This is a genomic window from Rothia sp. HMSC069C01 (assembly GCF_001814655.1).
Lineage (GTDB): Bacteria > Actinomycetota > Actinomycetes > Actinomycetales > Micrococcaceae > Rothia > Rothia dentocariosa.
This window is the reverse complement of record NZ_KV817391.1, coordinates 58,589-116,259: the sequence shown is the minus strand read 5'-3', so window position 1 is coordinate 116,259 and position 57,671 is coordinate 58,589. Positions and strand designations below refer to the sequence as shown.

39 protein-coding genes and 1 pseudogene (1 of these 40 cut by a window edge) are annotated in these 57,671 nt (G+C 55.0%); 18 read left to right on the top strand and 22 right to left on the bottom strand.

Translation table 11 applies throughout. From position 1 onward, the window contains the following. The 4 genes from HMPREF2981_RS05125 to HMPREF2981_RS05110 all read left to right on the top strand — a co-directional run. Positions 1 to 548, top strand: partial view of a DUF6531 domain-containing protein gene (locus tag HMPREF2981_RS05125; protein WP_070661340.1) — the final stretch only. It extends 1,501 nt beyond the left edge of the window; 548 of the gene's 2,049 nt are visible here — the last part of the coding sequence; its start codon lies beyond the left edge, outside the window; it ends in the stop codon at positions 546 to 548. Positions 549 to 646: 98 nt separating this feature from the next. Then, positions 647 to 1,345: a hypothetical protein gene (locus HMPREF2981_RS05120; RefSeq protein WP_070661337.1), complete on the top strand. Its 699-nt coding sequence runs from the start codon at positions 647 to 649 to the stop codon at positions 1,343 to 1,345. Between the two features lie 26 nt (positions 1,346 to 1,371). Continuing rightward, positions 1,372 to 2,046 carry a hypothetical protein gene (locus HMPREF2981_RS05115; protein WP_141756667.1) on the top strand — a complete coding sequence of 225 codons (675 nt, stop codon included), beginning with the start codon at positions 1,372 to 1,374 and terminating at the stop codon, positions 2,044 to 2,046. 72 nt (positions 2,047 to 2,118) lie between these two features. Further along, positions 2,119 to 2,763: a hypothetical protein gene (locus tag HMPREF2981_RS05110; RefSeq protein ID WP_070661332.1), complete on the top strand. Its 645-nt coding sequence runs from the start codon at positions 2,119 to 2,121 to the stop codon at positions 2,761 to 2,763. Positions 2,764 to 2,884: 121 nt separating this feature from the next. On the opposite strand, the gene HMPREF2981_RS05105 is transcribed toward HMPREF2981_RS05110, so the two are convergent. Continuing rightward, entirely contained in the window at positions 2,885 to 3,367 is a 483-nt protein-coding gene (locus tag HMPREF2981_RS05105; RefSeq protein WP_070661329.1) for a hypothetical protein, read from the bottom strand. A 150-nt stretch (positions 3,368 to 3,517) separates the two neighbouring features. After that, positions 3,518 to 5,380, bottom strand: coding sequence for an alpha,alpha-phosphotrehalase (locus tag HMPREF2981_RS05100; protein WP_070661326.1), 1,863 nt, complete (start codon positions 5,378 to 5,380; stop codon positions 3,518 to 3,520). Between the two features lie 378 nt (positions 5,381 to 5,758). Here HMPREF2981_RS05100 and ilvD point away from each other — a divergent pair, with 378 nt between their 5' ends. Then, positions 5,759 to 7,603, top strand: a complete 1,845-nt coding sequence (ilvD, locus tag HMPREF2981_RS05095; protein WP_070661323.1) for a dihydroxy-acid dehydratase — start codon at positions 5,759 to 5,761, stop codon at positions 7,601 to 7,603. Between the two features lie 113 nt (positions 7,604 to 7,716). Here ilvD and HMPREF2981_RS05090 read toward each other — a convergent pair whose 3' ends face one another. Then, positions 7,717 to 8,013: a putative quinol monooxygenase gene (locus tag HMPREF2981_RS05090; RefSeq protein WP_048780226.1), complete on the bottom strand. Its 297-nt coding sequence runs from the start codon at positions 8,011 to 8,013 to the stop codon at positions 7,717 to 7,719. A 268-nt stretch (positions 8,014 to 8,281) separates the two neighbouring features. Here HMPREF2981_RS05090 and HMPREF2981_RS05085 point away from each other — a divergent pair, with 268 nt between their 5' ends. Continuing rightward, entirely contained in the window at positions 8,282 to 9,478 is a 1,197-nt protein-coding gene (locus HMPREF2981_RS05085; protein WP_048780228.1) for an RNase H family protein, read from the top strand. A gap of 256 nt (positions 9,479 to 9,734) precedes the next feature. Here the strand turns inward: HMPREF2981_RS05085 and cls are convergent, their stop codons facing one another. Further along, on the bottom strand, positions 9,735 to 11,213 hold the full coding sequence (gene cls, locus HMPREF2981_RS05080; RefSeq protein WP_070661322.1) for a cardiolipin synthase: 1,479 nt from the start codon (positions 11,211 to 11,213) through the stop codon (positions 9,735 to 9,737). Between the two features lie 109 nt (positions 11,214 to 11,322). Between cls and HMPREF2981_RS05075 the strand changes: the two genes are divergently transcribed. From HMPREF2981_RS05075 to HMPREF2981_RS05020, 11 genes and pseudogenes are all read left to right on the top strand, one after another. Further along, positions 11,323 to 11,994 (top strand): TetR/AcrR family transcriptional regulator, encoded by a 672-nt coding sequence (locus HMPREF2981_RS05075; RefSeq protein ID WP_246825318.1) that lies wholly within the window; start codon positions 11,323 to 11,325, stop codon positions 11,992 to 11,994. Between the two features lie 2 nt (positions 11,995 to 11,996). Further along, positions 11,997 to 13,763, top strand: a complete 1,767-nt coding sequence (locus HMPREF2981_RS05070) for an MDR family MFS transporter (RefSeq protein WP_070661316.1) — start codon at positions 11,997 to 11,999, stop codon at positions 13,761 to 13,763. Between the two features lie 140 nt (positions 13,764 to 13,903). Then, positions 13,904 to 14,857 carry a phosphoglycerate dehydrogenase gene (locus HMPREF2981_RS05065; protein ID WP_070661313.1) on the top strand — a complete coding sequence of 318 codons (954 nt, stop codon included), beginning with the start codon at positions 13,904 to 13,906 and terminating at the stop codon, positions 14,855 to 14,857. A gap of 528 nt (positions 14,858 to 15,385) precedes the next feature. After that, positions 15,386 to 16,381 (top strand): ABC transporter permease, encoded by a 996-nt coding sequence (locus HMPREF2981_RS05060; protein ID WP_013398417.1) that lies wholly within the window; start codon positions 15,386 to 15,388, stop codon positions 16,379 to 16,381. After that, positions 16,378 to 17,451, top strand: coding sequence for an ABC transporter permease (locus HMPREF2981_RS05055; protein WP_070661310.1), 1,074 nt, complete (start codon positions 16,378 to 16,380; stop codon positions 17,449 to 17,451). The genes HMPREF2981_RS05060 and HMPREF2981_RS05055 overlap by 4 nt, the downstream gene beginning before the upstream one ends. Before the next feature lie 5 nt (positions 17,452 to 17,456). Beyond that, positions 17,457 to 19,571, top strand: a complete 2,115-nt coding sequence (locus HMPREF2981_RS05050) for an ABC transporter ATP-binding protein (protein ID WP_070661307.1) — start codon at positions 17,457 to 17,459, stop codon at positions 19,569 to 19,571. Between the two features lie 241 nt (positions 19,572 to 19,812). Continuing rightward, positions 19,813 to 21,528, top strand: coding sequence for an ABC transporter family substrate-binding protein (locus HMPREF2981_RS05045; RefSeq protein ID WP_070661304.1), 1,716 nt, complete (start codon positions 19,813 to 19,815; stop codon positions 21,526 to 21,528). Between the two features lie 383 nt (positions 21,529 to 21,911). Next, positions 21,912 to 23,630 carry an ABC transporter family substrate-binding protein gene (locus HMPREF2981_RS05040; RefSeq protein WP_070661301.1) on the top strand — a complete coding sequence of 573 codons (1,719 nt, stop codon included), beginning with the start codon at positions 21,912 to 21,914 and terminating at the stop codon, positions 23,628 to 23,630. Positions 23,631 to 23,992: 362 nt separating this feature from the next. Next, complete coding sequence (locus HMPREF2981_RS05035; RefSeq protein WP_070661298.1) at positions 23,993 to 25,711, top strand: ABC transporter family substrate-binding protein; 1,719 nt, start codon at positions 23,993 to 23,995, stop codon at positions 25,709 to 25,711. A 259-nt stretch (positions 25,712 to 25,970) separates the two neighbouring features. After that, entirely contained in the window at positions 25,971 to 27,686 is a 1,716-nt protein-coding gene (locus tag HMPREF2981_RS05030; RefSeq protein ID WP_070661295.1) for an ABC transporter family substrate-binding protein, read from the top strand. Between the two features lie 387 nt (positions 27,687 to 28,073). Beyond that, a pseudogene (locus HMPREF2981_RS05020) lies at positions 28,074 to 29,780 on the top strand (ABC transporter family substrate-binding protein). Between the two features lie 116 nt (positions 29,781 to 29,896). On the opposite strand, the gene HMPREF2981_RS05015 reads toward HMPREF2981_RS05020, so the two are convergent. The 6 genes from HMPREF2981_RS05015 to HMPREF2981_RS11210 form a co-directional block, all read right to left on the bottom strand. After that, positions 29,897 to 31,978 carry a glucose PTS transporter subunit IIA gene (locus tag HMPREF2981_RS05015; RefSeq protein WP_070661289.1) on the bottom strand — a complete coding sequence of 694 codons (2,082 nt, stop codon included), beginning with the start codon at positions 31,976 to 31,978 and terminating at the stop codon, positions 29,897 to 29,899. Positions 31,979 to 32,442: 464 nt separating this feature from the next. Further along, the gene (locus HMPREF2981_RS05010; protein ID WP_210398817.1) at positions 32,443 to 35,004 is read right to left on the bottom strand and encodes an HAD-IC family P-type ATPase; all 2,562 of its coding nucleotides are present in this window, start codon (positions 35,002 to 35,004) and stop codon (positions 32,443 to 32,445) included. A gap of 246 nt (positions 35,005 to 35,250) precedes the next feature. Next, positions 35,251 to 36,012: a heme ABC transporter ATP-binding protein gene (locus HMPREF2981_RS05005; RefSeq protein WP_070661286.1), complete on the bottom strand. Its 762-nt coding sequence runs from the start codon at positions 36,010 to 36,012 to the stop codon at positions 35,251 to 35,253. Continuing rightward, complete coding sequence (locus HMPREF2981_RS05000) at positions 36,012 to 37,097, bottom strand: FecCD family ABC transporter permease (protein WP_070661283.1); 1,086 nt, start codon at positions 37,095 to 37,097, stop codon at positions 36,012 to 36,014. Before HMPREF2981_RS05000 ends, HMPREF2981_RS05005 begins: the two co-directional genes overlap by 1 nt. A 12-nt stretch (positions 37,098 to 37,109) precedes the next feature. Continuing rightward, entirely contained in the window at positions 37,110 to 38,294 is a 1,185-nt protein-coding gene (locus HMPREF2981_RS04995) for a heme/hemin ABC transporter substrate-binding protein (protein ID WP_070661280.1), read from the bottom strand. 200 nt (positions 38,295 to 38,494) lie between these two features. After that, positions 38,495 to 41,107, bottom strand: a complete 2,613-nt coding sequence (locus tag HMPREF2981_RS11210; protein ID WP_070661277.1) for an HtaA domain-containing protein — start codon at positions 41,105 to 41,107, stop codon at positions 38,495 to 38,497. Positions 41,108 to 41,310: 203 nt separating this feature from the next. Between HMPREF2981_RS11210 and HMPREF2981_RS04985 the strand changes: the two genes are divergently transcribed. Beyond that, positions 41,311 to 42,009, top strand: a complete 699-nt coding sequence (locus HMPREF2981_RS04985) for a biliverdin-producing heme oxygenase (RefSeq protein ID WP_070661274.1) — start codon at positions 41,311 to 41,313, stop codon at positions 42,007 to 42,009. 271 nt (positions 42,010 to 42,280) lie between these two features. On the opposite strand, the gene HMPREF2981_RS04980 is transcribed toward HMPREF2981_RS04985, so the two are convergent. The 12 genes from HMPREF2981_RS04980 to HMPREF2981_RS04925 form a co-directional block, all read right to left on the bottom strand. Further along, positions 42,281 to 42,592 (bottom strand): hypothetical protein, encoded by a 312-nt coding sequence (locus HMPREF2981_RS04980; RefSeq protein ID WP_070661272.1) that lies wholly within the window; start codon positions 42,590 to 42,592, stop codon positions 42,281 to 42,283. Continuing rightward, positions 42,592 to 42,801, bottom strand: coding sequence for a helix-turn-helix domain-containing protein (locus HMPREF2981_RS04975; protein ID WP_037232106.1), 210 nt, complete (start codon positions 42,799 to 42,801; stop codon positions 42,592 to 42,594). Before HMPREF2981_RS04975 ends, HMPREF2981_RS04980 begins: the two co-directional genes overlap by 1 nt. 297 nt (positions 42,802 to 43,098) lie before the next feature. Further along, on the bottom strand, positions 43,099 to 44,424 hold the full coding sequence (locus HMPREF2981_RS04970) for a glycosyltransferase 87 family protein (protein ID WP_246825316.1): 1,326 nt from the start codon (positions 44,422 to 44,424) through the stop codon (positions 43,099 to 43,101). A 217-nt stretch (positions 44,425 to 44,641) separates the two neighbouring features. Further along, on the bottom strand, positions 44,642 to 46,960 hold the full coding sequence (gene purL, locus HMPREF2981_RS04965; RefSeq protein ID WP_070661266.1) for a phosphoribosylformylglycinamidine synthase subunit PurL: 2,319 nt from the start codon (positions 46,958 to 46,960) through the stop codon (positions 44,642 to 44,644). Positions 46,961 to 46,989: 29 nt separating this feature from the next. Further along, positions 46,990 to 47,802: a phosphoribosylformylglycinamidine synthase subunit PurQ gene (purQ, locus tag HMPREF2981_RS04960; protein WP_004006542.1), complete on the bottom strand. Its 813-nt coding sequence runs from the start codon at positions 47,800 to 47,802 to the stop codon at positions 46,990 to 46,992. Between the two features lie 4 nt (positions 47,803 to 47,806). After that, the gene (gene purS / locus HMPREF2981_RS04955; RefSeq protein WP_004006543.1) at positions 47,807 to 48,058 is read right to left on the bottom strand and encodes a phosphoribosylformylglycinamidine synthase subunit PurS; all 252 of its coding nucleotides are present in this window, start codon (positions 48,056 to 48,058) and stop codon (positions 47,807 to 47,809) included. 1,013 nt (positions 48,059 to 49,071) lie between these two features. Beyond that, positions 49,072 to 50,022: a 3-methyladenine DNA glycosylase gene (locus HMPREF2981_RS04950; RefSeq protein ID WP_070661263.1), complete on the bottom strand. Its 951-nt coding sequence runs from the start codon at positions 50,020 to 50,022 to the stop codon at positions 49,072 to 49,074. A gap of 48 nt (positions 50,023 to 50,070) precedes the next feature. Beyond that, positions 50,071 to 50,763 carry a PIN domain-containing protein gene (locus HMPREF2981_RS04945; protein ID WP_238382406.1) on the bottom strand — a complete coding sequence of 231 codons (693 nt, stop codon included), beginning with the start codon at positions 50,761 to 50,763 and terminating at the stop codon, positions 50,071 to 50,073. Next, positions 50,757 to 51,224 carry a helix-turn-helix domain-containing protein gene (locus HMPREF2981_RS04940; RefSeq protein WP_037232110.1) on the bottom strand — a complete coding sequence of 156 codons (468 nt, stop codon included), beginning with the start codon at positions 51,222 to 51,224 and terminating at the stop codon, positions 50,757 to 50,759. Before HMPREF2981_RS04940 ends, HMPREF2981_RS04945 begins: the two co-directional genes overlap by 7 nt. Positions 51,225 to 51,459: 235 nt before the next feature. Next, positions 51,460 to 52,755 carry an aspartate kinase gene (locus HMPREF2981_RS04935; protein WP_070450847.1) on the bottom strand — a complete coding sequence of 432 codons (1,296 nt, stop codon included), beginning with the start codon at positions 52,753 to 52,755 and terminating at the stop codon, positions 51,460 to 51,462. A gap of 189 nt (positions 52,756 to 52,944) precedes the next feature. Next, positions 52,945 to 54,081 carry a recombination mediator RecR gene (recR, locus tag HMPREF2981_RS04930; protein ID WP_070661260.1) on the bottom strand — a complete coding sequence of 379 codons (1,137 nt, stop codon included), beginning with the start codon at positions 54,079 to 54,081 and terminating at the stop codon, positions 52,945 to 52,947. Positions 54,082 to 54,123: 42 nt separating this feature from the next. After that, positions 54,124 to 56,997 carry a DNA polymerase III subunit gamma and tau gene (locus tag HMPREF2981_RS04925; protein ID WP_070661257.1) on the bottom strand — a complete coding sequence of 958 codons (2,874 nt, stop codon included), beginning with the start codon at positions 56,995 to 56,997 and terminating at the stop codon, positions 54,124 to 54,126. Between the last annotated feature and the right edge of the window lie 674 nt (positions 56,998 to 57,671).

Genomic DNA, 57,671 nt, shown 5'->3' with positions numbered 1-57,671 from the left:
TTGAGGGAGCCTATGACTACAGCAAAAATGCCGGGGATGATTGGAGCGTTCGGGGCATGATGTTAAGTGCAACGACCGGCGGCATAATGAAGGGAGCCAGTGCTGGATTTAAAATGGCCCCCAACTATGTGACAAACAAGGTGAATTACACGAAGCTTCCGGGCATCAGGCATCTACCAGATGGTGGTCGTATACAGCGACTAGCGGCTTCTGGGGTCAAGAATACAACCTCCCAGATTGCAGAAATGCCCATTAACGTTGGGATGAGTTCGGTCGAAGCTCTGCCGAAGAACAGGATTTTGCAGATGGATAGGAACGATTATATGGCTCAGCATCCAGGAGATAATCCTGAAGCCCTCAATCGTGCCAAAGTTAAAGATAAGAGTGGAGCGGATCTCATGTGGGATGCAGCCGGAGCGGAAATCCAGAAACAAGGTGATTATAAAAACCTTGCGAAGAATGGTGCGAAGACCTGGAAGGACCGAAAGTCCTTTACGAGTAGTCCTACCGAGCAGGATACGAATACACCTGCTGGTGCTCCAGAGTAAGATAATAACGATAACTTAACTTCCTGTTATAGGTCGCTTGATCCTTGATTAAAGTGCTAAATATTCTATTGCGGGTAATTTGAGAAAGGAATTCCTAAATGGATAATGCGTTTTTGAGTCCTATTCTTTCCGCTTTAGGTCGTACCTTTTTGTCGAGGTATAACCGGAGTAAGAAAGTTAATGCTGAGATTCAGCGTATGCCTCTGATGATTGTGACGGCTTGGGGTATTTGGATTTTTAGTGTTGCTTTAGCAATATTTTTTACTGGGAGCACTATTAACGGTGGTGGTACTACTTTTACCGGCATTATGATATTCGCGGTCGGTGAGGTTGTTCTTATTCTGCTTGGCCTGTTGTTTTATGCGTGGTATCGGAATGCGTATGTGGAGATTACGCGTTCGTATGTATTGCGGCGAGATCTTTTTAGGTTTGTTAATAAGGTCGAGTATCGGCATATTAGTGGATACGGGTATCATGAGGAGCCAACTGGGGGGATTGATTCTGATGATGGACTGTATTTAAATGGTCCAGATGATGAGGAAGGTTTTCCTACTCCTGGAGTTCGATTGCATGGTGTGTGGGCTAATTATGATTATGTGTTGGGGCAGTTGGCGTTTCGTATTATGAATGAGCGGTGGGCTGAGCCTGATTCTGATGAGGATCATGCGCAGGTTATGGAGTACGTTTCTTCTGGGCAGGCTCGCAGGGTGTGTCTGGAGCATGATGGAATGGAGTTCCCTGAGAATACCAAAAAACCAGATCAAGACTCACTTGAGGAAAACTCTTCCGATGAGTAGATTTGTCCCAATACAGGTAGCTCGTTGTGGATAAAGCATTTTTAGGTCCTCTTGTTTCTGCACTAGGCAGAAGTTTTCTGTCGAAACGTAATCGAGGGAAGTCTACAGGTAAAAAGAATATCCATCGGATGGGTTTTCTTCTTTTGGCTGCATACGGATTTTGGGCTGTTTCTCTTGTGGCATTAGTGTTATTTCTGTATTTTTATTTCCGTTTTAATCGTTTTGACGGTATATGTCAGGGAATTTTGATGTTATGTCCTGTAGCAGGTCTGTTGTTTTATGTGTGGTATCGGAATGCGTATGTGGAGATAACGCGTACGTATGTGTTGCGGCGTACTTTTCTCCGGTTTGTTGAAAAGATTGAATATCGTCGTATTCGCAAATATGGGTATCACGAGAGATACGATCATAATAATAATTTTGAGGATGGTTTATATTTGGGTGGTCCCCTAGTAGAGGGTCATAAGTATTCTGCTGAGTCTGTAGAACTTCATAGTAATTGGGCTAATTTTGGGTATGTATTGGGGCAGCTTGCGTTTCGTATTGTGAATGAGCGGTGGGCTGAGCCTGAGTCTGACGAGGATCAGAACTTGATTCAGGAGTATGTGTCGTCGGGTCGAGCGCGTGAGATTTGTTTGGAGCAAAGCGGTTTTGTCTTCCCTGAGAATGATAATAGTCCATACCGGGAAAGTAAGGAGTAATTTTACAGACGTACCAGATTATCTTACTGTCAATTCTTGCAATAAAAATGAATGAAGAAAGGAAAATTTATCATGGAAGATTTTCAGCCTTCTAAAATGTCAAACGGTCTTAAAGCATATCTGTCGAAGAGTAGTCAGAAGAATTATCCAGACAACTTTAAGGAACAACGCATAAAACCTCTTGGTCTCGTGCAGTTTTTACTAAGCCTAGTTGCTATGGGTATAATGTTTTTTGCATCCTTATATAGTTCCACGAACATATATGTCTCTATTGCTATTATGTTTGTTGTTGCAATAATAGTTATTGGCGTAACTTTAATTTATTTTAATACATATGTAATGATAACCCGAAGCTTTGTTGAAACTTGTACCTTCAAAGGGCATAAAAAGAAAATCGAATATAAGAACATTACGGGATATAACGTCTATGATGACGGTTATGAAACCGGAATTGTCCTGCAGGGGAGCGGCAAAATAGTCAATAATGGGCGAGATATAAGCTCTGTGCAGGCATCAAGCGTATGCGCCAACCTGGCCTATCTCCAAGCCCAGCTAACCTTCCGCATCCTGAATAACCGTTGGGCTAAGGCCTACTCTGAAGAGGATCAGAAACTACTTTTCGACTACATTGACTCGGGCCGGGCGCAAGAAGTGTGCATGTCCCGCGGCGGAACCGTCTTTTCCAATGCGCAGGACGACCCTGCGCCTACGCACTAATTCTTCCGGGCGCATAAAAAGAGCCTTGACGATGAATAAAGAGTTGGAAATCCCGCTTTATTCATCATCAAGGCTCTTTTGACGGTTTGACGGTCGGAGAAACTGGAAAGGGGAGAGGAGCCTAAACGACCGGGAGTTCCGTGAGGGAGAGGCCTACCCGCAGGTCACCGAGCGCATCCGTCAGGTATTCGATGCCAGCCTCTAGGGAATCCAGCACATCCTCGCCCGCGCTAGAGACCACCACCGACGTCACGATGCGCCAGCCCACCTCACCGTTCGATGGCACGCTGAACCTGCCTAACCCAACAGCCTGTGCTCCCTCATGGATCCCGGCGAGCGCCACCTTGCCCCGCCCGGATGCGGGCACCACGCCCACCGTAAACCCGCCCGCATAGTAGGGGCGCGCAAACCCCAGAACCGGGTCAATCGCGTGCCCATCGGCGGAATCGTCATGAGTGAGGGAGCCCAAGAAGGTGCGTACTGCATCCAAAATCTGCCGTTGGGATGCGCCGCCCGGCACCTGCGCCACATCAATCCGCACGCTCAGAAGCGAGTCGAGGTCGGCACGTTGGAAGGTTTCGGAGGGCATGTAATCAAAACTCATGCTCCCACTTTAACTGCGTTTTAAACCGCGAGCAGGTCATTTTTTGCCGAAAAGGTAGGATTTTCCTACCTGCTCGGACCAAAAACCACCTGCTCGCGCATGTAACCATACCTGTAAATGCCCATGTAACCGAGCAATTAATCTGGCGAGCTAAGAAGAAACGATGGGCTCTTCCACGATCAGAGCCAGTGACTCGTAGGGACGCAGCGTAACCTCAACCTCGCGGGGATTGGATACGGAAACACCGCTAACCTGACCGAGCGGATTCGTGTAATTACACAAAAGCACCCGTGCAGACTGCGCTTCCGTCGGAGTTCGCGAGCCTTCACTGCTAGCGACTGCGTCCAGAACCTCGCCCGGCATGAACTCGGTGGGAACACGCACCGCCGTCTCGTCCCCAAAGAAATTATTGAGCACCAACAACCGCGTGCGCGTTCCTTCGGCGATATGTTCTCGCAGGTACCCGAAGACCCGCTCATGGTCGAGCGCATAGGGCGCGTAACTGCCCTCAGAAATCACCGGGTACTGACCGCGCAGGCGAATCAGCTCGCGATAGTACGGCAAAATCACGCCGTCACGTTCCTCATCCGCCACCGAAATACCCGCACCGGTTGCCGCATCCACACTGGGGGCGGGCGCCAGCCAGGGGGCAGCGGTACCAAAACCAACAGTGCCGTAATCCCCACCGGAACCAGACTCCCACTGCATGGGAACACGCGAATTATCCCGTGCCTTGGCACGCACAACCTCAAACGCCTCACCTTCCGAGAGACCCCGCGCACGCAGGGTCTTAAAAGCGTTATGGGCCTCAACGTCCACGTAGTCGTCAATCGAAGAATACACCGGGTCAATCATGCCGATCTCTTCGCCCTGATAAATATAGGGAGTGCCGCGCAGCAGGTGAATCACGGTCGCCAGCATAGTCGCAGATTCCGCCCGGTACCGCTGAACGTCGCCAAAACGGTTGAGCGCGCGGGGCTGATCATGATTATTCCAAAACAACGTATTCCACCCGCCGCCTGCCTGCATGCCCAGCGCCCAATCGTTGAGCAGACCCTTCAGCTCAGCAAAGCGGAACGGCACCTTCGACCACTTCTCGCCGTCCTCATAATCCACCTTCAGATGGTGAAAACTAAACACCATGTCGAGCTCGCGGTTCTCAGGGTTTGAGTAGCCCACGCAGTTCTCAATGCTCGTCGAAGACATTTCACCCACGGTTACGGTATCCCCATACCGCCCGAACGATGCGCGGTTCAGCTCCCGCAGACGCGTATGCACGATGGGCGTGTCGGTATACAGGGTCTTATCGATAACCCCGGCGGGCGCATCCTCAAGCTCCTCGGACTTGCCGATCACGTTAATGACGTCGAAGCGGAACCCGCGAACACCCTTGTCATACCAGAAATTGACGACCTTATAGAGTTCCTCACGCACGGCGGGGTTGTACCAGTTCAGATCAGCCTGTGTGACGTCGTAAAGGTGCAGATAGTACAGCGGTGCCCCCGATTCGTCCCGATAAACCTTACCCGCCGTATCGGTGAAAGGCGCCCAGGCCGAACCGCCAAATTTCGACTCCCAGTTCGTGGGCGGAACCACCGTGCCGTCAGACTGAACCCGCCCCGGGCGAAGATAGAAATAATCCCAGTACTCGCGCTCGCCCGCCTGCGCCCGCCCAAACCACTCGTGCTCGGTCGAAACATGGTTGAGCACCATATCGAACATGACCCCGATGCCGTGCTCCCCGAAAGCGGCGATCATCTCCTCAACATCCTCCATCGTGCCCAGCTCGGGGTTAATGGCGTAGTAGTCGGAAATATCGTAGCCGTTATCGTGCTGGGGCGAGGCGAAGAACGGGTTGAACCACACCATGCCCACCCCCAGCGATGCCACATAGGGCACCTTCTCGATAATGCCGCGAATATCGCCGGTTGGCCGACCGTGCGCGGAATAGAACGACTTCGGGTAGATCTGGTAGATCACGGCGCTGCGGAACTGTGCGGGGGAGTGAGACATAGAAGATACACCCAATGGAGAAGATAAAGGGGGCTGCCGTACGAGTCTTCGTGCGTTTGCGTAGCGTTTGTTCGCTAGCTGGCGCAAATCACGCGGCGGGAGTTCTTACCCCACCAGCATAGGGGGCATAATAGACTCATTCCACGCTGCACGGGGATATATTCTCAAGGGGGCAAATCTGCCGCAGATCCGGCATCCTTGTCCGCCCCGCGGCATAAGGTGCGCGCCGCATCCACACTCACCCTTCGGCGCGCCACAGGCACAGCTCATGACCAAGCATCACGGCATGCCAACATATGAAACCAAAGTAACCCTTCGATGATTGGGCGCACGCCTGCGCGTAGAATCTATAGATGCATCACAACGGAAGGTAAAGACATGCCCGAATTACGCTCACGCACCTCAACTCACGGTCGCAATATGGCGGGTGCCCGCGCTCTATGGCGTGCAACCGGCATGGGTGATGATGATTTCGGCAAACCGATTATTGCGATTGCCAACTCTTACACCCAGTTCGTGCCCGGTCACGTGCACCTGAAAAATATGGGCGACCTGGTGGCTGGCGCTATTCGTGAAGCTGGCGGCGTGGCGAAAGAATTCAACACCATTGCGGTTGATGACGGCATTGCGATGGGCCACGACGGCATGCTCTATTCCCTGCCCTCACGCGACCTCATCGCCGACTCGGTCGAATACATGGTGAACGCTCACCGCGCGGATGCGCTCGTATGTATCTCGAACTGCGACAAGATCACCCCCGGCATGCTCTTGGCGGCAATGCGCCTGAATATTCCCACAATTTTCGTGTCAGGCGGTCCTATGGAATCCGGCGAGGGCGTTGAAGGCGTTGTGGAGCACCGCCTGGATCTGGTGGATGCAATGGTCATGGCGGTGGACGATTCCGTGAGCGATACCGCGCTCGCCCAGATTGAGAAGAACGCCTGCCCCACGTGTGGTTCATGCGCGGGTATGTTTACCGCAAACTCCATGAACTGCCTGAACGAGGCGATTGGTCTGGCGTTGCCCGGCAACGGTACCACGCTTGCGACCCAGATCGCGCGTAAAGAGCTGTTTTTACAGGCGGGTAAGCGCATTGTTGGTCTGGCGAAGCGCTACTACGAGCAGGATGACGAGTCAGTTCTGCCGCGCTCTATTGCCACCAAGGAAGCCTTCGAGAACGCTATGGCGTTGGATGTGGCTATGGGCGGTTCCACCAATACCGTGCTGCACTCCCTGGCTATTGCGCATGAGGCCGGCGCTGACTTCACGCTGGACGATATCGACCGTATTTCGCGCCATGTGCCCTGTCTGGCGAAGGTTGCACCGAACTCTACGAAGTATCACATTGAGCATGTGCACCGTGCGGGCGGTATCCCCGCGCTGCTGGGTGAGCTGAACCGTGCCGGGCTGCTGCACAAGAACGTTCATTCTGTTCATGCGGATTCGCTGGACGAATGGCTTGCCGAATGGGATATCCGTTCCGGTACCGCGAGCGAGCAGGCTCAAGAATTGTTTCTTGCCGCACCCGGCGGGGTGCGCACCACGCAGGCGTTCTCGACCGCGAACAAGTACGAATCGCATGAGACGGACGCCGAAAACGGGTGCATTCGCGCTGTGGAGCATGCTTACACGAAAGACGGCGGTCTGGCGGTTCTGCGCGGCAATATCGCCCAGAACGGTGCGATCATCAAATCCGCCGGCATTGATGAAGAACTTTTCCACTTCGTGGGTAAGGCATTTGTGGTTGAGTCGCAGGATGAAGCCGTGTTTGAGATTCTGTCGAAGCACGTGAAACCCGGCGATATTGTGGTGATTCAGTATGAGGGCCCGAAGGGCGGCCCCGGCATGCAGGAGATGCTGTACCCCACCTCGTACCTGAAGGGCCTGGGCTTGGGCAAAAGCTGCGCACTCATTACCGACGGGCGTTTCTCGGGCGGTACTTCGGGCATTTCGATCGGTCACGTTTCGCCGGAGGCCGCCGCCGGTGGCGCTATCGGCCTGCTGGAAACCGGCGACGAGATCGAGATCGACGTGCACAACCGCATCCTGCGGGCGAATGTGCCGGACGAGGTTTTGGAGGCGCGGCGCAAGGCGAAGGGCGCCCTCCCGTGGAAGCCCACTAAGCCGCGCGAACGTCAGGTCTCGAAGGCGCTGAAGGTTTACGGGATGCTGGCCGCCTCTGCCGATAAGGGCGGGGTGCGCATCCTCCCAGAGGGAATCTAGTCGCCTACTGACCGAGCATAAAAAGAGCCTTTATTTGAATAAAGCGGCGAAAAACCCTCTTTATTCAAATAAAGGCTCTTTTTTTTAGCAGAGGAGAACAGGGAGAGCGGGCGCTACATCTCGAAGATGCGAACATCCAGCTCTGCGGCGAGCAGCGGCTCCCAGGTTTTCACAGCGGTGCCGAAATGCTCGGTCGCCATATGTGCTTCGAGTGCCTGCTGTGACTCCCAACGCTCAATAAAGGCGAAGGCGCGCGGTTCACCTGCAGGGGTCTCACCGGTGGCGGGGCCGAAATCGTAGCTGATATTGCCCGCATCCTTGCGCGATGCCTCGACGAGGGCGGGGGCGGATGCCAGGAACTCTTCAACGTGCTCGGGCTTGACCGAAACACCTGCATAAACACCAATCATGGGGCGCTCCTTACTCAATTAGATATACCGGATAACTCCAACCCTACACCGTCGCACAGATGCGCGCCAGAGCGGGGCAGAACCTCTCATTCACCACGCATAATTCCCGCCAAGAAACGGTTTTAGCTTCCCTTTTTAAGGTTCTTCGCTGACTGTAAAATAACCTGTTCAACGTTTGCGCGCAGACACCGGCGGGCATATAAAAGATAGTGGAACAATTCCTCACTACACGAAAGAAGGAGACTATGCGGCAAGGGGGTGTACACACGTGGGATTCTCACCGGCTCATATTAAACGGTGCACCCTAACCTGGGAGGCGCCCGACTACAGCACCTCATACCCGGCGGGCTATACAACTCGGGGCGTGGCTGTGATTGCAGTTGCCGAATACACCCGTAAGACCAAGGGGTACTGTTACAGCACCCTCACGGCTCTTGTCTATATTTCGCGTGAAAACGGTGAGCGCATCGTCATCAACCAGGAACCGGTGGTTGAATCGTGTATGCATTCGCTTCTTGACCCGTGTGATGTGGTGCACCCGAAGACTTTGGGGCGCATTGTGCTTAATGCCTGGGATGTTATTCCTTCGGATTATACGCATCACCTGGTGACGGTTGCCGCCGACCGGCACGATTTGAAGCTTCTTTTTCGTAATTGTGAGCAGCTTAAGAAGGCGATGGAGTACCGGGCGTTTGAGAAGGTGCTTGACCCTTACGATAACCATTCGTTGGGTGAGGTGCATGTGCGCCTTGCCGGTACGGATGCCGCCGAGACCATGCGTTATTTTCAGGATCGTGCCGAGCAGCTGACCGAGCAAATGATCGCCGAGACGCTGGCAGAGGTCCCCGAAAATCAGCTCGTGGACTACAACGTGTTTACCGATTGTTCCTTTCGCGCCACCCACAATAAGAAGTATTTGCGCGGTGGGCGCATGGGCATTGCCGGGGTGAGCGAGGACGGCTTTTATTTTCACACCCATTATGATGCCGTGAATATTATGACCGGTGAGCTTTCGGCGATGCTCGCGGCGTTTCACGTGTTTTATCATGGCGGTCGCCGCCTGATTATTAACACCGATTCCTTGGGCGCGCTGACCTTTCTTCTTCGGCTGGCGCACAGCCGTTGGGCTTTCGATTATTGGGTGCGTGAGGGCGTGCAGGATGCCCGGGTTATCGCCGAGATGGAGCAGCTAACTGCGGCTATTCGGGCGCATCGGGTGATTGTGAAGCATGTGCCGGGCCATACCGGGCACGGTCTGCAGGAGAGCAGCGATTCGGTGTCGAAGATGCACCGCCATTTTCCGGGACAGATCGTGGATAAGCGGCATACGGTTGAGTTCAACCGCCGGTGCGAGTCGATTATCACGGCTCTGTCTGGGTGTAAGAAGGCCGTGCGGCTGCCCAGTCCGGAGTGGCTGCAGATTAAACCCTCGGCGATACATACGGGAAATCGCCTGTGGCGATAGGCTATATACTATATTTTTGGGTAGAAATGGACGACGCGCGATGCGTCCGCGACGGGTGCGGGCGATCGTGCGTTTTCTGCATTCGCGGGGAAAACTTCGCGGATATGGCGAATCGGTATAAAACCCCATGTCAGCTGGTCTTTCAGAGGCGGCAGAAGGTGCACTTGTAAGCGGTCATCACCACAGCCGCAGGTACCGCTTCGAGAGCGCGGTCGTGCCGAATTTCCTCATGTTACGGGCGTTTCCAGCCCGAGTTTTACAGGAGCGATGACCAGAGTCGGCAGATATTTTCGGTGACTTTAATGCGCTGCGGGCGTGAGGACCACGGGCCGTAACGCAGTTCCGTGCAGATACTTTCGTAGGTTCGCGCAACGTCGGCGAGCGCATCCACCATAGCGGCGTCTGCGATAAAGGTTGATACTTCGAGGTTGAGCGAGAATGAGCGGGGGTCCATATTTGACGAGCCGATAAACGCCATTTCGTCATCTACGTACATGAACTTGGAATGCAGCACTGTGGGGCTGGGGTATTGCAGAATGCGTACCCCGGATTGCAGCAGCGTCTCGTAGTAGGAGCGCTGCGCCATATTGGGGAGGAACTGGTCGCCTTTTTCGCAGACGATCACGGTGGTTTCGATGCCCGAGAATGCTGCGTTGGTGAGTGCCTGCAGCAGGGTTTCGTCGGGTACAAAGTAGGGTGAGCAGATGGTGATGCGTTTTTCTGCGTTGTAGATCATGTAGTTGATTAGGCGCAGGTTGTTTTCCGTCTCGAACCCGGGGCCGGAGGGAACTACTTGGGCGCGCATCGATCCTGGAACGTAGGGAATTTTCGCCTCAATTTCTTCGAGGATCAGCTGGTTTGTTTCGGAGTACCAGTCGGAGACGAATACCGCGTTGAGCTCTTCGACGATGGGACCGGTGCATGAGAAGGTGAGGTCTTTCCACTCCAGGCCTTTACGCACGTTTTCTTTGAGGTCGTAGGAGCGGTGGATGGCGTTTTGCGAGCCTGAGAAAGCCACTGCGCCGTCGATCACAAGGACTTTACGGTGGTTGCGCAGGTCGGGGCGCTGCCATTGTAGTCGCCAGGGTTTGATGGGCAGCATCAGGCGCCATTCGATACCCGATTCGTTGAGCATTTTTGTCAGCTGCCGGTATGAGGGGTATTTGCGCGAGCCGATATGGTCGATGAGCACACGCACCCGCACGCCACGTTTTTGGGCGGCGAAGAGGGCATCCCAGAGTACTTTGGAGGCTTCGTCGTAGGCGGTGATGTAGAACTCGAAGTGAACGTACCGCTGGGCTTTGTTGACTTCCTGCGCCATGATGCGCATGGCTTCGTGGTTGTCGTTATGCAGGGTGAAGGAGTTTCCGCCGACGAGGGGGAGCGAACCGAGCTTGTAGTTGAGTTGGCTGGCGACCAGGGTTGCTTCGTTGAGCCCGTCGGAGTCGGTGAGCTGTGGGGTGCCGCCGGTGGTCTCGCGGATCAGGTCGTTCATGGCGTGCTGCCGGGCTCGCCGGTATTGCGGAAGATGAGAGGACCCGAAAATTAGGAAGGCTAGGAACCCGATGAACGGGATGAAGAAGATAGCCATGAGCCAGCCGAGTGCGACCACGGGCTTGCGGTTGTAGGGCAGCCAGAATAGGGACAGCACACGGATGCTCAGGTCTGCGAAGAACAGAATAATCCTGAGCCAATCGGGTAGGAAGTCGAGGTATCCGGATGAAAAAAAGTTCACCCTATTATTATGCCTAGCATCTTGTCTTCTGTGGGGGAGAGGCAGGACACACTGCGTCGCCTGCATAGTGCAGTTGTGCAAAAAATGCAGAAATGCAATAATTGCAGTTATGCAAAAACCTGAGCCGAGTCGCGCCGAGACAAGCCTGCGTGAACGCCGCCGCGAACGCACCTGGGTGAACATTCACGAAACCGCCCTGCGCTTAGCCCGCCAGCACGGCATGCGCGGCAGCACCGTCGAAGACATCGCGGCGGAAGCCGGAATCTCGCCCCGCACCTTCTTCAACTACTTCGGAACCAAAGAGGATGCGGTGCTCGGCCTGCGCGCCCCCGCCATCACCGACGACCTGCTCGCCAGCGACCGGGCGCACGAAAACGACAACCTCATCGTGCGTATCACCCATCTGCTGCTGTACATCGTGCGGCACAGCTTCAACTTTGCCAATCACGCGAAATTCCGGGAGCGCATCGATGAATTTCCCGAATTTAGGCACCGGCTGAAGGTGCACCATATCAGCTGCGAACAGGTGCTCATTGACTATCTTAATACCGTCGATTGGGATGCCTTCAATGCCGCAGGAAGGCGCGGCTCTTTGATAACCCGCCCCGAAAATATGCCGCCGACAGAAACTGCCGAAGAACGCACCCGTGCCACAGTCCAGCTTGCATCTGCGGTGCTGCGGCAGCTGCACTTCGCCAAGGATATTGCCGACGAAGACGAGGTCGAGCGGCGCATCCACAACACCGTCAAAACTTTTCAAGCCCTGCTGAAGGAAAACTAGGAATGACGTCGCACTCAGACAAACCCGCTGAAGCCACCACGGCTGAAGCTAGAAAACATCAAATAGCGCTCATGTTCTCCGGCTTGGTCATCGTGATGCTCATGTCGGCACTGAACCAAACCATCCTCGCACCCTCACTGCCGACCATTGTGGGCGAACTGCATGGCGTGGAGCATATGAGCTGGGTGATTGCCACCTTCATCTTGCTCTCCACCATCACCATGCCGGTGTACGGCAAACTCTCCGACCAGTTCGGGCGTAAACCCTTCCTGATTTTTGCCATCCTCTCCTTCATGACGGGATCTATCATCGGCGCGCTCGCTCCCGATATGACCTGGTTGATCGTCGCCCGTGCACTCCAGGGAGTCGGCGGTGGCGGCCTCATGATTCTCTCCCAATCCGTGGTCGCAGACGTGATCCCCGCCCGCGAACGCGGTAAATATATGGGTATTATCGGCGGCGTCTTCGCCTTCTCCTCGGTCGCCGGGCCGCTCATCGGCGGGTGGATTACCGAAGGCCCCGGCTGGCGTTGGGCATTCTGGCTCAACCTGCCGCTTGCCGTACTCTCAATCTTTGCCGTCATTTTTCTGCTCCCACACACCGCGCTCAAAGACCGCGAAAAGCGGCAGATCGATTACCTGGGCAGCATTATTCTCATGGCTGGAACCAGTGCGCTCGTGCTTGCCACCATCTGGGGCGGCAACCAGTACGCCTGGAACTCCCCGCAGATTATTGGGCTTCTCATCGCATCCGCCGTCGCGGCCCTGATCTTCATTCCGGTTGAAAACCGCGCCGCAGAGCCGATCATGCCCATGTACCTCTTCACCAACCGCAACTTCCTGCTCACCCTGGGCGCCTCTCTCTCCCTCGGTGTTGCCATGTTCGGTGCCGTCGAGTACATCCCTACCTACCTGCAAATGTCCCTGGGCGTGAGCGCAACCGTGGCGGGTCTGCTCATGATTCCCCTCATGGGCGCCCTGCTCGTGGTTTCCATTATTACCGGACGGCTGGTCTCCGCACGCGGCAAATACAAGGCATATGTGGTCACCGGTACCGCACTCGTGGCGCTCGGGCTCTACCTGATCTCCACCATCACCCCGAGCACCCCCACCTGGATCTTCTGCAGCTATATGGCGGTCATGGGCGCGGGCCTGGGCATGTCGATGCAGTTCCTCACCCTCATCGTGCAAAACGCTTTCCCCGTCACCGTCGTAGGAACCGCTACTGCGGCAAACAACTTCTTCCGCCAGGTCGGCTCAACCGTGGGTGCATCACTCGTGGGCGGCCTGTTTACCTCACGCCTGAGCAGCCTGCTCAGTGAACGCATGCCCGCGCAAGCAGTAGCCTCGGCGGGGGAACATGGAACCTCCTCCCTGACTCCCGAGCTCGTCAGCCGGATTCCCGAGCCGATTCACGGCATTATCGTGAACGCCTACAATGATGCCCTGATTCCGCTTTTCCTCTACCTGGCACCACTCGGTCTAATCTCCGCGATTCTGCTTCTCTTCATTCGTGAGGATGCGCTCGCCACCACCATCGAAACGCACACCACCACCGATGTGGCGCGTTCGGCAACCGGTGCCATTGAGGTAATCACGCCCGAAATGGCAGCGAAAGATGCCGAATGCCTGAAGAAAATGCAGGGTGGAGCACGCACCGTGATCGACCCGGAACTTGCCGGTAGCGCATCCGATGCACCGGCGAAAACCGAGCCTCGTGCCGAGGGCCGAGAGGACACCGGCAAGCCTTCGCACGGAACCAAGCCCTAACGGCTTCTTAGGTAACCCTATACAGTTATTCCCCTCGCACGCTATGCTGGAGGGGAATAACTGTTAACCCCCTCACACGGGACGCGGGTCGCCTTCGTTGCTGAACGCCAGCCCGCATGCACCATTCCACAGGAGGACCCATGAAGATTCTGATCCCTACCTCAATTACGCTCGACGAAGAGAAACTAGGGCTTGAACCCGGCGATACCGTGCGGCATTACAACCCCACAGAACCTATTGCCGAGGAAGATACCGACGCCGAAGTTCTGATTGCCTGGGCGAATACCGCCGATCAGCTCGCGGACTCCGCTCGCCGCATGAAAAATGTGGGGCTTATTCAGGCGCTTCTTGCGGGGCCGGATGCGGTGCGCGCGGCGGGATTCACCCCAGATGCCGCCATCTGTGCGGGTGTGGGTCTGCACTCGAAGACCGTTGCGGAACATGCGCTCGCGCTGACCCTGAACTTCGTGCGTTTCTTGCCGACGCTGGCGCAGGCAACGGTCGAGCATCGTTGGGCTGAGGAGCTAGGTGGTGCACAGGAACTTCACCCGAAAGACCAGGTCACAACCCTGCTTGATGCCAATGTGCTCGTGTGGGGCTTCGGCTCGATCGGGCAGGAGACAGCGCGGCTCTTCAAGGCTTTCGGTGCGAACGTAACCGGCGTTGCACAGAGCGCGGGGGAGCGCTCTGGATTCCCGGTGATTGCAACCGAACAAATCGATGAATACCTGCCGACTACGGATATTCTCGTGATGGTGCTTCCCACCAGCGATTCGACCTTCAAGGCACTTGATGCCCATAAGCTGCAGCTGCTGCATAAGCGCGCCTACCTGATTAATGTCGGGCGCGGTACCACTGTTGATGAGGATGCACTCGTCGCCGCCCTAAACTCCGGCTCGATTGCGGGCGCTGCGCTGGACGTGACGGCAACCGAACCGCTCCCCTCCGATTCGCCCCTGTGGGATGCGAAGAATATCGTAATCACCCCGCATGCCGCCGGTGGGCGCCCCGTAAATCCGGAGGAACTGATCGCCCACAATATTCGTGCTTTCCGCACCGGTGCTGCTGAGAGCGAGTACCGTAACCGGTTCTAGAATTTTCACGAACGTAGAAAGTCACGTGTAAAAGAGATACATTCTCACCCCGTATTCTGTGATGTAATTCATAAATCACAGGACACGGGGTGCTTTTGGTATGAAATTCATAAAATTTTTTTTGCCGTAAATCCCGACAATGTAAGTTAGGACCTACTTATTTTAGATGTTGGTTTTGCTCCTGTTTACATGGTTTTTCGTGGATTTTTTGGGGTCTGGAGAGGGTTTGAGGCGTTCTGGAAAAATATGACGCCACAAATCTTCGGTGTGTGTAAATCTTTCGTAACTTTTTGCCAAACCTTATTTTGATAGTGATACCGGGGATGCCGCCTCTCAACTCCTCGCAGCACCCCGCAAAATGGTGCTTGTCGGCTGGTTTTAAGGCGATGTGGGTTTGGTGGATACCCGAATGTAAATATAAGATAAAGGAACTACGCTTCTAGTGACTGTAGTCACTGGATTATCCGATGACGGAAGCTGTAACACACATGCCTACGAAACCAGAATATCTAGGAGGGGAACCGCCCCATGTTTAGGTATATCCTCCGGAGGTCGCTCACTTACCTTGTGATGGTTTTCTTAACCACGACTATGGGTTATTTTGCGGCTGTTACCACGCTAAAACCTGCCCTTTTGGAGCAGGAAAAGGTGCCGCGCCCCTCGCCTGAACAGGTGAACCGCACTCTCGCATCCCTCGGACTCGACCCCGAAATGAGTGCGTGGGACAGGTACATTCAATGGCTGACGAATGTTGTCACTAAATTTGATTGGGGACGCAGCCCAAACAGCGGATATATCAATCAGGAATTCGGTCAGCGTCTGTGGGTTTCTACCAGATTGATGCTCGCGGCGACTATTTTGACCATTATTATCGGTGTGGCGCTGGGTGTTTACTCGGCAGCGCGTCAGTACAAGTTTTCCGACCGGGTTATTACCGGTTATTCCTATCTCGTCTATATTATTCCCGCCCCTGTAGCATACTTCGTGGTGCAGCAAGGAGCGACCGCCATTAACAACATTGTGGTTGAAAACGGCGGCGAAAAGATTTTCTATGTGACCGGTATTTCGACGCCCGGTGTAACAGGCTTCTGGGATACCACCATAGACATGGCGGCGCACTATGTGGTGCCAACCTTCTGTATGACGATTTTCGGATGGGCCAGCTATCAGATTGCTCAGCGGCAATACCTGCTCGATAACGTGAACGCAGACTTCGTGCGTACCGCTCGCGCGAAAGGGCTCACCCGTAACCAGGCGATTACCCGCCACGCCCTGCGTGTGTCCTTTATCCCGGTGGCACAGTCGATTGCATACACCATTCCCACCATTTTTGCGGGTGCCTTCTTCGCGGAGTCCGTGTTTGCATGGCCCGGCATCGGTAAATGGTCTATTGATGCGATTGGTCAGCAGGATGTGAACGCTGCGACCGCTACTCTCGCCTACGGTTCCGTGCTGTTCGCCATCGGTGCCATTATCGCCGATATCGCGACCACGATCGTCGACCCCCGAGTGAGGATCTCATGAGCCAGGTAACTGAAACAAGCACGGTACCTGTCGTGCAGAATGGTGATTTTAAAGTTCTCAATAAGAACGTGATTATCCTCCGCCGCTTCTTGCGCAACAAGGCTGCGGTGTTCGGGCTTATCGTCTTTATCTGTGTGGGGCTTTTCGGGTACTTCGGCAAATATGTTTCTAAGTACTCCGCAACCGAATCTGACTTTATGACCCTCGGCGGTGAAGGTCCCTCCGCAGAGCACTGGTTTGGCACCACCGTGGGCGGTAACGATCTTTTCGCCATGATGAGCGAAGCTGTGTGGACCTCAATGGAAATCGGCCTGGTCGTGGGTATCGCCACCGTCATTATCTCCGCAATTTACGGTTGTGTGATGGCGTACTTTGGTGGCTGGATCGACAGGGTTATGCTCTTCCTCTTGGAAACCATGATTATGGTTCCCTCACTGCTGATTCTGGCGATTTTCATCAACGGTCAGATCGGTAAGCAGATTCAGAAGACCGTTCCCACGTGGATTGTGCTCTCCTCTGTGCTGATTGTATTCGGCTGGATGGGCCCTGCCCGTGTGATTCGTGCAATGGCGCAATCCCTGATTGGGCGCGATTACGTGAAGGCAGCACGCTACATGGGCGTACATCCCTTCAAGATCGTGCTGCGGCACCTCGTTCCGAATATCGGCTCGATGCTCGTTCTGAACTTCACGACCGGCATCATGATTGCTGTGCTCTCTGAGGTTGCGTACTCCTTTATCGGCATTGGTATTACCTACCCGAACTACTCGCTGGGGTCGTTGATCTCCGATGCTGCACAGCAGCTTAATACCCTGCCGCATATGTTCTGGTTCCCCGTTATCTTCTTCTTCCTGCTGGTGGGGCCGCTCTCGCTCATGAATGATGGCCTGCGCGATGCCTTCGACCCGACTTCCATGTCGGTCGGTAAGATCAAGAAGTCAAAGAAACCTAAGAGCCAGAAATCGGCATCTAAGATCGAAGACGCGCAGGCTCAGGAAGCCGACGCTGCAGCACTATCAACCGCCCCCAAGACCGATGCTCAGGCATCCGCCCAGAATGAGGAGGCATAAAACTCATGAGCACTTCTCCCGTTCTGAGTGTTAAAGACCTGCACGTTAGCTTCAATACCGAAAACGGTGTTGTACATGCGGTGCGCGGCGTTGATTTTGACCTTTACGCCGGTAAAACCCTGGGTATCGTTGGCGAATCCGGTTCGGGTAAATCCGTGGCATCTATGGCGATTATGGGGCTTCACCCCACGACCGCCGATATTACCGGATCTATCCAATATAACGGCACCGAACTGCTGGGTCTGAGCGATAAGGAAATGTGCCAGTACCGCGGCAAGCACATCTCCATGATCTTCCAGGATCCGCTGTCTTCGCTGACTCCGGTGTACACTATCGGGGATCAGATTGCCGAAGTCCTCAAAATCCACAATAAGGGTATGAGCAAGCAGGCGATTAAGGATCGCTCTATTGAACTCATGCGCTTAGTGGGTATTCCTTCCCCCGCCGACCGTCTGCGTTCTTTCCCGCATGAGTTCTCCGGCGGTATGCGCCAGCGCATCATGATCGCAATGGCAATTGCCAACGATCCGCGCGTGCTTATTGCGGATGAGCCTACCACAGCGCTTGACGTCACCATTCAGGCGCAGGTGCTTGAGGTTATGGATAAGGCGCAGGATGAAACCGGTGCGGCGACTATCATGATTACCCACGACTTGGGTGTTGTCGCTGGTATGGCCGATGACATTCTGGTGATGTACGCGGGTAAACCGGTAGAAATCGCTAAGGCTGAAGACCTTTACAAGTACCCCAGCCACCCCTACACCATCGGTCTGTTGGGCGCGGTTCCTCGCGTGGATCGCTCGCAGAAGACCTCTTTGGTGCCCATTGAGGGTACTCCGCCGAATCTGCTGTACCCGGTGGATCACTGCTCGTTCCGTGAGCGTTGCCCCGTCGCCAAAAACGGCGGTCAATGCTGCAAGGACGATGCCGGTGAGCCCGAGCTCGCTCCGCTCAAGGGCGCTGGTGAAGGGCACTACTCCTCCTGCACTATCTCGCAGGACCTCATCAGTAAGACGGCCGAAGAACTCTATACCGTTCCTGAAACTCCCGTCTCGAAGTTCGACAGCACTCCGCGCGAAGATCGCGCGCCGGTACTTGAAGTGCGCAACGTGAAGAAGCATTTCCCGCTCATGAAGGGCTCCCTCATGAAGCGCCGCGTGGGTACCGTAAAGGCCGTGGACGGCGTATCTTTCGATATTCGTGAGGGTGAATGCTTCTCGATCGTGGGCGAATCCGGGTGTGGTAAAACCACCACGCTGCTGGAAATTATGGAGTTCAGCAAGAAAACCGATGGCGAGATTCTGATTAACGGCGTCTCTACGCAGGATCATAAATCTGTCAGCGAGCTTCTTGAACTGCGCAAGAACCAGCAGATGGTTTTCCAAGACCCCACGGGCGCCCTCGACCCGCGCTTTACCGTCTACGAGATTCTTGCCGAGCCCCTGGAAAACCAGGGCATGAAGCGTCCGGATATTAAAAAGCGCGTGGTTGAGCTGATGAAGATCGTGGGTCTGCAGCCCGATCACGTGAATCGCTTCCCGAACCAGTTCTCCGGCGGTCAGCGCCAGCGTATTGGTATTGCCCGTGCGCTTGCCGTAAACCCGAAACTTGTGGTGCTGGACGAACCTGTCTCGGCATTGGACGTTTCCGTTCAGGCGGGTGTGATTAACCTGCTTGAGGAACTCCGCGCGAGCCTGGGGCTGAGTTACCTTATGGTAGCGCACGACCTCGCCGTGATTCGCCACGCTTCTGATCGGGTTGCGGTTATGTACCTGGGGCGCATCGTCGAGATTGGTCACGTGGATCAGGTCTTTGATAACCCGATTCACCCGTATACCAAGGCTTTGCTGTCGGCTATTCCCGTGCCAGACCCGGAGGTTGAGGCTAAGCGCCAGCGCATCATGCTGGATGGCGACCTGCCCACCCCGGTCAATGCCCCGGTAGGATGCGGCTTCTCCAGCAGGTGCCCCATCTTCAAGCTGCTTCCTGAGGATAAGCAGAAGCGGTGCCTGGAGGAAAAGCCCGAGGTTATCACGCTTGACGGCGAAGACCACGGTTACGCTTGCTACTACCCGGATGGTGCAGACCTTCCCGATGTAGCGCTAGAGTCGGTTTCGTAGAACCGCATGTGTGTTGCGGGGGTGATTCTCATAGGAGAATCACCCCCGCAACGTTTTAAAGAGATAAAAATTTATATTATGCGATAAAGCGAAATAGTGATATGAATTACCAGTATTTGAGATTGCAGGAAATAAATTCCCGCTCTGTAATTCCATGAATACAATTAAGGTGTATCAAACGCCGCTACCACGGGCGGTAGCGCTAGACTGTGCGTTTGTCGGTGATAGAAAGAATACGCTCGTGAAAGCTCACTCCACTCTGAACCGCCGCACCCTGTTCGCAGGTGGTGCTGCGCTGGGCACCGCTGGTATGCTTGCGGCTTGTTCCGGCAAGAACGGTGGTTCCGGCTCTACTCAGGCTGCAGCAACGGCAGGTGCGAATATCGCAGACCTCGTGAAAATTAATAAGCAGGATGTTTCTGCCCTCAAACCTGGCGGAAAGCTGCGTCTGGCGGTTACCAGTTTGGGACCAAATTTCAATCCTCTGCATACTCAGGGCGCCGTTGGCGATAATACTCGTGCTATTTCTTCGTATAATTCTTTGCTCACGAGTGGTCTGTGGCAGCAAGATTATGAAGGTAAAACTTCGCCTAACCCCGACTTCTGTACCGAGTTCACCTCTGCAATGGAAAACGGCAAACAGGTTTTGCATATCACGTTGAATGAGAAAGCAAAGTTCAACGATGGTACCCCGCTCGATATTGAAGCGCTGAGAGCGACTCATAAAGTTCTTTCAGACAACAAGACTTATCAGATTCAGAGCACGGGTTTGTACCCAAATATTGAGTCAATCGAAGAAGACGGCAGTGCAACCCGCGTGAAGGTCACGATGTCGAAGCCTTCATACCCGATTGCCAGCCTCTTCAGCTATGTGGTGCATCCGAAAATGACGGATACCGATTTCTTTGCCAATGGCCTAGTGGATAAGCCGAATTCCGATTATGCGGCAGGGCCGTTTAAGGTTGCCGAAGGCGGCTGGAACTCAACCGAGAAAACGCTGACCGTCACACGAAATGACAGGTGGTGGGGCGAAAAACCGGTTCTCGAATCCATTACGTTCCGTCTGCTCGATACCCCTGCGCAGCGTTCCGCCTTTGCCAATGGCGAGCTTGACGCCGTAAACGCTAACGTCGTGAGCGTATACAAGGAACTGGAAAATGTTAAAAATGCCGAGTTCCGCCAGGGCCAGCGCCTCTTTGCAGGCGGTGTGGTGATGAACCCCGTCAAAGTTGATACTCCGCTTCGCCGCGCCATTATGGTGGGCTTGGATCGTAAGGCGCTTTCCGATACTCGCTTTAAGGGTTTGCCGTTCAACGAGGCCCTGCCCGGATCGAGGATCCATATGCCGTTCTCGGAGTACTATGCCGATAGTATGCCGCAGGCAGCCGATCGGAAGGCTGCGGCCGCTAAGATTCTTGAAGAGGCCGGATACGCTAAAAACAGCGATTTCTATGAAAAGGATGGAAAACGCGCGAAAGTAGTGGTGAACAACTTTAGTGAGGATAACACCATAAAATCTCTGGCGCGTTTCCTCTCTCAGCAGCTTCGTGATCTGGGCATTGAGAGCGATGTCGATCAGCAGCCTGCTAGTAACTTGGGTAAGGTGATGTCTGCCAAGGAGCACGAACTGAGCTTCATTGGGTACAGCGTAAGCAGCAACGATGGTACTGAAGGCACCAAGCAGTTCTACTCCCGCGAAGACAACGATGGGGCTGGTTCCGAAGAGATTGACGCCATGATTGAAGAGCTCTTCTCCATTGAGGATGCTAAAGAACGTAACCTCAAGTGCAACGAGATCGAGAAGAAGCATATGGAGGAATTTGCTACGAGCAGCGTCTTCTACAACGGTCCGCAGATCGTATGCTGCCAGAAGAACCTGGCGAACTACGGTGCGTTTCTCTTTGATGATCCGCAGTACAACCCTTCGGCGTGGTCGCGCATCGGATTCACAAACTAGTCTGCTGAGCTATAGCCCCTAGAAATTAGGGGAGCGTTCTACAAATATGTATAAGGCGCATCCTGCATTCCCTCGTGGGGGAGTAGGGATGCGCCTTGTCTGTGCCCTCATAGCCACACATGATATTCAGTAAATATTCTGGATTATCGTAAGTTATACTCATTATTTCCTGAAAAATAAGAAAATATACACTCAAATCCTGTGTAAATATGCATAAAAATATGTAATTTACAACACATTATTACTGTTTTCCTTACCCTTTGCGTGAGGTTTGGTGTATGGTTCTGGGTATAGATACTTTATGCATTACACTGCATAAGTTATCTCAAAGTCTCTGAAACACCAAGCCCATCGCAGGGCGCATACACGTAAGGAAACACATCATGAGCATCAGCAAAACCCCAGCAGCGTTCATTCCTCATGCACTGACTCGCCGGTCTCTGCTGGGCGTAGCTGCGGCAGCTGGAACCGTCGGTGTGCTTTCCGCATGTGGCGGCGGTGCGAAGGACGGAAAAACTACCGCTCCCGGGCAGGGTGCAAACCTTAAAGACCTCTACGACATCAATGCTCACGAGGTTTCTGAGCTGAAACAGGGCGGAACCCTGCGGCTGCCGGTCGGGTCAATGGGGCCAGATTTCAACCCCCGGACTACGTCGGGCAATATGACCGATACCCAGACCATCATGAGTACTATTCATGATGCAGGCTTGTGGACCCTAGACTTTGACGGTACTAAGACCCTCAGGAAAGAATATGCCCAGTCTTTCACCCCCGGCAAAGAGGGTGAGAAGGTTATCGTCAAAATCGTGCTGAATCCTCAGGCGAAGTTTAACGATGGAACCCCGATCGATGTGAAAGCCCTGCAGGCCACCTGGAAAACTCAGCAAAAGGCTGACGGGGAATACAATATTGTGGCCTCGGATATTTATGGATACGTTGAAAGCGTGGAAGCCGAAGAAGATAACTTTCACGTGAAGGTGACATTCTCGAAGCCTTTCTACCCCTTGAACGCCCTATTCACCTTTATTTTGCATCCGGCGCTGGAAGACCCTAAGGCCTTCAATGAGGGCTTTGTGGATAATCTGCATCCCGAGTGGGGCTGTGGACCCTTCACGATCAAAGACGGCGGCTTTAACTCCTCCGAGAAGACCGTTACGGTGGTGCCGAACGATAAATGGTGGGGCGATAAGCCCGTGCTGGAGAAGATTATCTTCCGGCAGATGGATGAACCAGCGAAGAAAGCGGCCTTCAAGAATGACGAAATCGATGCTGCGGCTGCAGGAACCGCCTCTGCCTACTCCGAGTTTAAGGCGGTGGCAGGCACGGAACTCCACAAGGGAGTGCGCCTGCATGTTTCCGGTATCGATGTGAACCCCCGGCGGGTCAAGGATGCCGCCGTGCGGAAGGCTATTTTCTATGGGCTTGATCGGGAAGCCCTCGCCAAGATTCGGTACCAGGGCTTGCCCTATGAAGAAGAGATACCCGGATCGATGCTCCACATGCCTTTCTCGGAGTATTATCAGGACGCGTTCCCCAAGGTAGAGGGCAGTCCCAAAGATGCCATCAAGAAGGTGCTTGAGGATGCCGGATACACTAAAGACGGCGAGTTCTACGCGAAAGATGGGCAGCAGATTCACTATAAGATCGTGATCTTTGGCGACGATCCTGTTGATAAGGGTATGGCTCAGACCTTTACGCGGAATATGAAAGAAGCCGGGCTCAATATTGAGGTCGATCAGCATCCTGAAGGCGATTTCGGTCGGGTCTTGGGCAACTGGGAGTACGACATTACGTTCGCGGGATACGAGGCGAACAACCCCGATGCTACGGTCGCCACCCAACAGTTCTTCCACTCGTCCAATAGCGACGGTATCGGCAGCCCCGAGATCGACGCCATGATCGAGGAAATGCTTCTGATTGAGGACGATAAAGAACGGAACCTCAAATGCGACGAGATCGAGAAGAAGCATACCGCCGAACTTGCCTTCTTAGGATGCGCCGCTAACGGTCCTCACTACGTCTTCACGAAGAAGGGTCTCGCTAACTATGGTGCGTTCCTGTTCAAGACCATCGACTGGACTAAGGTTGGTTGGGTGAAGTAGTTTTGCTCGCTCTCTGACGGGTGGGGTGGGTGTTATGCACATTTGCACTCACCCTAACCCGGCGAGCAGATAATATTTTGTCGAGCAGATAACAACCCGCTATCTGCTCGACAAAATATTATCTGCTCGCGCTTTATCGCATTTGCGGATAAAAATTAGTTTTATTCTAAAAAAGCGAATATATGACGGGGGAGAATCTACAGGTTTTACACGGTAGAAAATTCCGTAGATTGGTAAGGCACGAAAACTATTTGCGGTGGGGTAGGGGGTTCTGTACTATAAAAGCAACATTGTTGTATGTGCCTTGAATCATAGGTGATGTGTCACATCGTATAGACTCGAGGCAGTAAAGGAGAATCCTCATGAACGTTCAGAGAACCTTCAACCGCCGCACCCTGCTGACGGGCACTGTCGCCCTGGGAAGTGTTGGCTTACTGGCTGCGTGTGGCGGTTCAAAAGATGACAAGCTAAGCGGCAAAGCAGCTTCTAGCGCGGAAGAAGTTGTCAAGAATCTGCAGATTAACAAGCAAGACTACTCTTCACTGAAGAAGGGTGGCGAACTGAAACTTTCCGTAAGTGCTTTGGGCCCGGACTTCAACACCATGACTCAGAGCGGCTATACCACAGAGAACCTAGCAGCTTTTGGAGGCCCTTGTAACATACCAGCCGTTGTTGGTTTTTATAATACGGACCCTGCAGGCGAACGCTCTATCAACAAAGATTTCTGTTTGGAACACAAGATGGAGACTAAAGATGGGGTTCAGACCGTAGAATTCAAGATTAACCCCAAGGCGGTCTTTAATGACGGTACTCCTATTGACGTTGAAGCAGTCAAGGCATACTGGGAGATCTATAAGGGTGGCGGAGACTCAGGCTACAACATCATCCCCAACCCTTCATGGGAGCAGATGGAAAGTATTGAAGCTGTCGATGGTGACAAGTTCCATGTAAAGATCACTCTCTCAACTCCATACTATCTATCGGATGACCTGGGTACGTTTGCTACACATCCTGCTCTTGTCGATAAGAAGCTGTTCAACGATGGTTTTGTCGATAAGCCTATGGATCAATACTGGGCTGGTCCTTTTAAGGTAAGTAACTGGAACTCTTCTGAGAAGGTTATTACTTTGGCTCCGAACGATAAGTGGTGGGGCGAGAAGAAGCCATTGCTGGAGAAGATTATCTGGCGGCAGATGGGTATCGATTCTCTTCGGGCTGCGTTTAAGAACGGCGAACTGGATGCCGCAGGATTTACTGATGCTGCAACCTATAGCGCGGTTAAGGGGCAGAACGGTACTGAAATTCGTTCAGGTCAGAATACTGGCGTGCAGAATTTGCAGTTTAATGCTACTCGCGTTACAGATCTGGCGCTTCGCCGTGCTGCTTTTGCGGCGGTTGATCGTTCTCAACTGGCAGATGTTACCTTTAAGCAGGTTGGCTGGGAAGAACCAATGCCCGGGTCTATGCTCGCTATGCCTTTCCAGAAGGGGTATGAGGATAACGTTCCGAAGGATTCGGGAGCAGATGCCGCCAAGAAGATTCTGGAAGAAGCAGGCTACACCATGAGCGGTGACTTTTACCAGAAGGACGGTAAGACTGCAGGATTCTCGATTACTACTTTCGGTAGTGATACCGTCACCCAAGCAAAATTCCAGCGAATAGAGCAACAGCTTAAACAAGCCGGTATTAAAGTAACCAACGATAATCAGCCAGAGTCGAATTTTAACTCTGTCGTGGGTACGAAGAGTTACGATTGTACGCTTTCCGGTTGGGCTGTAGGCGCGAATATGGCAGATAGCCCCCAGTACTTCTACACCAAGGATATTAACAACGGTGTGGGTGACGACGAAATCGATAAGCTGATTGCTAAGATTTCGGCAACTGAATCTAAGGATGAGCAGATTAAGCTTGCCAACCAGGTAGAGAAGCTCCACATGGAAAAGGTTGCTATTTACTTGCCCTTCGCTAATGGTCCGAGCTACTCGGCTGTGAAGAGTAAGCTGGCAAACTACGGTCCTCGCTTGTTCCAGACAAGTTATACAGATGCTAATCTATGGGTCAATGTAGGCTGGCAGGAGTAGTCTTTAGCGGCTCATCAACGCGGGTGCCTACCTCACAATATATTGTGAGATAGGCACCCGCGTTATGTTTATCGTAGGTGTTTATTTTCTAAAAGTTTCCTTAAAGCCTTCATAATATGTTTTGTATCATAGATGCGTCTCACAATGGGTTATACTAAAAGCATCTTTCACCCCTGGGATACCTCTAAATCCCCAGTGGGTGACCATTTCTGGAAGGTAGCAGTGGCGCTTCTTCCTAACCCCTCTTAAGGAGAAAATCATGAAAATACCTGTGTCGAGACGCAACTTGCTTATGGGAACAGTTGCCCTGGGAACTACAGGCCTGCTGGCTGCGTGCGGAGGCGGTAAATCCAATAAACCGGGCGGCGCTGCCGCTACCGATTCTGCAGATGTTCTCTCGCGTGTGAACGTGAATAAACAAGAGTACTCTTCGCTGAAGAAGGGTGGCGAGCTGCGCCTCGTCGTTACATCGTTGGGACCAAACTTTAATACCCTAACTCACACCGGGTACACAACCGCAAACCTGGATGCCATCAATGCCTGTAACATCCCCTCGGGCGCTGGCTTCTTCAACGTTGACTATAACGGAGATCTAAGCCTCAACTCGGATCTGTGCCTGGAACATAAGGCGGAAACCAAAGACGGTAAACAGATTATCCGCATGAAACTTAACCCCAAAGCAAAGTTTAACGACGGCACCCCCATGGATATTGAGGCGGTGCGCGCATGCTGGACTCTCTACGGAAAGACCACCGAAGAAACCGGGTACGAACTCTTTGAATCTGAAGCATGGAAACTCGTTGAATCCATCGAAGAAGATGGCGATAAGTTCTCAGTCAAAATCACGACTAAGAGCCCGTACTATCCGGCAGAAAGTCTGTTTGCTACCGCAGTGCATCCGGCGCTGACCGATAAGGAACTTTTCAATCAGGGCTTTGTGGATAAGCCTCTCGACCAGTACTGGGCAGGCCCGTACAAGGTCGCAGAAAATGGTTGGAATTCTGCGGAGAAGACTCTAACCCTTGTGCCAAACCCGAATTGGTGGGGCGAAAAGAAAGCGCTTCTGGACCGTATTGTGTGGCGTGAAATGACAGCCGATGCTATTCGTGCGGCCTTCAAAAATGGTGATGTAGACGCTACTCAATTCACCGGAAACAACACCTATGCCGAGCTCAAGGGGCAAGCGGGTACCGATATTCGCGAGGGTCAGCTTACCGGAGTACGCGATGTGCACCTGAACCCCAAGCGTATTACTGACTTGGCATTGCGCCGTGCGATCGCCGCAGCTTTAGACCGCGCTCAACTGGCGAACGTTATGTTTTCTCAGCTTGGCTGGAGCGAGCCGATGCCCGGCTCTATCGTCTTTATGCCTTTCCAAAGAGGGTACGAGGATAACTACCCCAAAGAAACCGGTGCCGATGCCGCCAAGAAGATTCTGGAAGAAGCCGGTTATAAGCTCAATGGCGATATTTATGAGAAGGACGGTAAAAAAGCAGAATTCTCTATCACCTACTTCGGTGGTGAGGCCACGACTCAGGCCCTGGCACGTAGTTTTGCCGAGCAAATGTCCCGGGCTGGAATCAAGGCGAATACTGATAGTCAGCCGGGTTCAAATTACACCTCGGTCATCGGCTCAAAATCTTACGAGGCGTTGCTGGGCGGTTTCGGCACCAGTCTTGATCCGGCAGAGTCTGCTGTTTCCCTCTACCATTCCGCTAATAACGACGGCGTGGGCGATCCCGAGATTGATAAGTTCTGTGAAGAGCTTCTGACCGTCGAATCAAGGGAAGAACAGCTCAAGATGACCAATAAACTTGAGAAGATGCACCTTGAAAAGGTCGTGATGTACCTTCCTTATGCTAATGGTCCGGAATATTATGCCGTCAAGTCTAAGCTGGCCAACTATGGACCGAGCCTTTTCAAAACAAGTTACACGAGCGCCGATTACTGGATGAACGTGGGCTGGCAGGAGTAGTCAATCTTGCAGCATTGTTGAGCCGAAGTGCCCCTGACCGATATGCGGTTGGGGGCACTTGCTTTTGCTGGGCTGTTTTCTGAAAGATACTAGTAGTCGCCGAGATGAAGCCCTTGAGGGTCTGTGCTGGTCCTATGTAATTCCAACCAGTGAAGGCGGTATATACCTCCGCCGCCGACAGCCACCGGCAAGATCAGCGTGGCGAAGATCAAAAGATGAAGGGTGTTGCGAAAGCTCATGAAACCACGTGAAATAAGCTCAAAAGGCAGGATAGCCGGGATATAATTAAACAGAGATGTTTCACTGTTGTGCATCCGGTATGTTTTACCCATCCACGGCGAACTAGCTCACCCGGCACAGATTCTCCCCGGAACCTCAGGAGCTTCGATGAAGAACGTATCTGTCACCCGCAGAACCCTGCTCACCGGTACTCTCGCGCTCTCAGGAATCGGCGTGCTCACCGCCTGCCAATCCGGAACCAACGCTTCAGAACTGCCCGGCTCGGGCTGGGGAACAGACTCTCAAGAAGCAACAGCAACCAATCCGCGCGATAGAGCCGAGTTGCGCGAAGGCGGCAGCCTCAACCTGTCATATCCCGCTATTGGACCAAACTTCAACATTACCTCTGAATCCGGGTACGGAATCTCAATGCTCACTATTCACACGGCCGTGAACTCGGCGGCCGCCACCGGAGGATGGATAAGCGACTACGCCGGGAACCTCACCACCAACCCCGACTACGTTACCGAGTTCAAAGCCGAAACCGCGCACGGTACACAAAGCATCAGCATCAAGCTCAACCCAAAAGCCACGTTCAACGATGGAACCCCTATCGACATTGAGGCACTGCGCACCACCTGGGAAATCCTGCGCGGCAAAGACGGCGGCGGCAATGACTACCGAATACACGACGGGGGAGCCTGGAAACAGATAGCCTCCATCGAAGAAGCAGGCGACAAACACACCATCAGCATCACCATGAAAACCCCGTGGTACCCAGCCGATGGAAGCCTCTGCATCTTCCTGCACCCGGCGCTGAAAGACCCCGAGCTCTTCAACAACGGCTTTGATAAACCCCTTGATAAATACTGGGCGGGACCCTACAAAGTTCAAGAGTGGAATACCGCCGAAAGATACCTGAGAGTCGAACGAAACCCAGCGTGGTGGGGCACACAGCCTCTTCTTGATAGCATCACCTAGTACGAGATAGAAGACAGCGCCGAGGAACGCGCATCCTTCAAAACCGGAGAACTCGATGTTGTTAACGTGAGCACCGTGAGCGCCTACAACGACATCACGAGTGTTGCAGACATCGAAATTCGCCGCGGAATGGCGCTCTACGCGGGCGTTTTACAGCTCAACCCCCGCAAAGTTCCGCTGCCCATACGCCAGGCCGTGGTTGCCGGAATCGACCGCAAACAGATTCAGCATATACGTTTCGGACAGCTTGGCTGGAAAGAAACCCTGCCCGGCTCGCTCTGCTTCCTACCGCTCCAAAACGGGTACCGCAACAACTATCCCAGCAGATCAAGCATCGAAAACGCCGTCAAAATCCTTGAGAAAGCCGGATACACTCGCGCGGGTATTTACACCAAAGGCGAAGAAAAAGCCGCCCTGACCATCACCAACTTCACGACCGAGCCAACGGTGGCTTCCATGAGCAACTTCATGATGGAACAACTCAAGCGCATGGGGATTGACGCCAAGGTTGAAACCCGTCCAGCCAACGAATATAGCACTGCGCTCGCCGCTGGCGACTACGATGCGGTTTTCACCGGGTACAGTATCACCCCAACCCCCGTGGAGGCGGTTAACTACCTGTACGCTTCCGCCGCGGAACGCTGGAGCACCGAAGAAATCCGTAGCATGGCGGCGCAGATGCTGGGAACCGAGGATACACACCAGCAGCTGGAACGCGCCAATGCCATTGAGCAGAAGCATCAACAGGATGTTGCCACCTATATTCCGCTATACAACGGGCCCAACTATCTTGCGGTGCGCAAGAAACTCGCCAACTACGGCCCCGCGCTCTTCGCAGCGCCCTATTACGACCCCAATGTGTGGATCAACGTGGGGTGGAAGAAAGAATCGTAATACGAAGCGGGGGGGGGGCTTAAGAGGCTCCGCCGCCATGACTAAACAATGGAAGAATACACAAAAGCCCCGCATGCAGTTCAGCTGCACGCGGGGCTTTTGCCGCATCGAAAAACCTACTTGGTGGTCACCTTCAAAACGGTGGATGCGTTATTTGCATTACCCACAACGCCCTCAACCGAGGCGAACTTGCGGGTATTGGTCACAATCACCGGAGTGATGAGCGGGTAACCAGCCTTCTTAATGACCGCAGGATCGAACTCGATCAGCGTATCGCCAGCGGCAACTTGCTCGCCCTTCTTCACCTTGACGGTAAAGCCTTCACCATCGAGGTTCACGGTATCCAAACCGACGTGCACCAAAAGTTCCACGCCGTTATCCAACTTGAGGCCCACCGCGTGACCGGAGGGGTAAGTAGCTGCGACTTTACCCGCCGCAGGTGCAACCACGGTGGTGCCGGTCGGCTCAACCGCAACACCCTCGCCGAGCTTACCGGCAGCGAAAATCGGGTCTGGAACCTCGGAAAGCGCCACGGCCTTACCCTCTAGGGGAGAAGCCACCTCAAGAACGGTACCTGCCTCTAGAGCGGGTGCTGCAGCGGCAGTCGTAGCGCCTGCGGATGCTGACCCGGCCTGATCGGCGGAATCTTTCTTCGCCGATGCGCTTGCCGCCGCATCCCGTGCGGAATCTGCAGGAGCCTCGGCAGCCTTTGCAGCGTTCCTGGACTCATACCCGAAGAGCAGAACACCCGTCATTGCACCACCGAACGCAATTGCCAAGCCCAGAGCATACAGGGCGGAAGGCTGCATCGCGGGAATCGACAGGAGCGAGGTGAAGGCGAAAGCGTGCGACTTGACTCCCAGCAGCGAGATGGTGGCACCACCTACCACAGCCGGTACTAGGATGAGGGGAATAACCCGCTTGTAGCGCAGAACCACACCGTAGAGGGAGGGCTCCGAAATACCACCAAGCAGACCGGACATAGAAGCACCCACCGCAGTCTGGCGAAGCTCCTTATTTCGTGAAGCCCTAATAGCAACACCGGTGACCGCACCGAAGACAGCGAAGTTGTAAGCACCCATGGGGGACTGGATGAAGTCAGTACCCAAGGTCTGCAGGTTGTTAATCATCACGGCGTTCAGCGGCCAGTGCAGACCCAACGGAACCATGAACAGGTACAGACCCGCGATTAGCGCACCCACAGCTCCCGGAGCTACATCGTTAACATTCTTCAGGAAGTCGGAGATACCCATAGCCACGCCAATACCGATGGGGCCCACCACGAAAGCGGTTACGGGCACCAGAATAATAACGGAAATCATGGGCACGAAGACCATCTGCAGCATATTCGGAATGATCTTCTTCAACAGACGCTCCAGAGGTGCCAAGAGGGCAACCGCCAGCAGGGGCGGGAATACCTGACCGGTGTAATCATAGGCGTACAGCGGCAGGTGTAGACCCATAATGGATACGTCAAGCATCTTAGTAGCCGGGTCAGCAAGTTTGGTGAGGCTCTGGAAGGTGCTGGTCATCAGTGCCGCCGGAATAGCCGCACCAACCCACATATTCGCGCCCAAACGCTTTGCGGCGGTTGCGCCAAGCATAATGGGCATGAAGTTCAGCACCGACAGAGCGGCAGCCTTAAGGATGTACCAGAAAGCGAACTGCTTCATCCATTCGGCTTCGAGCGCCTTACCGGCGGCTTCATCGGAAAGTCGCGGCCCGTTCACAATATCGATGTTCACGCTCTGGCCGGTCAGGTCGGTGTATTGACCGAAGAAACCGAACTGCTGCAAGAACACGATCAGGGTCAGAATCATGGAGGTGCCCAACAGCGCCCACAGCAGGGGACGGAAGGAATCGGAGAGCACATCGAAGATATTGGTGAGCCAGCCAGCCTTCTTGCCCTCGGAAGCCTTCTTGGAACCAGCATTATCTTCGCCAAGGTTCGCCATGCCGGGCAGGGTCTGCATCTCGTTGTAGACCCCCTCAACACGGTCGCCGAGCACGACCTGAGTCTGACCGGACTGCTCAATGACCGAGAGCACCCCGGGGATGCTCTTAATCTGGTCCGTATTGACCTTGCTCCTGTCGGCGGGAGTTACGCGCAAACGGGTTGCGCAGTGCGTAAAGTGGGCGATATTCTCGGAACCGCCAAGTCCCGTCAGAATCTTCTCGCCAAGTTCGTGGTTTTTCACGTTGTTATCCTTGCACGGTGAATAGTGTGTTAGGGATGTTACCGGCGGCATCCTCAGAGCAAAACGCCCCGAGGGAAACAAAAAAAGACCCGAGCTGCATGCCGCCGTACCGTGATGCATTAAAGCATCGTGGGTATAACGATGAACCCTAGGGAATCTATTCCCTCAAGGGATTCAGCAACTCAGGTCTTGCCTGCCTTACCAGTAACAACCCTGTTTTCTATGGTTGTGTGATTCTAAGAATCACAATGTCTGCATGTAACTTTAGGCTTAAACCTGCGCGAGCGCAAGATGAGGTTTTGAAAGTTCAGAAAGTGTAAATTGTGCCGTTCAGGTCTACGGTGGGTATCGTCTTCCGGTGGGGCAGAGCATCCGAAAGAGGTTAAACGCCGAACCGGTGCCGTCCACTAGATGTTACGGCACCGGTTCTTAGACGACTGCTGAGGGGAAGATGCGATCTTGAGCTATTTCGTCGCGGAAGGGAAGAAGCTCAGTGAAGCCACCTCAAGCTCGGGGTAGCTGCGTTTCTGCCAGCGGCGACTACGATGCGCGTTCACCTCAATCAGCACGGCACCCAGTACCCCGGCGCCGATAGAGAGCATAAGAAGTTCCGTCGACGGCATCTCAAACTGGTGATACTTGACGAGAAGCGGTACCAGAAGGGCTGCAAAGAAGACACTCAGAAGCCCTCCGAAGAGAAGCATTCGTGCGGTATTGAGTGGGCGTGCTACCGCTGCCAGATTCCACAGCCCCATAATCACCAGGGTGATAAACGATGCCGTTTGAACCTGTCGTATATCCCCTTCCGGACGGAAGATAAACAGCGCCGCCAGGTTTACCAGAACCAGCATCGCCACCACGATAATAGAATTCGGAATCGTGTAATTCAGCACGCGGCGCAAGAATCCGGGCACGTACCGGCGCGAGTTCGGCAACAGCGCCAGCGCGAAGGAAGATGCGCCCACAATCAGGAAATCTGCGGTCGAGTATTGGCGGGGCAGGAACGGGAAGATCAGCCCCATTAGACCGAAGACCACACCCAGCAGGATCGCAAAGCCGGTCTTTGTTAGGAACAGGTTTGCCACCATTTCGATGTTCGCAATCACCTGGCGGCCCTGTTCCAAGGCAGCGGGAAGCGAAGAGAACTTGCCGTCCAGAAGCACCAAGCGCGAGACGGCTTTCGTTGCGGGTGCAGCGTTGCCCATCGCAATGCCGAGGTTGGCGTGTTTGAGGGCGAGCGCATCGTTAATACCGTCGCCGGTCATTGCCACGACGTGCCCTTGCTCTTTGAGCGAGATCACCATGTTCTTCTTCTGCTCGGGCGAAACGCGACCGAAAATATTGTGGGTTGCGGCGGCCTCGGCGAGTTCGGGGCCGTCTTCCGGCAGGGTAGAGGCATCAATCGCGCCCGCAGAAATATCCATGCCGGCGGTCTTCGCAGCTGCCTGCACGGTGTACGGGTTATCGCCTGAGAACACCTTGAGGGTTACGCCCTGGCGATTGAAATAGTCCACGATTTCGGGGGCATCGGAACGCACATTTTCGCGGAAAATCACGAAGAGCACGGGGGTGTGGTCGGCGGGAATGTGCTGCACCGGGTCTCCGTCATCGTTGCGTACCACGGCGGATGCATGCGCGAGTACCATCGTGCGCAAACCCAATGATGCGAGTTCACGGGCCCGCTCACGTTCCTCGGTGCCCTGGTTCAGCAGAGCCTCGGGAGCGCCGAGAAGCCAGGCTCCCGAAGACTTAAACTCGATAGCACTAAAGCGTAACGCCGACGAGAACGGCACAATGCCGCTGACCTGCTCGGTGGGTTCCTGCTCGAACCCGCCGGTGAGTGCTGCTGCGGTCGGGTTCGCGTTTTCATCATGACCGAACCATGCCAACGCCTGATCCCAGCCCTGCGGCAGGGATGCGCGCCACGCCTGATTTTCATCGGGTGCTTTTGCCTCGGCCGGAGTAGTCAGCGGACGTACCGAATCGAAAATCACGCCGCCCTCGGTCAGGGTGCCCGTCTTGTCGAAACACACCGTATCCACGCGGGCGAGCACCTCAACGGCGGGCTGTTCCTGCACCAAAATATTGTGTTTACGTCCCAGAGCCACAGCCGCCGCCGCGAACGCCAAGGTTGTCATGAGCGCCAAACCCTGCGGAATCATAGATGCTACTGACGAAACTACCGCAATAGCAACGTTCTCCCAGAGACCGTCACGATTGACGATCTCAAGGCCGCCTGCCGCGCGCACCTGGCCCCACAGCACGATCGGGATAATGATGGCAAGGCCGAAGGTAATCCACCGCACCACGCGGTCGAGCGCATCGCGAAGCTCAGACTGGATGCGCGAGAACTGACGGGCCTCATCGGAAATTTTACTTGCACGGGACTCGGAGCCCACCGCCGAGAGCAGTACGCGCCCGGTGCCGCCGAGCACGCTCGATGCCGAAAGCACCATATCGCCCGGACGTTTCGGAATCGGGTCATTCTCGCCGGTCAGCAGGGATTCATCCAGCTCTAGCGAGTCGGAGGTAAGGACCACCGCATCCGCAGGAACCTGGTCGCCGCGTTTGAGCACTACCACATCGCCCTCAACCAGGGACTCCATAGGGACCTCGATCATAGCGCCATCGCGCACCGCCGTGATCGGGGATCGGTCAAGCAGAGAGATACGGTCGAGCTCAAGCTTAGCCTTGTACTCCTGCACAAAACCGATAATCACATTCGCCACCACGGCGAACAGAAAGAGCAGATCAGCCCAACGCTGGTACAGAATCACAACCAGACCGCACAGCCCAAGCACCAGGTTAAATACCGTAAATAGGTGTGCCCGCATAATGCTCCACAAGGTGCGGGAAGACTTATTATTCTGAGCATTGACCTTACCGGCGGCGGTGAGCTTAGCAACCTCATCGCTGCTGAGCCCGTGAACAGCAAGCTCTTGAGAACCGCTGTGTGCCTGAGCAGAATATTCGGGAACATAACCGGAGGCTTCAGACAGCATTGTCTTGTGCTGGTCAGAACTCATGGATGGGGTACTCTCCTTCGTGGGGTAGGGGAAGAGTAATACATACGGTTTGGGCTGCACCCGGGCGAGTTCAGACTTCTTATCACAAGAAATAACCCTACGCCGGGCATTACTTTATTCTAACAAGTAACCATGGTGCAGGGCTTATATGCCGAACTGGGAATATACTGAGAATCCGTCGGATACTGGCATGGAATATCCGGGGTAGCAGCCCAGAAAAAGGACGACTCAAAGCACAGTGCCGCTCTATCGCCGCGGCAGAACCAGAGGACGCTTCGTCACCGGATGCTCCAAAACCTCAATCGGATGCTGATACACACGGCTCAGCCGCTCCTCGGTACACACCTGAGCGGGGGTACCGTTGGCAGCCACACGACCCCTATCCAGCAGCACGATCCTATCCGAATACGCCGCCGCCACATCTAAATCATGCAGAACCGCTAACACCGCCGTGCCCTCAGCGGCAAGCTCCCGGCTCATCTGCAGAGTTTGTTCCTGATGTTTAATATCCAGCGCCGCCGTAGGCTCATCCAAGAGCACTAGGGGAGTCTGCTGCGCAAAAATACGAGCCAAATGCACACGCCCGCTTTCGCCACCCGAAAGGGTTGTCACATCGCGATTTGCCATCATCTCTGTATGCGTACGCGCCATCATCTGCTCGATCACGGCGTCGTCCTCATGCGCACGCTCGGTACCGCGCCACGGGGTGCGCCCCATCGCCACTACCTCGTGCACAAGGTACGAAAACGCCACCTGAGTTTTCTGCAGCATCAGGGCACGCAGACGCGCAAGCTCAAGATACGAATACTCACCCACTCGCTTATTCTTGAGCAGTACCGAACCGGAATCGGGCTTAGTATCGCCCGCAATAACCCCCAAAATCGTGGACTTACCGGCACCATTGGGACCGATGAGCGACACAACCTCGCCCGCCTGAACCTCAAAAGAGACATCCTCTAAGATGCGCCGCCCACCCACCGACAGCGACACCCCATCAACAATAAGCATTAAAGACCTCCCTTCCCCATTGAACGGCGCAACAGGAAGAAGAACGTAGGGCCACCCACGAGCGCCGTAAAAATACCGATCGGCAGGTCAGAGACCGGAATGAGCGTGCGCGCCCCCAAATCGGAAAGCGCAATTAACAGCGCCCCGCCCAGTGCCGAAGCAGGCAGCAGCAAACGGTTAGACGGCCCCAAAATAAGCCGAAGCAGATGCGGAATAATCAGCCCCACAAAGGCGATAATGCCCGCATGAGCCACCGCCGCACCCGTCAAAAGCGCCGTAGCAGCAATCGCAACACCGCGCAGACGCTCAACGTTAACCCCGGAATGCTGCGCTGCGCGCTCGCCCAGCGCCAACAGATCAAGTTTGCGTGAAATCATCAAGCACATGATTAGCCCCGCTACGATCACGAACCACACGCTGGCAAGAGCCTTCCACGTAGACCCGTTGAGCGATCCCATCTGCCAGAAGACGATGCGGTCGCGGCTGACATTATCGGCCAGGTACAGGCAGAACGCGATTGCGGCGTTTGCCACTGCTGTTACCGCAATACCCGTCAAAATCATGGAGAGAACTTTCGCCCGACCTGAGGAACGCGAGAGAAAATAAACCAGTGCTGTTGCCGCGAGGGCACCGCCGAAGGCGAAAGCTGGAACCGTGTAAATATCGAAGAATTCGAGATTGAAAACAACCGCTACACATGCTCCCACTGCGGCGCCTGAAGACACACCGATAACCCCGGGCTCGGCCAGCGGGTTACCGAAAACCGCCTGCATGACCGCGCCCGAGCATCCCAGGGCAGCGCCCACGAGCAGCCCCAAAAGCACACGCGGAAAACGAATATTCCACAGGGTGCTGTCTTCAAGATAGGCGGTCGGATCCTTGGGAATCATACCCAAGCGGCGCCCCAGCGAAGCCACCACATGATCGGTCGGAATATTGTACTGACCCAACCCCGCCGACACCACGGTTATGACGATCAGGGCAATACTCAGAAAGCCAAAAGTTACGAGAATACGGATGCGGCGTTTGCTGCGATAATCCGCGCTGCCGGGAGTCGCCGCATCAGTGCGGTTGGACGAATTCACAGGTGGAGCCTCTTAATGCCGGGGTGCATAGATAGCGCGGGCCAGGGAAAGCAGAACAGCGGGGGTATTCGGACCGTAGGATAGAATCTGCCCGTCGTTCATATCAACCACGCGCCTGCTCTTTCCCGCGTTCGTTTCGGCAACCCCCGGGCGTGCCAAGAATCCATCCAAGCCGCCGGTGGATTCCACGCCGTGAGTCATGGTCAAAATGACATCCGGGTTCACCTTGACCAGGGCCTCGCTATTCGCGGGAACAATGTTGCGCGTTCCCTGCTCGGAAGCCACATCCCTGCCCTCAAGCGCGGCAATCAGATCATCCGCGCCGGAACCCTTGCCGAGAATGAAGAATACCCCGGCATTACCGCGCACGTACAGGAATGCCATTGACAGTTTCTTATCGCCTTCAGGGGCAACTTCTTTGATGGTATTCAGGGCATAATCAAGGTCTTTCTGCACGCGCTCGGCGACCTTATCGCCCGCCTCCTGCACACCTAAAGCCTGTGCCACAGCCTTGAGCTGGGGAATGATCTTATCCATGCGCCTCTCATGGTCGAACACCACCACAGTCACGCCCGCATCGCGTAGTTGTTCAACAACTTCTTCGGGACCATTGCTCTTATCCCAGAGCACAAGATCGGGGTTCGTCGCGAGAATCGCATCCGCGTTCAGATCGTGGCCATTCTGAGTGACGAGCGGCAGCTTCGCTAGCGAAGACTCGGTTGAAGACGTTACACGACCGACCAGACGATCACCCAAACCCAGCGAGATGACCTCTTGCGCGAGAGTGCCGTACAGATCAAGAGCCAGGATGCGGTTCGCCGACTTAACAGTCACCTCATCGCCCTTGAAATCCTTGAAAGTCACGGGAAGCTGCGGGGTGGGAGTCTCAACCATCGGCTGAACTTCGGGGGTGTTCTTCGCGCTGCTGGGACCCGTCAGCGATTTCGGATCGGAAGAAACATTGCTCTTGAGCTCCTGCGCAAGGTTCTCAAGCTCAGACTTGGTGGTCTGTTCATCAACCACGGAATGCGAGGATGCGCTCGTGCTGCCCGGATTTTGGGTGCCGATGCCGCATCCGGAGATAAAAAACATGGATGCCGCTAATAGCGCGGCGGTAACCTTCTGCGATGCGCTCGCTCTGCCGTGCCGGTATCTGGGGCGTGTTGTTGCGCCGGGGTGTGAGAGACGAAAAGCCATATGAAGAGTTCCTATCGGCTAAAACTGTGAGTGTATGTATTCGTGATGAGAGCGTGTGCTTAGGGTGAGGGTGCGGGTAGTCGATACTACCCGCACCCTGGCGCATCCGGTGAGCTATGAGGTGCGGATGCTGCACCGAGGAATAAACCCGAGCCTAAGAATCGCCGCATATGCCGGTGGTTGATAGGCCGATCTTAGGTTTATTCGGAGCGCTCAGACATCCTGGAGGACTTGCGACGGCGCGTGTACAGTACGGCACCAATACCGGCGACCAGAGAGGCCAGACCACTAGCAACCCCAGCCTCTACACCGCTGGCACCGGTATGCGCCAGACGACCATGAGAGCCGCGTGCGTTGAGAGATTCGCATCCCTGACCCTGATATACGGTTTCGGTCACAGTTTGGGTGGTCTGGGTTTTGGCGGTGTTGCCCGCGGGCTGTGTACCCGAAAGCGACGCTGAGAAGCTCAGCGGAGCCATATCCTTACCCGCCTCGTAGAAACCTGCAAACGCTTTAGCACCCTCAGCGGTAATGGTGGTGCCTGCATCGCTGATGGAAATCTTATCGCCAGAGACCTGCAAACCGCTCACATCAACGTTGAGCAGAGCAACTTCACCGTAATTATGCGATTTGCCGTCCATATCGTTGCCGACCATCGTTGCGTAGAGAACGGCGGTCTTGCCGTTGATCTCCAGACGCGGGTTTGAGATGGTGGTGTCCAGAATTCCGTGGTGTCCGGTGAAATGCACCGAACCGGTGAAGGAAATCGAGCCCTTACCATCCTTGAAGGAACCCGTACCCTTCGCCCACTGGAAGGCATTATTGGAATAGGTGGTACCGTTCAGATCCCAGCTGCCGTTAGCGATGCCGCCGCGAATGTAGTTGCGGAAGGAATCGCGCACGCCCCATCCAAGATCTGCGCTGGCGACCTTACCATCTGCGGATGCGGCCGGTGCTTTGTTCGCTGCCTTAACGGGAACCTGCTTGGTCACGGTCACCGGGGTGCAGACGGGCTGGGCGGGGTTCTTTGAGACGCTGCTGAAGGAACCGCTCTTACCGCCATTCGGGTGTGCAGCCGGGGTGGAGCCGTTATGGGAATGGGAGGCATTGCCGCCGCCATTGTTCACGGAACCGCCAAAGTTCGTGCCGCCAATACCCGCATTCGCGTTATTACCTAGGTTCGTCGAACCGCTGCCGGTGTTAGAACCCTTAACCGTGGTGTCGGTAACCTTGTTTTCCACCAGCTGAGAACCGAGTTTTGCACTGAAGGAGAGCGGAGCCATAGTGCGCTTGTCGGCGTCATTGTACTGCCCGGCGAAGATCGCCTCAGACCCCTCGACGGTAACGGTAACGGCTGCATTCTTAGCCGAGAGCACGTTATTTTCTAAGGTTGCACCGCTCAAATCGACCTCGGCAAGTACAAGATCTTTGAAGGTGCGGTTTTCGCCCTGCATGTTGAGCGCTTCGGCGTCGACAACCAGGTAGCCCTTGCCCTCTTTGATGACTAGGCGGGTGTTCTCGAAGCTGCTGTTGAGCTGGCCGTGATGCCCGCTAATGTGCACCTTGCCCGCGAAGTTGATCTGACCGGTCTTCGTTGCCTCATCGTATGAGCCGGATGCGCTGTTAAAGTCGAGCCCGCCCGCCGCGTTCTTCGACAGACCCTCGACGGTGATGTTACCGCGCGCAATGGTGTTGAGGTAGTGCAGGAAGGAATCACGAATATTCCAGGTCAGGGTGCCGGATTCAATAATGTGCCCCTGTCCTCTCGGCACGTCGGCTCTCGGTGCTGCATCGGTAGCCGGAGGCTGAGCTGGTGCGGGCTTAGCGGCTTCCGAGCTCTGTGAGGGCTGTGGTGCCGGTTGAGAGCTGGGTGCTTCGCTGGGCTTTGAAGGGTTTGAGGTAGGTGCCTCAGAAGTTTGAGAGGGTTGCGGTGCCGGAGCTTCGGAACTCTGTGAAGGCTGCTGCTCTGGCATTTCAGCAGGTTTACTTTGCTCTGGCGCAGGCTGAGATGGCTCAGGGGCTGGATCGGCAGGCTTACTCGGTTCTGGTGCAGGCTGCTCGGGTTGAGTAGGCTCAGGTGCAGGCTGAGTCGGCTCCGGGGTCGGATCAGCAGGTTTCTCCGGTGCCGGTGCCTGCTTGGTAACGAGCTTCGCGGAGAATGCCAGCGCATCCAGCTCTTGCCCCGCCTGATAGAACCCGGCAAACATCGAAGTTGCTTCTGCGCTGAGTTTCACCTTGGTGGCATCAGATGCTGCCAAGGTCAGCTGCCCACCTTCGTTTTTCAGGGAGGAAGCATCGAAAGTACCAATCAGCGTGTGATCGTGCTGTACGGGCGGGTTCGGGGTGGTGTTGCCGCTATAGGGGCGTTCGCTGATATTTGCGTATAGGCTGCCTTGCCCGTCTTTGATGACAAGTTCTAAGTCGCTGATAGTTACTTCGAGCACGCCGTGGTGCCCGGTGTACTTCACGCTGGAACCGGTGAATTTAACGTGGTACGAACCGTCTGCTTCGACGGTACCTTCAGCGGCGGTGAAGTGATAAGAACCATCCGCATTGGAGGTAGCACCGGTTAGTTCCTGCGAACCACCAGCGACAGGACCGGTGATGTATCTGCGGAATGAGGATTTGACGCCCCAATCTACGGATGCATCCTGCAGGCTTTGTGATGCGGCAGCTGGCGCCTGCTCAGAGACGATCTGCGCGGTCGGTGCGGGCTGATTCGCTAGGGCGGGAGTGGCGGCGATGCCACTGAGACCAACGGCGGCAGACGCTAGAAACGCCCATGAGCGCTTCGCGTTATGCGACATAGACATGTGTGTCCTCTATTCGTGGTTTTAGTAATGAGCAGTCTTAGTCTAGACCTATTAGCTAAGACTTGTGTAGCTTAATTGTAGTACTTTGCTTCATGATGAGGTTCCCCTTAATAAAATTTTTTGGCAGCGGTGTTGCAAAACCAAAAATTTAGTGACACTATGTCATTTATTGATTTGGTGACACAGTGTCATCAAAAATATTCATGACTCTCAACTCAATCAGGAGGCGTTCCGTGACCGCCATTATTACCCCCGAAACCACCTCACCCGATGCTGTTGAACAGCGGTTTTCGGCCCGGCTAAAAGCTAGCACCAAGCGCGTGCATGATAATGCCGAGCACTCTACCTTTATGGAAGATTTGATGGGCGGGAAACTCGATACTTCCGCGTATTTACGCCTCATCAACCAGTACACCTATATCTATGAGGCGCTGGAGGAAATCTCTCGGAATCTGCGTGAATCCGGTAACCCACTGACCGATCCTTTCACTCTGGAAGGGCTGGATCGTGCCGCCGCGATTCACCACGATATTCGTGCTCTAGGGCAGACCGAGATTGACGCCCCGTTGCCAGCGACTATCGAATACGTGGCGCGTATCAAGGCGACCGCGCAGGCTCCCGAGCGGTTCTTGGCGCATCATTATCTGCGCTATCTGGGGGACCTCTCGGGTGGACAGGCTGTGGCGGCTCTGGTGGCGCGCCATTACGGTACTGTGCGGGATGCTCTGACCATGTACTCGTTCCCTCAGCTTCCCAAGCCGAAGGTCTTCAAGGATGGATACCGGGAGCTTCTTGATCGCGCTCCTTTGAGCGAAGAGCAGCGTGAAGCCCTGATTGACGAGGCTATGGAAGGATTCCGTATTAATGCCGCGCTCTTTGCCCAGCTAAGTGAGCAGAGCTAGCCATCGATAAACGTCTCGATAGATGTTCAAAGTTCACGTTTGAGGTATATCGGGACCATTTGTGACAAATTGTTACACTTGTATAGACAGCACCTCAGAGTGTTTATTATCACTGAAAAATATACGTAAATAACCGTTATATGACACTTACAGGGCAGATTTAGACACGCGCTTAGGCAATTCATCCTGTGACGCGGACATATAAGGATGCGGTGGTTCCCCAGAGGGGCAAACCACCGCATCCTTCGTTACAGAGGCAGTATCTCTCACGTTAGGGAAGAAGCGACAGCCTTCGGTTCTTCAAAACTTTTGTCAGCTGTTTCAGGCGATGGGAATCGAAGGGCAGCTCTTCCTGAGCCTGTTCCAGCACGCTCTCGGTAGCGGAAAGAACCTCGCGAAGTACTCGGTCAGCAATTTTGGCAGATATTCCTCCGTGCGTATGGGGAGGGTAGAGGATTATAGGTTTGCCATCGGATTCTATGTAGTTTTCGGCATATGTGTACGCTGTACCGCCGTGGTCTGTTCGGGAAAAATGGCCAGCGAGGTTCCCCTTTTTATAGACGTCTGCAAGGATTTCATGCATTAGCGCTCCCGAGGGATGAGATCGATGCCGAGGGTGTCGAGTACGGCGGTTACTTTGTCAAAGGCGATAGACTCGCGCCCTTTTTCGAGATCGCGGATCGTGCGCTCCGAGACTCCGGCAAGAAGCCCCAAATACTCCTGCGTAATCCGAAGTTCGCGGCGATGCTCGCGAACGATCTGGGCGAGCGAGCCCTTTAAGTCCCGTGGCACGAACACATCCTTTCCATGAGTCTGAAACCCTATAAATCGGCAAAATAATTCCGAATTCATGCCATTATGGCATGAAAATTAGTGAAAACACTATACTTCGGCAATATTTTGCCGATATATGTAGTTTTTGGGGTTAGAGGGTGGAAAACTACGCTTCTCGGCAGAATATTTCCGATTTTTAGGCTTCCTGATAGCCATCATGTGGATGCGGTGGCTCGCCGAGAAGGCTGAGCCACCGCATCCTTTGTTACCGCCGTATGCGCGTTGTAACTCAACTGCACATAGCACTACCTGCTGCTACGCGGCCTGAGGCTCGGGTTTGGGTCCGGCTATGACCGAGCGATCGCGATTCTGCGCTATGCGCACGGCCGGGGTGAGCGCCGAACCTGCCCAAAGAGCCATGACCGCATAGAGACACAGGATCGGCACGGTCGAAAACAACAAGGCATACTGTGCAAGGTGGTTGAGGCTGTTGAATCCGCCACCTATAGCGGCCCCCAGCCACATAGGCGAAATATATAGACCGATAAACGCCACCCACGTCAAAACACGTGCGATACCGGATAACCAGGCGGGCAGGTGTGCAAAAAACAGGAGGAAAGCGTCAAGAATAAGCGCCATGATAATCAGCGGGAACATAACGTTATGATGCGACCAGCTGATGGGGGAGATGCTCACCATCAAAAACCCGCCGACCGCCACCTGAGATAGCACAAGATTACGGCGAATAAGCTGGCGCAGAAGCACCGCACAGAGACCGATCGTAGCAAGCGCAAGAGCGTAATATACAGGCCTCAGAGTGGGTTCACGCAGACCCAGGTGCATCAGCCAGCCTTGAATCGAAATATTATCGGCGAAGTTAATACCTCCAACACGGCCGGAATCCGAAACGGCGCTCGTCCAGAACGTAACTGCCTGCTGCGGAAGGAAGATAAACCCAAGAAGAATGGTCGTGCCGAAAGAAGCGCCTAGGGTAAGGATGCCGCGCCAGTCTTTGCGCATGAGCAGAATAAGACCGAAGGCAAGCGGGGTGAGCTTAATACCACCCGCAATGCCGATAAGCGCACCCCGGGGAATGCGGGTTGCCGGTCGTATAAAATCGGCAAGCACCAGCGTAAGAATGATGGGGTTGATTTGTATCAGCGAGAGCCCACGCCGCCAAGGTCCGGTCATAATAATGATGAACGTGAGAGCAGCGATGATGCCGTATGTGCCGAGTCTTTCCTGGAAAGGGATGCTGTAGCCGCGGTCGGTGGCGTAGTTATAGATAAGGGTTGCCAGCCACCATGCAACACCGATGCTGATCGCATACATGATGGCGATACCCACCCATGCGGGCAGAAAAGCGAACGGTAAGAACACGAGCGCGGCAAAGGGCGGGTAGGTGAAGGGCAACCTAAAGTCGTCGTACTCCAGGAGATTGCGGGCGTAGAGATCTTTGTGCATGCCGTCGTTATCGAAGATGGTCATGGCACCGAAACGGTAGACATTGAAGTCTAGTCCGCCCGTGAACTCGATATAGATAAGCCAACCGATAACAAAGAGAGCGAATGCCGCGAGCGTTATTCTGCCCGCTTTAGGTATGTCTGGCGTAAAGACCTGCACGGATGGTGCTGCGGTCATGGTGATCTTTCTGTTGTGTCTGTGCATTTTTTTGGATGCGGTTCGGTGGGGCGAATGTGTTATCGGTGTGAACGGTTTATGTAACCTATCCTCCAGTCTAGCGTGTGAAAGCGCAGGTGGGGAGTGCCTTGAGGCAGAAAAAGGCTCTTGATGTGAAGAAAGCGTTGGAAACTCCGCTTTATTCACATCAAGAGCCTAGCTGTGCCGATAGAGGGATCTAGCCCTGCGCCACCTCACCAAAGTGAGCTGCCATGGTGCCTTCGTGAGCGGCACGCAGCTCATCAAGGTTGATGGAGACATCGTTTTGGAAGTCAAGCGCGTTCGAGAGCGCATCCACTACGCCGATGCGCGCGAACGGGAACTGTCGGGCGGTGCACATATCCTTGAAACGTACCTCCTCAGAACGCGGGACGGAAACCACCACGCGACCTAAGGACTCCGAGAACAGCAGGGTGAACAGGTCGAGCCCGTCGCGTTCGGCAACTTCGCCCAACCCGATGCGCGCCCCGGTGTTGAAACGCAGGCAGGCTTCCGCGAGTGCTGCGGCAAGACCACCGGCGGCAACGTCATGTGCCGCATCGATCATGCCGTCACGCGACATATTCACGAGCATATCGCCAAGCTGACGTTCAACCGCCAGATCAACCTTCGGGGGCAGACCCCCCAGGTGGCCCTTGAAACGCGCCCATTCTGAACCGTCCAGCTCGTCACGCGTGGTACCCAGCAGGTAGATGGCCTGACCGTCGTGTTCCGGGGCCCAACCCGAGGGGGTGCGCCGGGTAACGTCGTCCATTACGCCCATCATCGCGACCACAGGGGTCGGATTAATGGCCTTACCTCCGGTCTGGTTGTACAGCGAGACGTTACCACCGGTGACCGGAACACCTAGCTCCATGCAGCCGTCGGCAAGACCGCGTACGGCTTCCGCAAACTGCCACATGACGTCCGGATCTTCGGGGGAGCCGAAATTCAGGCAGTCCGAAACCGCGACCGGGCGGGCACCCACGGTTGCCACATTACGGTATGCCTCCGCCAGAGATGCACGCGCGCCCTCATACGGGTCAAGGTAGGTAAAACGTGGTGATGCGTCAGTCGCCAGCGCGACCCCCAAATTGGTGTGCTCATCCACACGCACCACACCTGAATCATCCGGCATAGAGAGGGCTGTGTTGCCCTGCACGTAGCGGTCGTACTGGTTGGTAATCCAGGACTTGGAGCACATATTCGGGGACGCCATGAAAGCCTTGATAGCCTCGCCCAGCTGTTCGCCGCGCGGGCGTGCATCGTCGGCAGCGGAGCCGGTGAAATGGTCTGCCTGGAGTGCATCCTGACCAGCCGGGCGCGCATAGGGGCGCTCATAGGTGGGACCATCGTGCGCCACAGTACGCGGGTCTACATCAACGATCACCTGGCCGTCCCATTCAATGGTTAGGCGACCGGTATCGGTCACCTCTCCCAAGAAGGAGTACTCCACGCCCCATTTCTTCATAATCGCCTCAAAACGCTCGACGTTCTCGGGCGAAACGACCGCCATCATGCGTTCCTGCGATTCCGACATCAGAATTTCGCCGGGGGTTAAGGTGGGGTCTCGCAAGAGTACTTTGGTAAGGTCTACATGCATGCCGCCCTCGCCGTTGGAGGCGAGCTCACTGGTTGCACAGGAGATACCGGCAGCGCCGAGATCCTGAATGCCTTCGACCACGGAACCCTTGAAGAGTTCCAGGCAGCATTCGATCAGAACCTTCTCGGCGAAGGGGTCGCCTACCTGCACGGCGGGTCGCTTGGAGGGCTTGGTATCGTCAAAGGACTCTGAAGCCAGCACGGATGCGCCGCCAATACCGTCGCCGCCGGTGCGTGCCCCGAAGAGCACTACCTGATTGCCCACGCCGGATGCGTTTGCCAGGCGAATATCTTCGTGGCGCATAATACCGACTGCCAGGGCATTGACAAGGGGGTTTGCCTGGTAGCAGGCGTCAAATTCGGTCTCGCCGCCAATATTGGGCAGCCCCAGAGAGTTGCCGTAGCCGCCAATACCCGCAACCACACCGCCGACCACGCGGGCGGTATCCGGGTGGTCGATAGCGCCGAAACGCAGCGGATCCATAACCGCGATCGGGCGTGCACCCATCGAAATAATGTCACGCACAATACCGCCCACTCCGGTTGCCGCACCTTGATAAGGCTCAACATAGGAGGGATGGTTGTGTGACTCGATCTTGAAGGTTACCGCCCACCCGTCGCCGATATCGGTTACGCCAGCGTTCTCGCCGATGCCGACCATCAGGTCTTTTTTCATCTCATCGGTAACCTTGGCGCCGAATTGCTTCAGGTGCACTTTCGAGGATTTGTAGGAGCAATGCTCGGACCACATGACCGAGTACATGGCCAGCTCGGCCGCGGTCGGGCGGCGGCCCAGAATCTTCTTGATGTCTTCGAACTCGTTTTCCTTTAACCCCAGCTCTGCCCAGGGGAGTTCAGTATCGGGGGTTTCCGCCGCGTGCTCGACGGTATCGAGGTTAAACTGCTTCTCGCTCATCGCTTGTGTCTATCCTTGTCGTCGTGCGTCTAGCGGGCGTTGATCAGGTTGGAAAGAACGGAGGTGAAGACGCCCAAGCCGTCGGCACCGCCTCGTAGTGAAACATCACCGAACCCGGAGGATGAGGGACCAAAACCGGGCTCAACCGCGTGTTCTGGGTGGGGCATCAGACCGACGACGTTTCCGCGTTCGTTGCTGATACCGGCAATATCGTGGCGTGAACCGTTCGGGTTGAAACCCACGTATCGGAACACCACGCGATTCTCGGCTTCGAGCGCCTCTAAAGTTTTGGCGTCCGCCACGTATTGACCGTCCTGGTTTTTAAGCGGAACAACAATCTCTTGCCCAGGTTCGTAAGATCCGGTCCACGAAGTAGCGTTATTTTCGATGCGCAGGGTTTGGTCACGGCAAATGAACTTGCGGTGATCGTTCTTAATCATGGATCCGGGGAGCAGATGCGACTCGGTGAGAATCTGAAAACCATTGCAGATACCCAGCACCGGCAGGGGAGCAGAGCCCGATGTTCCCGCTGCATTTGCCGCTGCGATGACCGAATGCATGACGGGTGCTTTTGCGGCGATAGCGCCTGCACGCAGGTAGTCGCCGTAGGAGAACCCGCCGGGAATGATGACGGCATCAACGTTTTTGAGATCTTCGTCGTCATGCCAAAGTTCGACGACGGTTCCGCCCGCTAACCGTACGGCACGCGCCGCATCGCGGTCATCGAGGGTGCCGGGGAAAGTAATAACGCCGATGCGCGCATCAGCAAAGTCGGGGTTGGGTGCCGAGACGCTGAAGTCGCCAACAAGGGGAACTTCGTGTGCTGCGAGTGATTCTGCCATGCTCTTAGTCCTCCAGAACCGAGACGTTCACAACGTCTTCGATGACGGGATTTGAGAGTAGCTCTTCTGCCGCTTGGCGTGCCTGCGCAAGATGTTCTTCGGTAGCTTCGCCTTCGACGGTCAACTCAAAACGTTTGCCTTGGCGAACGTCGGTGAAGGAATTCAGGCCGATACGGGGCAGCTCGTGAGCGATAGCTTTACCCTGCGGGTCAAGAATTTCGGGCTTGAGCATAACATCAACAACAATACGGGCCATGTGCGGGCACTCCTTGGGTGCATGAGTTCTGATTGAGCCGTCTTAATGTTACCGCAAGCACGCTTCTTGACGCCCGATCGGCGAGCGAATTTTGACCGCAGTATCAGTGAAAGAGCGGCGGGTACGGGAACGTGAAACTAAGCGCGCATAAATATGAAGATACCCATGGTGAGCTATGCCTTACCAAGAAGAAAGTGTGGAATCAAAACTCCTTGTAGGAAAGCGTAATAATTCTTCTCAAAAATCGTTCTCTGTGAGCGAACATCGGAATTTTGAAGTCTTTAGCAGGTGATGTTTCAAAACTGCGGATTAAAGAATAATTTTGAAGATTACGCATATCAGGATGCGCGCCTCAGCTAGTTCTCAAGCGTCGTGTCAATGTTTAAAGTATGCTTGAGCGGTAAACTAATCTCAAAGTTGCTGACTTCACATAAACTATTTACATGTAAATTATAAAAACCAATCTCGCATGCTGTATAGTATATTTCCGTTGTAAACTTTTGCTCCAGAAAAGTGACATCAACGATTCATTTTGCTCACATTTTGTTTAAAGTGATTATGTTCATAGGGGATGCATGATTACAAATTCTCTAAGAGCGTGTATGATGTCGCGCCAGTTTTCCAATGGCGCCTCATCGCACTCCTGCCATCACCACTGGTAGAAAACAAAACGGGCAAACCCTGAGCTGCATCAACCGCATAACCACCGTGGCTTGAAGAGGCATAGCGCGCGGCTATGTTAATTCACTCCGTTCCACCGAGCGGAATGAGCCATCATTTCCGGGGTGGGCGGTGATGCACCGCGCTGAGTCACCGCACAAGCCGTGCAGGACAATCACCACTAAGTAAATAACGATCGCTGAAAATATTCACCGAATACATGCGAGCTTGAAAAGTTTGGCACTTCAGAAAAGCTCGAAGATGCTCCTCGGGACGAAAAAGACAGGCTATCGCGATAGATAAACTCAACCACAAGTATTTCTCCCTCGTTTTCCGGCGGGGGAGAAATTAGTTTAAGCCACGGCGGCGCGATCGAGAGCGCACTTAACCCGGCTCAAGACGCGACGACGCAGCGTTACCGAACGCTCCGAAAGCTCGCGTTGATACCGCACATACTCGGCTTTACCCTCGGGGGTCTCTACCTTAATAGGCTCATAGCCCCAATCGAGAAGGTCGTACGGTGCGGCGCGCATATCGAGTTCGCGCGCATCCCAGGCAAGCTCAAAGCAGTCCATCACGAGCGCCGAATCGATGAGAGGGATCAGTTTGTATGCCCACTTATAGACGTCCATATTGGCGTGCAGACAAGCGGGCTGCTCCAGAGTGCGCTGTGCTTCACGGGTGGGCTGCAGCTCGTTCATGGGCGCCGCCTGAGGCATGAAAAACCGGAACGCATCGAAATGCGAACAGCGGATGCGGTGCGACTCAACCACCCGGTCGGTGCCTTCAGCACCCAAACGCAGATCCAGGTAGTCGTGACGAATATTGTTCTGAACTGATTTATACGCCATCGCCCATTCGTGCATGCCAAAGCATCCAAAAAACGCTTTTTTATCGGCTGTATTTGACAGAATTTCGCGGGTGAACGTGAGGGCGGTGCCGCGTTTGTCCACGAATTGGGGTATATCCACGAGAACCGCGTCGCCACGTTCGGCATGGGTGCGTGCATCGTCGGGGGAGAGCCCAGCTGAAAGGAGCTCGTCCTCGGTTGCAGCGCGGTAGAATTTCCAGTTGGCGCGTTCGGCGGCATCCAGCAGAATGACGCCAGCTCCAGGATGCCAGCGCTTGAACTGACCGGGTTTGAGCGTGTAGTACGTAAACAGAAAATCCTCGACCGGATGCGCCTGACCGCGCTCGCGCCTGCTCGTAAACGGGTCCGCAAAGCGCCCTGACCGGCGCTCATGCTCCTTCGCATAAGCACGCCAGAGCGAGCCGTCAAGTACCTGTAGCACTTTGGGAGTCATCCTTCTAGACTAAACTATCTGCTGCGTGGGACATAAGGGAGCGCAAGATCATGGGGACGGAGGGAACGGAACATCGGCGCTTTCCGTAAGAATTCGGTCGATAGCAGAGGCGACATCTGGGCGGTTAATAATATTTGTTCGTAGGAATCGGGCAAACGTAGGAGCGAGAGGTCTCTGAATATTCCCTCGTCTATCTTTTGTGCGGTCTAGCGCCTTACATACATCGATATCTTTATAGCCGCGACTAAGGGCGTACTTTACATGTTTAACGTACACCTGAGCGAAGAGGGAAAGGGACGAGAGTTCTGTGAGGTGCATGAGAAAATCGTCGGCGCTGAAGGTCTCATAGTTTTGTGTTAGCTCTGATTCTGTGGTGCTCGCATAGGCAAGGAGCTTTACGTCGTCAGTGACGAGAATATGCATACCGCAGTACTGGGCTGCGGCATGTACATGAAGATCATCTTGGTCGGGGTACCCCTCGACAGAGCCTACAGGAAAACCTTCGAGTGGCTGACCGGTTACTTTGAGAATCTGCTTTCGCCATGTGGATATTACTCCGTCATCAAGCGTTGGCTCATTGCGGCGCACTCTGTACCCAAACTCATCAAGAATTCCCCATGAGATATATGGCGTGAAGAGTTGATATTTGGACTCTTTTGCGAGCATTAAGATCCAGTCCCGCAGGGTCTTGCTCATCAGGATATTGGTATCGAGCAGGACGGAATAATCACGTGTTACCACGCAGGGCCCCCGAGTACATCTACAAGGTTATTTTCTTCTTCGAACGCCCAGAGGTCTTGGAGCGCTTGTTTGCTTTCGGCAACCTTTTTTTCCAGTAGTTTCTTGCGGAACCTATCGGCATCTTCGGTACGAACGCGGAAATGGGATCCAACCTTGTGAGCTGGCAGCTCTCCCGAGCGGATTGCCTTCATGAGCGTAGGGCGAGAAATGCCGATGCGCTGTGCGGCCATTGTGGTCGTCAGATCGTGCGGGATGGTCTGAATGTCGATGTGCTGTCCTTGAGCCAAAGCATGCAAAACCTGAGAGATGACCTGATTGAGCGCATCCCCGATTTGTCCACTTTCCGCTCCGGAAACGTTGAGTGAAATCGTGGTTTCCTTCGCTTGGGCAAGGAGGTGCTGTGCCTCGGCACGAGCCTGAGAAATAGTTTCATCACGCAGATTGGGAATAGTTACAGACATAAGCTTTCCTTTCGTGCGCAGACAGTCGGTGACCATGAAGAATAAGAGTTTCGACGGGAACCAGCTGCAATGGTGCGCTAGCGTTACAAATACCAGCGTATCAAATATCTGAAATAAGTGAAGCGCATAAATCGATATTTCACATAAAGAAGGTAGATGAGTTTAAGAAGTAGGGGCGTCGGAAAGACAAAAATGTCCTTCCGACACCCCTAACCCTTCTTGGAAGATAAGAAGTTTAGCGGCCTGTTCCGCCGTATACGGTGGCCTCGCCTTCGGCATCGAGCTCGAAGGCGGTGTGTACCGCGCGAACCGCCTCATCAAGCTTTGAGAGCTCGGTGATAACCGAGATGCGAATCTCGGAGGTCGAAATCATCTCGACGTTCACGCCCGCATTGCTCAGCGCCTCAAAGAAGGTAAACGAGACACCCGGGTTGGTCTTCATGCCCGCGCCCACAAGCGAAAGCTTACCCACCGCCTCGTTATAAATAACCTCTTCAAAACCAATCTCGGCCTGGGTCTTCTCAAGTACCTGCAACGCCTGCGGACCCTGCGCCTGGTTGAGCGTAAAGGAAATATCGGTCACGTTCGGGCGGTCGGTCGAGACGTTCTGCACGATCATATCGATGTTAATCTTGGCCTCATTGAGCAGACCGAAAACCTTAGCGGCAGATCCGGGGATATCGGGCACGCCCACCACGGTAATTTTTGCCTGTCCACGGTCGTGCGCAACGCCAGAAATCAGGGGCTGTTCCAAGGGAATCTCCTTCACATGGGTGGGGGTTAGTTCCGCGGAATTTTCCGGGATAACAAGAGTGCCTTCAAGATTCGAGAATGACGAACGCACATGCAGTTTCAGATTGAAACGGCGGGCGTACTCCACGCTGCGCAGATGCAGAATCTTTGCGCCATTTGCCGCCATCTCAAGCATTTCTTCACTTGTGACAGTATTGAGTTTATGCGCGGTTGATACGATGCGCGGATCGGCTGTGAACACGCCGTCCACATCCGAATAAATCTCGCACACATCCGCATGAAGCGCCGCCGCAAGAGCGACCGCCGTAGTATCTGAACCGCCGCGACCGAGAGTCGTAATGTCACCGCTCTGGCGGTTAACACCCTGGAACCCCGCTACAATCGCGATGTTTCCGGCCTCAACAGACCGGCGAATACGGTCTGGATTGACTTCCACAAGCCGCGCTGAACCATGTACGCCGTCGGTAATCATGCCCGCCTGGGAACCCGTGAAAGACTGCGCCTTCGCGCCTAGATCATTGACCGCCATCGACAGAATAGCCGTCGAGATGCGCTCACCCGCAGTCAGGAGCATATCGAGCTCGCGCGAGGGGGTAACGGTAGCGGTTACTTCAGCGGCAAGGTCGAGTAGTTCATCAGTGGTGTCACCCATCGCGGAGACGACCACGACCACATCATTGCCCGCTTTTTGGGTGTCCACGATGCGCTGGGCGACGCGTTTGATACCCTCGGCATCCGCGACGGAAGAACCGCCGAACTTTTGGACGATCAGGCTCATTGAATTCTCCAGGTCAGTATTGAGTATGCCACCGGCTAGTTTACCGGCTCTTTACATAGTAGGCGGGTGCGGCGCGCGGTGGGAATTGTGCACGTATGTGTATTAGAACGTGAAATATGAAGAACTGTTACGGATGACTCTGCGGAACCGAGCGGTGCATATCCCACTTTTACAGAACGGCAGGGCTTATTAGCTCCACGGGTTAACGTATTTGGTACTGGGCAGAGGCGGAACCTCCGGGGTGGGCGTGCGTAAGGGCTCCTCCTGTATTTTACGGATGCGCGCCTCATAATCCTCCGACCGGTGCGCGTGGATGCGGTAGGCATCAGCGCGCGTAATATCCACCGGAATCTGCTCAGCCTGAGCCGCCGACTTATGGGACTCGGGCGGGGTCTCTTGAGGGGAATCTGGCGTGTCTTCGGAACTCGGGGCGTCTGCATGGGCAGAATTATCGAGCGCCTGTTCGATAAGCGCCTCATCAACGGTAGTCTGCGTGCCAGGTGAGGGGGAATTATCCGCACGAGAATTATCGTTCTCCGCGTCGCGGGGGTTGTCAGAGGAAGAGTCCTCGGGCTCACCCTGGGAATCATCAAGGTCGTCGAACATGCTCCCGCTCCAACGTTTACGCGGCGCCTTTGGCTCAGCATCCGCGCGCTCACGTTCCACCTGCTCCTCGTCAACCACCTGCTCAAAATCTTCGGCGGCATTCCCCTGAGCGATACCCGCGCCTTCGCTGATCACGCGGCGCCCCTCAAGCGCGCGCCCGAGCGTAATTTCGTCCGCATATTCCAGATCGCCGCCGACGGGCAGACCGGACGCCAGCCGTGAGAGGCGAATGCCCAGCGGAACCAGCATTCGCGAAAGATAGGTCGCGGTCGCTTCGCCCTCAAGGTTAGGATCCATCGCCAGAATAATCTCTTGAATACGCTCATCTGCCAGGCGCGAAACCAGCTCACGAATGCGCAGCTGCTCGGGACCAAGCCCCGCTAGCGGGTTAATAGCCCCGCCCAGCACATGGTAACGCCCAGTGAAGGAACGGGTGCGCTCAATCGCCACCACATCCTTGGATTCCTCAACCACGCAAATCAGGCCCGGGTCACGCCGGTCATCGCGGCAGATAGTGCACTGCTTCGTCTCCGAAACGTTGCCGCATATTTCGCAAAAGCTCACACTCGATTTGACCTTCGAAATCGCGTTGGTCAGGCGTGCCATATCTGAGGCGTCAGAGTTGAGAATATAGAAGGCGATGCGCTGCGCCGACTTGGGACCCACCCCCGGCAGGCGACCAAGTTCATCGATGAGATTTTGGACTGCGCCCTCGTACATGCTTCTCCTCGTCTGTGTGTGCTGTGAGCGCGTTGTGCCGCGCTAAATCTGATGGAGCGGACGTTCGTCGATCACCTTGCCGCCAATAATCTTTTCGATGGCGCGCAAACCGATATGAACGCTATTCTCAATTCTCTCGTCGTCATCAGAAACGACGTCTTCTTCGTCGCTCTGCTCCTGCTGCGCGCGTTGTCCGCGTGCCGGGGCAGTCTCCTGCTCGGATTCGGCGGGCGGCTCTTCGGGTTTTGCGTCCGCTGAATCCGGCCGCTGAGCCAGGGGTGGTAAAGGTGAGACCGGGGCGGCTGCGGCAGCCTCCTGAGCCGACTTATTCCCCGCAGCCAGCGGTGCAGATGCGCTCGGCGCCGGAATATTGCTGAACTCGGCATTCTCGGCGGTATCTACAGACTCAAGGGAAACTGAGGGGGAAGAGCCCTCACCCTGCGTCTGACCCGGATCCGGCGCGGAATCGTCCACCGGTTCATTGCGGCTACCGGCATCCTGAGGATCTTTATTACCGTTATCCCCGCCCTGTTCGTGCGGACTCGGAGAATCCTGCTGCGGAATCCCGCTGCCCGAGGCCGCGAAGGAATCGCGCTCGCCAAAACCGCCCTCGGGAACCCTCGTATTCCCGCTATCTTCGGGTATTTCAGGGGGTACAGGCTCGGTTTCGGGAGGCAAGTTCGCTTGCGCCTCCGATGATGTGCTGGGGCGAGACGGGGAATCTTGAGGCGCTGTATCTTGCGGGGAAGAACCGGGCTGTGATGCTGCGGCGGGCTGGCCCTCAGCCGCATCATCCGGATAGGAATCCTCGGAATCTTGCGGGATAGGCGCGACCTCCCAGGCCGTAATGGGCGCATCCACGTTGGTTGTACCCTGTGATGCCGCCTCTTGCTCGGACGGGACGGGCTGCCCGTGACGGTTCCACGCATCCACGCCGCCACGCGGGCCGTCAGCAATAGGCGCGGGAGCAGAAGACTCCTGGTCTGCGGCGGGTGCCTGGGCAGGTCGCGCATCTGGCTGGGCTTGGGGACGCGCAACCTCGGCACGCACACGCACCTGCTCACGCAGAAAATCGCTCACGCGCGCGCTCAACTCCGGCACAAAAGAAGCGACCGCCTTGAGCGTAGGCATATCTGCCCGCACATACAGTTCGCCGCTAATCAGACGCACGGGCTCAACCTGTAATAGTTTTTCGGATGCGCCCGGCGCACTCACCCGAGCAATCACGGCACGCCAGTTGGCACGCACCGAGGCAAGCGGGTCTTCTGCATCCGCGACGGTAACGCGCTTGACGGGAGGTTCCTGCGCGGCCGATGGTTCTGAGGACGCCGGTCGGGATGGTGCGGGCTCCGAAGGCGCAGCTTCGGAAGATCCTGTACTCCCTGCGGCAGGGGCCAATGGCGCGGAGTTCTGAGGCGCGGAACCCTGAGACTGTTGATTCTGGGGCGTCCCTTTTTGCTCGCCTTCAGTTTCAGACTTAGGCACCTGTTGATTCGTGTTCTGCCCTAAAACGGGGCCGCGATGTTGCGCCGATGCGTTCATAGCCTCGGCACCAGCCGCCTTCTTTGATGCTCCGACGCTTGCAGCTAATGGGGGAGCGGCATGCTGCGCGGGAGCTTGACGTTCGGTGGAACCGCTAGCGCTGGGCGATACGTTATTCTGCGCGGCGGAAGGCGTACTCTGACTCACTGCGGGATTTCCCGAGCGTCCCCCGCGTTGAGGTGCACCCGCACCACCGGCGGCAAGACGACGTTCGAGCGCATCCAGCCGAGAGGCCAGGGCGGTGAGATCGCCGCCAGCACCGCCCGAATTGCCCGCAGGAACTAGCAGCCGCGCGCATAGCAGTTCAAGCTGCAGCTGCGGGTTGGTGGCACCGGTCATAGAATTAAGCACTTCATTAACGGTGCTCGCCGCGCCGGTCAGCTGGGCCGTGGTGAAGGCTTGCGCCTGCGCTTTGAGGCGTTCTATCTGATCGGCGGGAACGCCTTGCAGAATCTGCGCGGCATTCTGCGGTACCGCCTGCACCACAATCAAATCGCGCAGGCGTTCGAGCAGGTCTTCGACGAAACGGCGGGGGTCTTGCCCGGTCGCCACCACCCGCGAGACCGCCTCGAAGAGGGAGGGCGCATCCTGGGCGGAAAACGCATCAATCACGTTGTCGAGAAGCTGGGCGTGCGTATACCCAAGCAGGGCGACCGCGCGGTCGTAGCTAATGCCGGATTCGGTGTTGGCACCGGCGATAAGCTGGTCAAGAATGGAGAGCGAGTCGCGTACGGAGCCGCCGCCGGCACGGATGACGAGTTGAAGCACACCGGATTCGACGGGTACGTTCTCTTCGCCGCAGAGCTTTTCGAGGTAGGGCAGAAGAACTTCGGGCGGTACCAGCCGGAACGGGTAGTGGTGGGTACGCGAGCGGATGGTTCCGAGAACCTTATTTGGTTCTGTGGTGGCGAAGATGAATTTGATGTGCTCGGGCGGCTCTTCCACGATTTTGAGCAGGGCGTTGAACCCTTCGCGGGTGACCATGTGCGCTTCGTCGATGATGAAGATTTTGTAGCGGTCGCGCACGGGTGCGAGGGTTGCACGTTCACGCAGGTCGCGGGCGTGGTCTACGCCGCCGTGGGATGCCGCATCCATTTCGATGACGTCGAGGGAGCCGCCGCCGTCGCGGGAGAGTTCGCGGCAGGAATCGCATACGCCGCAGGGGGTGGGGGTTGGTCCTTGGGCACAGTTGAGGCAGCGTGCCAGGATTCGTGCGGAGGTGGTTTTGCCGCATCCGCGCGGACCTGAGAAGAGGTAGGCATGATTGACGCGGTTGTTGGTGAGCGCGGTAATGAGCGGTTCGGTGACGTGTTCTTGCCCGATGACTTCGGCGAAGGTCTCGGGGCGGTAACGGCGGTAGAGTGCTGTGCTCACGGGTGACCTTCTGGTTGACGATGCGGGGTTCTACACTATTTTAGTTCACGGATGCACGCTTGGGGCTTGGTTTCGTCATCGGCGTGGGATGGTTTATGCCTAAATTCTCGCCTGTGAGAAATGGCAGGCAGGTTATCTCAGATAAGTCTCTTGAAGGCATAAAGCGGGAGCGTTTTCTTCATTCGGGAGCAATTAAAGTGCTCCCGAATGAAGAAAACGCTCCCGAAGTATAGAAGAACCTAGAATCCACCTTCGACGCTGAAACGGAAAACATCATTTTGCCAAAAAACACTAGAAACCCAGAGACACTTGCCCCTCCCGCCCCAAGGGAAACGAGATGCAGGTGCATCATGGCTACAGGATTTCTAAGCGCCTAGGGATGTCAGCAAGTGAGGAACGAGCGTAGCTGACAGGGTCCCTGTAAAGCTGGGAAATCCTGTCAGCCTGATGCACTGTGTAATGCATCCGAAGTTTAACAATAAAACCTCTTACGCAACCGCTGAAGCCTCAGATTCCGAGCGCGCGAGGAAATAAATCTGAGGTTGAAGCCGCGAAGCGTGAGCGGAGCGGGCGTGTGAGCGCATTATGACGGTGTGTTTCTGCTGCGAATGTTTTTGGATATAAAAAACCTCTTACGCACCCGCTGAAGCCTCAGATTCCGAGCGCGCGAGGAA

Bases quoted from the DNA above. Each gene is read 5' to 3' on its own strand.
- HMPREF2981_RS05035 (WP_070661298.1), top strand. From the start codon at position 23,993: ATGAACGTTCAGAGAACCTTCAACCGCCGCACCCTGCTGACGGGCACT.
- purS (WP_004006543.1), bottom strand. From the start codon at position 48,058: ATGGCCCGTATTGTTGTTGATGTTATGCTCAAGCCCGAAATTCTTGAC.
- HMPREF2981_RS05105 (WP_070661329.1), bottom strand. From the start codon at position 3,367: ATGAGTTTTGATTACATGCCCTCCGAAACCTTCCAACGTGCCGACCTC.
- HMPREF2981_RS05100 (WP_070661326.1), bottom strand. From the start codon at position 5,380: ATGTCTCACTCCCCCGCACAGTTCCGCAGCGCCGTGATCTACCAGATC.
- HMPREF2981_RS05005 (WP_070661286.1), bottom strand. From the start codon at position 36,012: ATGCTTATTGTTGATGGGGTGTCGCTGTCGGTGGGTGGGCGGCGCATC.
- HMPREF2981_RS04940 (WP_037232110.1), bottom strand. From the start codon at position 51,224: ATGTCTGTAACTATTCCCAATCTGCGTGATGAAACTATTTCTCAGGCT.
- HMPREF2981_RS11210 (WP_070661277.1), bottom strand. From the start codon at position 41,107: ATGTCTATGTCGCATAACGCGAAGCGCTCATGGGCGTTTCTAGCGTCT.
- HMPREF2981_RS05040 (WP_070661301.1), top strand. From the start codon at position 21,912: ATGAGCATCAGCAAAACCCCAGCAGCGTTCATTCCTCATGCACTGACT.
- recR (WP_070661260.1), bottom strand. From the start codon at position 54,081: ATGTACGAGGGCGCAGTCCAAAATCTCATCGATGAACTTGGTCGCCTG.
- HMPREF2981_RS04950 (WP_070661263.1), bottom strand. From the start codon at position 50,022: ATGACTCCCAAAGTGCTACAGGTACTTGACGGCTCGCTCTGGCGTGCT.
- HMPREF2981_RS05055 (WP_070661310.1), top strand. From the start codon at position 16,378: ATGAGCCAGGTAACTGAAACAAGCACGGTACCTGTCGTGCAGAATGGT.
- ilvD (WP_070661323.1), top strand. From the start codon at position 5,759: ATGCCCGAATTACGCTCACGCACCTCAACTCACGGTCGCAATATGGCG.
- HMPREF2981_RS05110 (WP_070661332.1), top strand. From the start codon at position 2,119: ATGGAAGATTTTCAGCCTTCTAAAATGTCAAACGGTCTTAAAGCATAT.
- HMPREF2981_RS04985 (WP_070661274.1), top strand. From the start codon at position 41,311: ATGACTCTCAACTCAATCAGGAGGCGTTCCGTGACCGCCATTATTACC.
- HMPREF2981_RS04980 (WP_070661272.1), bottom strand. From the start codon at position 42,592: ATGCATGAAATCCTTGCAGACGTCTATAAAAAGGGGAACCTCGCTGGC.
- HMPREF2981_RS04935 (WP_070450847.1), bottom strand. From the start codon at position 52,755: ATGAGCCTGATCGTCCAAAAGTTCGGCGGTTCTTCCGTCGCGGATGCC.
- HMPREF2981_RS05060 (WP_013398417.1), top strand. From the start codon at position 15,386: ATGTTTAGGTATATCCTCCGGAGGTCGCTCACTTACCTTGTGATGGTT.
- HMPREF2981_RS05090 (WP_048780226.1), bottom strand. From the start codon at position 8,013: ATGATTGGTGTTTATGCAGGTGTTTCGGTCAAGCCCGAGCACGTTGAA.
- purL (WP_070661266.1), bottom strand. From the start codon at position 46,960: ATGAGCGAGAAGCAGTTTAACCTCGATACCGTCGAGCACGCGGCGGAA.
- purQ (WP_004006542.1), bottom strand. From the start codon at position 47,802: ATGGCAGAATCACTCGCAGCACACGAAGTTCCCCTTGTTGGCGACTTC.
- HMPREF2981_RS05030 (WP_070661295.1), top strand. From the start codon at position 25,971: ATGAAAATACCTGTGTCGAGACGCAACTTGCTTATGGGAACAGTTGCC.
- HMPREF2981_RS05010 (WP_210398817.1), bottom strand. From the start codon at position 35,004: ATGAGTTCTGACCAGCACAAGACAATGCTGTCTGAAGCCTCCGGTTAT.
- HMPREF2981_RS04995 (WP_070661280.1), bottom strand. From the start codon at position 38,294: ATGGCTTTTCGTCTCTCACACCCCGGCGCAACAACACGCCCCAGATAC.
- HMPREF2981_RS05050 (WP_070661307.1), top strand. From the start codon at position 17,457: ATGAGCACTTCTCCCGTTCTGAGTGTTAAAGACCTGCACGTTAGCTTC.
- HMPREF2981_RS05070 (WP_070661316.1), top strand. From the start codon at position 11,997: ATGACGTCGCACTCAGACAAACCCGCTGAAGCCACCACGGCTGAAGCT.
- HMPREF2981_RS05065 (WP_070661313.1), top strand. From the start codon at position 13,904: ATGAAGATTCTGATCCCTACCTCAATTACGCTCGACGAAGAGAAACTA.
- HMPREF2981_RS04970 (WP_246825316.1), bottom strand. From the start codon at position 44,424: ATGACCGCAGCACCATCCGTGCAGGTCTTTACGCCAGACATACCTAAA.
- HMPREF2981_RS05075 (WP_246825318.1), top strand. From the start codon at position 11,323: ATGCAAAAACCTGAGCCGAGTCGCGCCGAGACAAGCCTGCGTGAACGC.
- HMPREF2981_RS05120 (WP_070661337.1), top strand. From the start codon at position 647: ATGGATAATGCGTTTTTGAGTCCTATTCTTTCCGCTTTAGGTCGTACC.